This is a genomic window from Terrilactibacillus laevilacticus, from assembly GCF_006517395.1.
GTDB lineage: Bacteria > Bacillota > Bacilli > Bacillales > Sporolactobacillaceae > Terrilactibacillus > Terrilactibacillus laevilacticus.
Genome location: NZ_VDCY01000004.1, coordinates 57672 through 115342, shown reverse-complemented (window position 1 = coordinate 115342; position 57671 = coordinate 57672). Strand labels below are relative to the sequence as shown.

The 57671-nt window shown below is 37.8% G+C and carries 41 protein-coding genes and 2 other annotated features (2 of these 43 cut by a window edge); of the genes, 18 read left to right on the top strand and 23 right to left on the bottom strand.

The window, feature by feature from the left end; genetic code table 11:
- Positions 1–2993 carry the 5' portion of a glutamate synthase large subunit gene (gltB, locus tag FG390_RS06935; protein WP_141190314.1) on the bottom strand. 1558 nt of this gene lie to the left of the window's left edge, so only the first 2993 of its 4551 coding nucleotides appear in the window; it begins with the start codon at positions 2991–2993; its stop codon lies off the left edge, out of view.
- Between the two features lie 299 nt (positions 2994–3292).
- Between gltB and gltC the strand changes: the two genes are divergently transcribed.
- The gene (gene gltC / locus FG390_RS06930) at positions 3293–4186 is read left to right on the top strand and encodes a glutamate biosynthesis transcriptional regulator GltC (protein ID WP_181406410.1); all 894 of its coding nucleotides are present in this window, start codon (positions 3293–3295) and stop codon (positions 4184–4186) included.
- Between the two features lie 94 nt (positions 4187–4280).
- Here the strand turns inward: gltC and lipA are convergent, their stop codons facing one another.
- The 3 genes from lipA to FG390_RS06915 form a co-directional block, all read right to left on the bottom strand.
- Complete coding sequence (gene lipA, locus FG390_RS06925; RefSeq protein ID WP_141190312.1) at positions 4281–5192, bottom strand: lipoyl synthase; 912 nt, start codon at positions 5190–5192, stop codon at positions 4281–4283.
- A gap of 14 nt (positions 5193–5206) precedes the next feature.
- Positions 5207–6028, bottom strand: coding sequence for an octanoyltransferase LipM (gene lipM / locus FG390_RS06920; RefSeq protein WP_141190311.1), 822 nt, complete (start codon positions 6026–6028; stop codon positions 5207–5209).
- Positions 6029–6246: 218 nt separating this feature from the next.
- Complete coding sequence (locus FG390_RS06915) at positions 6247–7395, bottom strand: glycerate kinase family protein (RefSeq protein ID WP_141190310.1); 1149 nt, start codon at positions 7393–7395, stop codon at positions 6247–6249.
- A 155-nt stretch (positions 7396–7550) separates the two neighbouring features.
- Here FG390_RS06915 and psiE point away from each other — a divergent pair, with 155 nt between their 5' ends.
- From psiE to FG390_RS06900, 3 genes are all read left to right on the top strand, one after another.
- Positions 7551–7964, top strand: a complete 414-nt coding sequence (gene psiE / locus FG390_RS06910; protein WP_141190309.1) for a phosphate-starvation-inducible protein PsiE — start codon at positions 7551–7553, stop codon at positions 7962–7964.
- 512 nt (positions 7965–8476) lie between these two features.
- Positions 8477–11503, top strand: a complete 3027-nt coding sequence (locus FG390_RS06905; protein WP_181406409.1) for a DEAD/DEAH box helicase — start codon at positions 8477–8479, stop codon at positions 11501–11503.
- Positions 11503–12090, top strand: a complete 588-nt coding sequence (locus FG390_RS06900) for a hypothetical protein (RefSeq protein WP_141190307.1) — start codon at positions 11503–11505, stop codon at positions 12088–12090. Before FG390_RS06905 ends, FG390_RS06900 begins: the two co-directional genes overlap by 1 nt.
- Before the next feature lie 34 nt (positions 12091–12124).
- On the opposite strand, the gene ilvA is transcribed toward FG390_RS06900, so the two are convergent.
- From ilvA to ilvD, 8 genes are all read right to left on the bottom strand, one after another.
- A complete protein-coding gene (gene ilvA / locus FG390_RS06895) occupies positions 12125–13108 on the bottom strand; it encodes a threonine ammonia-lyase (RefSeq protein WP_246092703.1) in 984 nt (327 codons plus the stop codon).
- Between the two features lie 256 nt (positions 13109–13364).
- Positions 13365–13943 carry a 3-isopropylmalate dehydratase small subunit gene (gene leuD / locus FG390_RS06890; protein ID WP_141190306.1) on the bottom strand — a complete coding sequence of 193 codons (579 nt, stop codon included), beginning with the start codon at positions 13941–13943 and terminating at the stop codon, positions 13365–13367.
- Positions 13944–14005: 62 nt separating this feature from the next.
- Positions 14006–15415 carry a 3-isopropylmalate dehydratase large subunit gene (gene leuC / locus FG390_RS06885; protein WP_141190305.1) on the bottom strand — a complete coding sequence of 470 codons (1410 nt, stop codon included), beginning with the start codon at positions 15413–15415 and terminating at the stop codon, positions 14006–14008.
- A gap of 23 nt (positions 15416–15438) precedes the next feature.
- Positions 15439–16533 carry a 3-isopropylmalate dehydrogenase gene (gene leuB / locus FG390_RS06880; protein ID WP_141190304.1) on the bottom strand — a complete coding sequence of 365 codons (1095 nt, stop codon included), beginning with the start codon at positions 16531–16533 and terminating at the stop codon, positions 15439–15441.
- A gap of 720 nt (positions 16534–17253) precedes the next feature.
- Entirely contained in the window at positions 17254–18282 is a 1029-nt protein-coding gene (ilvC, locus tag FG390_RS06875; protein ID WP_141190303.1) for a ketol-acid reductoisomerase, read from the bottom strand.
- A 37-nt stretch (positions 18283–18319) separates the two neighbouring features.
- Entirely contained in the window at positions 18320–18844 is a 525-nt protein-coding gene (ilvN, locus tag FG390_RS06870; protein ID WP_141190302.1) for an acetolactate synthase small subunit, read from the bottom strand.
- Positions 18841–20550 (bottom strand): biosynthetic-type acetolactate synthase large subunit, encoded by a 1710-nt coding sequence (gene ilvB / locus FG390_RS06865; protein ID WP_258311625.1) that lies wholly within the window; start codon positions 20548–20550, stop codon positions 18841–18843. Before ilvB ends, ilvN begins: the two co-directional genes overlap by 4 nt.
- Positions 20551–20725: 175 nt before the next feature.
- Positions 20726–21008, bottom strand: a binding site (T-box leader).
- Positions 20982–22679, bottom strand: a complete 1698-nt coding sequence (gene ilvD / locus FG390_RS06860; RefSeq protein WP_141190301.1) for a dihydroxy-acid dehydratase — start codon at positions 22677–22679, stop codon at positions 20982–20984. It overlaps the preceding feature by 27 nt.
- Positions 22680–23401: 722 nt before the next feature.
- On the opposite strand from ilvD, the gene FG390_RS06855 reads away from it, so the two are divergent.
- Genes FG390_RS06855 through thrB form a run of 3 tightly spaced genes read left to right on the top strand, consistent with a single transcriptional unit; the run spans position 23402 to position 26644 of the window.
- The gene (locus FG390_RS06855) at positions 23402–24694 is read left to right on the top strand and encodes a homoserine dehydrogenase (RefSeq protein ID WP_141190300.1); all 1293 of its coding nucleotides are present in this window, start codon (positions 23402–23404) and stop codon (positions 24692–24694) included.
- A complete protein-coding gene (gene thrC / locus FG390_RS06850; protein WP_141190299.1) occupies positions 24691–25749 on the top strand; it encodes a threonine synthase in 1059 nt (352 codons plus the stop codon). The genes FG390_RS06855 and thrC overlap by 4 nt, the downstream gene beginning before the upstream one ends.
- A 1-nt stretch (position 25750) precedes the next feature.
- The gene (gene thrB / locus FG390_RS06845; RefSeq protein WP_141190298.1) at positions 25751–26644 is read left to right on the top strand and encodes a homoserine kinase; all 894 of its coding nucleotides are present in this window, start codon (positions 25751–25753) and stop codon (positions 26642–26644) included.
- A gap of 620 nt (positions 26645–27264) precedes the next feature.
- Here the strand turns inward: thrB and FG390_RS06835 are convergent.
- Positions 27265–28341: a bifunctional 3-deoxy-7-phosphoheptulonate synthase/chorismate mutase gene (locus tag FG390_RS06835; protein WP_141190296.1), complete on the bottom strand. Its 1077-nt coding sequence runs from the start codon at positions 28339–28341 to the stop codon at positions 27265–27267.
- 320 nt (positions 28342–28661) lie between these two features.
- Positions 28662–28897, top strand: a binding site (T-box leader).
- Positions 28898–29051: 154 nt separating this feature from the next.
- On the opposite strand from FG390_RS06835, the gene hisC reads away from it, so the two are divergent.
- From hisC to FG390_RS06820, 3 genes are all read left to right on the top strand, one after another.
- Positions 29052–30125, top strand: coding sequence for a histidinol-phosphate transaminase (hisC, locus tag FG390_RS06830; RefSeq protein ID WP_141190295.1), 1074 nt, complete (start codon positions 29052–29054; stop codon positions 30123–30125).
- 814 nt (positions 30126–30939) lie between these two features.
- The gene (gene serA, locus FG390_RS06825; protein ID WP_141190294.1) at positions 30940–32565 is read left to right on the top strand and encodes a phosphoglycerate dehydrogenase; all 1626 of its coding nucleotides are present in this window, start codon (positions 30940–30942) and stop codon (positions 32563–32565) included.
- A 358-nt stretch (positions 32566–32923) separates the two neighbouring features.
- On the top strand, positions 32924–33790 hold the full coding sequence (locus FG390_RS06820) for an NAD(P)-dependent oxidoreductase (protein WP_141190293.1): 867 nt from the start codon (positions 32924–32926) through the stop codon (positions 33788–33790).
- Positions 33791–33865: 75 nt separating this feature from the next.
- Here FG390_RS06820 and FG390_RS06815 read toward each other — a convergent pair whose 3' ends face one another.
- The 5 genes from FG390_RS06815 to FG390_RS06795 all read right to left on the bottom strand — a co-directional run bounded on the left by FG390_RS06815 (position 33866) and on the right by FG390_RS06795 (position 38681).
- Positions 33866–34429: a maltose acetyltransferase domain-containing protein gene (locus FG390_RS06815; RefSeq protein ID WP_141190292.1), complete on the bottom strand. Its 564-nt coding sequence runs from the start codon at positions 34427–34429 to the stop codon at positions 33866–33868.
- 146 nt (positions 34430–34575) lie between these two features.
- Complete coding sequence (locus FG390_RS06810; RefSeq protein ID WP_141190291.1) at positions 34576–35721, bottom strand: HAD family hydrolase; 1146 nt, start codon at positions 35719–35721, stop codon at positions 34576–34578.
- A 90-nt stretch (positions 35722–35811) separates the two neighbouring features.
- A complete protein-coding gene (locus FG390_RS06805; RefSeq protein ID WP_141190290.1) occupies positions 35812–36735 on the bottom strand; it encodes a WD40/YVTN/BNR-like repeat-containing protein in 924 nt (307 codons plus the stop codon).
- A 168-nt stretch (positions 36736–36903) separates the two neighbouring features.
- Complete coding sequence (locus FG390_RS06800; RefSeq protein WP_141190289.1) at positions 36904–37695, bottom strand: TIGR00266 family protein; 792 nt, start codon at positions 37693–37695, stop codon at positions 36904–36906.
- Positions 37696–38048: 353 nt separating this feature from the next.
- The gene (locus tag FG390_RS06795; protein WP_141190288.1) at positions 38049–38681 is read right to left on the bottom strand and encodes a YczE/YyaS/YitT family protein; all 633 of its coding nucleotides are present in this window, start codon (positions 38679–38681) and stop codon (positions 38049–38051) included.
- Between the two features lie 610 nt (positions 38682–39291).
- Here FG390_RS06795 and FG390_RS06790 point away from each other — a divergent pair.
- The 5 genes from FG390_RS06790 (at position 39292) to FG390_RS06770 (ending at position 45182) form a co-directional block, all read left to right on the top strand.
- Positions 39292–39876 carry a manganese efflux pump gene (locus FG390_RS06790; protein ID WP_141190287.1) on the top strand — a complete coding sequence of 195 codons (585 nt, stop codon included), beginning with the start codon at positions 39292–39294 and terminating at the stop codon, positions 39874–39876.
- A gap of 99 nt (positions 39877–39975) precedes the next feature.
- The gene (locus tag FG390_RS06785) at positions 39976–41544 is read left to right on the top strand and encodes a spore germination protein (protein ID WP_141190286.1); all 1569 of its coding nucleotides are present in this window, start codon (positions 39976–39978) and stop codon (positions 41542–41544) included.
- 5 nt (positions 41545–41549) lie between these two features.
- A complete protein-coding gene (locus FG390_RS06780) occupies positions 41550–42722 on the top strand; it encodes a Ger(x)C family spore germination protein (RefSeq protein WP_141190285.1) in 1173 nt (390 codons plus the stop codon).
- 253 nt (positions 42723–42975) lie between these two features.
- Positions 42976–44061: a GerAB/ArcD/ProY family transporter gene (locus FG390_RS06775; protein ID WP_141190284.1), complete on the top strand. Its 1086-nt coding sequence runs from the start codon at positions 42976–42978 to the stop codon at positions 44059–44061.
- 32 nt (positions 44062–44093) lie between these two features.
- Positions 44094–45182 (top strand): GerAB/ArcD/ProY family transporter, encoded by a 1089-nt coding sequence (locus tag FG390_RS06770; protein WP_141190283.1) that lies wholly within the window; start codon positions 44094–44096, stop codon positions 45180–45182.
- A 195-nt stretch (positions 45183–45377) separates the two neighbouring features.
- On the opposite strand, the gene budA is transcribed toward FG390_RS06770, so the two are convergent.
- On the bottom strand, positions 45378–46133 hold the full coding sequence (budA, locus tag FG390_RS06765) for an acetolactate decarboxylase (protein ID WP_141190282.1): 756 nt from the start codon (positions 46131–46133) through the stop codon (positions 45378–45380).
- 20 nt (positions 46134–46153) lie between these two features.
- Positions 46154–47845, bottom strand: a complete 1692-nt coding sequence (gene alsS / locus FG390_RS06760; protein WP_141190281.1) for an acetolactate synthase AlsS — start codon at positions 47843–47845, stop codon at positions 46154–46156.
- A 549-nt stretch (positions 47846–48394) separates the two neighbouring features.
- Here alsS and alsR point away from each other — a divergent pair.
- Complete coding sequence (gene alsR, locus FG390_RS06755) at positions 48395–49291, top strand: acetoin biosynthesis transcriptional regulator AlsR (RefSeq protein ID WP_141190280.1); 897 nt, start codon at positions 48395–48397, stop codon at positions 49289–49291.
- A 50-nt stretch (positions 49292–49341) separates the two neighbouring features.
- On the opposite strand, the gene FG390_RS06750 is transcribed toward alsR, so the two are convergent.
- The 3 genes from FG390_RS06750 to FG390_RS06740 form a co-directional block, all read right to left on the bottom strand.
- Positions 49342–52479 carry an efflux RND transporter permease subunit gene (locus FG390_RS06750; protein WP_141190279.1) on the bottom strand — a complete coding sequence of 1046 codons (3138 nt, stop codon included), beginning with the start codon at positions 52477–52479 and terminating at the stop codon, positions 49342–49344.
- A gap of 658 nt (positions 52480–53137) precedes the next feature.
- Positions 53138–53566 carry an acyl-CoA thioesterase gene (locus FG390_RS06745; RefSeq protein ID WP_141190278.1) on the bottom strand — a complete coding sequence of 143 codons (429 nt, stop codon included), beginning with the start codon at positions 53564–53566 and terminating at the stop codon, positions 53138–53140.
- Between the two features lie 156 nt (positions 53567–53722).
- Positions 53723–54586, bottom strand: a complete 864-nt coding sequence (locus tag FG390_RS06740; RefSeq protein WP_141190277.1) for a formate/nitrite transporter family protein — start codon at positions 54584–54586, stop codon at positions 53723–53725.
- 550 nt (positions 54587–55136) lie between these two features.
- Between FG390_RS06740 and FG390_RS06735 the strand changes: the two genes are divergently transcribed.
- Both FG390_RS06735 and FG390_RS06730 read left to right on the top strand, forming a co-directional pair.
- Complete coding sequence (locus FG390_RS06735) at positions 55137–56840, top strand: DUF6044 family protein (protein ID WP_141190276.1); 1704 nt, start codon at positions 55137–55139, stop codon at positions 56838–56840.
- A 14-nt stretch (positions 56841–56854) separates the two neighbouring features.
- Positions 56855–57671: the 5' portion of a glycosyltransferase family 2 protein gene (locus FG390_RS06730; RefSeq protein WP_141190275.1), read on the top strand. 191 nt of this gene lie beyond the right edge of the window; only the first 817 of its 1008 coding nucleotides appear in the window; its start codon is at positions 56855–56857; the stop codon falls past the right edge of the window.

Genomic DNA, 57671 nt, shown 5'->3' with positions numbered 1-57671 from the left:
CGAGCCGTTGGATTTGCACGTTTCAAGTCGTAAATAAGTTGAGCTAAGTCTTCGATCGAATAAATATCGTGATGTGGAGGTGGTGAAATTAATCCGACACCAGGAGTCGCACCACGAACCTCTGCAATCCAAGGATAAACTTTGTGTGCTGGTAATTGACCGCCTTCACCAGGTTTTGCTCCTTGTGCCATTTTGATTTGAATTTCATTAGCTTCGGATAAGTAATGGCTAGTCACTCCAAACCGGGCTGATGCCACTTGTTTGATTGCACTTCTTCTATTCTCACCATTCGAATCGAGTGTAAAGCGTTCAACTTCTTCTCCGCCTTCACCACTATTACTCTTCCCACCGATTCGGTTCATAGCAATGGCTAATGCTTCATGCGCTTCCTTACTTATCGATCCATAAGACATTGCGCCTGTTTTAAAACGTTTAAATATCGATTCAGCTGGTTCTACTTCGTCTAATGGTACAGGCTGTCGATCACTTTTAATTTCTAAAAGACTTCTAATCGTCGAGTAAGGTGAATCGTCTACTTCCTCTTTATATTCTTGATATAATCCATAGTCATTTTTACGTGCTGCTTGTTGAAGCTTGTAAATAGTCATTGGATTAAATTTATGAAATTCACCTTCTTGACGCCATTGAAGATCACTTCCTGGATCAAGAGGAGATACACGATTTGATTCCCATTCTTTCGTAGCGGCGGCATGGCGTTTCAAGGTTTCATCTGCAATTTCTTCAAGACCGATCCCATCAATTTGAGAAAATGTTCCTGTAAAGTATTGATCGATGACTTCTTTTGAAAGACCAAGAACTTCAAATGTTTGAGCCCCACGATAACTTTGGATAGCAGATATCCCAACTTTAGACATCACTTTAACAATACCGCCAACAAGGGCTTTAACATATTTCTGACTTGCTTCAGCTTCTGATTTATTTAGATGTTCATCCTTAATTAAATCTTTGATTGCTTCAAAAGCCATATACGGATAAATGGCATCAGCACCAAATCCAAGTAAAGCGGACATATGATGACTGTCTCTAGGTTCAGCTGAATCAACAACTATACTAGCGGACGTCCTTAAGCCTTTCTTGATTAGGTCATGGTGAAGCCCGCTAACAGCAAGAAGGGATGGGATTGGTGCATGCTCAGCATCCACATCACGATCAGACAGAATGATCATTTGATTTCCATCTTTAATGGCAGCTTCCGCTTCTTGGAAAAGGACAACCAAGGCTTGTTTTAATCCTGTTTTTCCATCATTTACATTAAATGTTAAGTTTAACGTCGCTACAGGTAGTAAGCCATTTTGAATCGTTGCAAATTGACTTTCATCCAATATTGGATGTTCGAGCTTAATTTGTTTCGTATCATTGATTGTTGGTTCCAAAATATTAGGCTGCTTACCTAACCATGTCACTTTGGAAATGACATGTTCTTCACGAATCGCATCAATCGGTGGATTCGTAACTTGAGAGAACCATTGTTTAAAATAGTTAAAAAGTAATTGTGGACGTTCCGACAAAACTGCAAGCGGTGCGTCGTATCCCATTGACCCAACAGGTTCTTTTCCTGTTTCCGCCATCACTTGAATACCTTTAACGACTTCTTCGTACGTATAGCCATTCACTTTTTGTAGATAAAGTCGATCTAATCGATCACGATAGGATGCCGATTGATGTTCACCTAATGAAGATTTCGCAAAAGCTATCGACTTTTCCAATAATTTAGCGTATTCGTTTGCTTCACTTATCTCTTTTTTCAACTCGTCACTTGGTACGATTTGGCCTTTTTCCGTATCAACAAGAAGAACATGACCTGGTTTTAAATGACGCTTTTCCTTAATTAGTGAAGGATCAAGGTCCACCACGCCCACTTCTGATGAAAAGATTAATCGATCATCATGTGTGACATAATAACGTGCAGGTCTTAGTCCATTTCGGTCCATAATCGCTCCTACTTGTTTTCCATTAGAGAACCCAAGTGCCATTGGTCCATCCCATGGCTCCATAAAGCGACTGTTATATTCATAGAATGCTTTCAGAGAATCTGGCATATCCTTGTCTTTTTCCCAAGGTTCGGGAACCATGAGCATAATAGCATGAGCTAAAGGAACACCATTCATCGTTAAAAATTCTAATACATTATCAAATATCGCCGAGTCACTGCCATCACGGTCAATAATTTGGTTACCATAGTCTTTATCTAGTGTTTTTGCTCGCGCATTAAACCAATTTGTATTTCCACGTATCGTATTAATTTCTCCATTATGAACGATCATACGGTTTGGGTGAGCACGTTTCCAACTTGGGAACGTATTTGTACTAAATCTTGAATGGACAAGAGCGATAGCTGAAACAAATCGCTCATCCTTAAGGTCTGTATAATAACCAGACACTTCTTCTGCACGAAGCATCCCTTTAAAAACAATGGTCTTACTAGATAAACTCGCAATATAAAGTTCTTTTCCAATACGTTGTTCAAGTGTTTTTCTTAATGTGTAAAGTTGATACTCTAAACTATCAGTAAGCTGGTCGCTAACGCCAACAAATAATTGAATAATATAAGGAGCCTCTTGTCTAGCCAAAGGTTCTATAGATTCAGCTAAAACAGGCACTTCACGGATGCCGTAAAGCGTATAGTTTTTCTCTGAGATAACGCTTTTGATTGTTTTAATAATATTCTGACGTTTTAAAGAGTCTTGTGGTAGGAACAACATTCCAACGCCATATTGACCTGCTTCTGGAAGTGAGAACGAGCATACAGAGTTAAAAAAATCATGTGGAATCTGAACTAAAAGTCCGGCTCCATCTCCCGTTCCATCGCTACCTTTACCAGCACGGTGATCAAGTCTTGCTAACATTTCAAGTGCAGTTTCCACGATGTCATGTGAGGCTCTACCTTTAATATCAGCGTAAAGACCAATACCACAAGCATCATGTTCAAATTCCGATTGGTATAGACCGTTTTGTCTTAAAAGATCTTTCATTACAGCATCCTTCCTTCTGTCGTATATTTAGGAAAGTCTCTACCTTCGTAAGTTAATGGAATAGCAAAACAGATAAGTGGATTTCTCGCCAGTCTCTTCTTGTATGTTTAGACATGCGAAGTCTTTTTTTCGGTATTCAAAAGCCATTGTTTTTATTTATATATATGGTCCACTTATATAAATTTGTCCTGTTTTTTCCGAAAAGTATGGTAATTAGATTTTACTCTTTATCCATTCATCTATACAATATATAATTAAGAATATATTGTTCTCAATATTAGAACGTTAGGATGACGACAATGGAATTTAGACAAATTTTTTATTTTATAGAAGTAGCCAAGCGCGAACATGTCACAAAAACAGCTGAAGCTCTTCACGTTGCACAATCAGCGATTAGCAGGCAGATTACGTTACTAGAAGCAGAACTTGGCGTTTCTCTATTCACTCGTGAAGGTCGAAATGTCAAATTAACTCACATGGGGAGGCTTTTTTTGAAACATGCTGAACGAGGATTGAAAGAGTTTGATAAAGCTAAACAAAAAATTCAGGAACATCTTAATCCTGAAATTGGAAAAATCCATCTCGGCTTGTCTACAGGTTTAGCCATTCAGACATTACCCATCGTCCTTTCACAATTTAATATGGATCACCCAAACATTCAATTTCAACTGCACCAAGGGACTCTTTCTTATCTCACTCAATTCATTGAAAATGATGGTATTGATATCGCCTTTGCCTCTCCTCTTCCAAAGAAACATCCTTTTGTTGATAGCCATATTTTATTTACGGAAAGAATGGTGGCTGTTCTTCATTCTGAACATCACCTAGCCAATCAAACATCTATTTTATTAAAGCAACTCGCCGAGGAGCGGTTTATTACCTTTCGACGTGGAATGGCCTTACAAGAATTATTTCGTGATGCTTGCCAGCAAGCGGGGTTTAACCCGATCATTTCATTTGAGGGGGAGGATATGGATACGATAAAGCAACTCGTTTCAGCTGGATTTGGTGTAGCTATATTACCGGAAAATACGGTGACCTATAATTTGCCTCCAGACGTGGTCACTGTTTCCCTAGAGGATCCAACAGTGATTCGTAATGTCGGTCTTTTGATGCCCAAATCGAGAGAACTTGCACCTTCTGAAAAGCTTTTCTTTAACTTTATTATCGAGTTCTATGACCGACTCACATAATTTGGCCAGTAATAATAAAAGCTACTCTAGATTATAGAGTAGCTTTTATTATTTCATCGAAATGGTTGTTCATGTAAAAGGTAGATGCAATAACTTACTTGAATTCCGGATGTTGCTTTTGTTTATTTTTTGCGGCCTCATTCACTTGTTCATCAGCGTGATAAGATGAGCGGACAAGAGGACCTGCCTCACAATGACGGAAACCTTTTGCTAGGGCTATTTCTTTTAGCTCTGCAAATTCATCTGGGTGATAGTAGCGAACAACATCAAGGTGTTTTCGTGTTGGCTTAAGGTATTGCCCTATCGTTAATATATCGACGTTATGCTTAAGAAGATCGTCCATTGCTTCCATTAATTCTTCTTTGGTTTCACCGAGACCAACCATAATACTAGACTTCGTTGGCGTATTTGGACTCAATTCCTTGACACGCTTTAATAAATTCAGAGATCGATCATATGTCGCAATCGCACGTACACGCTTAGTCAAACGACGGACTGTTTCAATATTATGATTAAAAATGTCCGGCTTTGCGTCCATTAGGGTTGTTAAACTTTCATCGTCGCCCTTCATATCTGAAGGAAGAACTTCAATCGTACAAAAAGGCACTTTCAGGCGTATCGCTCTAACCGTTTCTGCAAAAACACCCGCACCACCATCATTTAAGTCATCACGTGCAACAGCCGTAATCACCACGTGGCGCAATTGCATTTGCTCTACTGAAGTCGCGACACGTTCAGGTTCAAGTAAGTCAAGTTCAGTCGGACGCCCCGTCTTTACCGCACAAAAACGGCATCCCCGTGTGCAAATGTCACCAAGTATCATAAATGTCGCTGTTTTTCGTTCAGCCCAGCATTCATGTATATTGGGGCACCGTGCTTCTTCACATACTGTATGTAAATTACGGCTACGCATCATTTTCTTTAAACCTGTGTATTCTTTATTTGTATTTAATTTTATTTTTAACCAATCTGGTTTTCTCATAATTTCTTTTTCTTTTTTAGCCATGTTTGTCACTCCTTTCAACGCGTATAATTCCAAGCATCTGTCTTATATTTATTCTCTGCGAGGTCTTCAATTTTTTCTAACTGTTCTTTAGTTAATTTATAGGGTTGCAATTGAATATGTAAGCCTTCCTCAAATCCACGGTAAAAGGCTGATTTTACTTCATCTAATGTCACCTTTTTTTCCATTAGATGGTTGATCGCAACAGCTTTGTCTTTAAACGTGCGTTTCGCCCGTTCTTTGACTCGATCATTGGGGTAAATAAAGCATGAAAATAGTTCATTTTCGTTAATAGAGAGCGGAATCGATCCATGTTGCAAGATGACCCCTTTTTGACGTGTTTGAGCACTACCTGCAGCTTTCTTGCCATCAACAATAAGTTCATACCACGAAGGCTCTTCAAAACATACAGCAGAAGACGTTTGTCCTGTTTTCCCTTCAGGAATAGCAAAATCAGCCTGTAAGCCAAGATTTCTAAAACCGTTAAGTAATCCTTCAGAAATGACACGATAAGCTTGTGTTACAGATTTAGGCATCTCTGGATGATCTTCTGAAACGATCACACTATAGGTTAATTCATCATCATGCAAGACAGCTCTTCCACCCGTTGGACGCCGTACAAGCCTAAATCCATTCTGTTCAACCGCTTCTTTATCTATCCGTTTTTCTACCTTTTGAAAATAACCGACTGATAAGCCCGGTGGATTCCATCCATAGAACCGGATGATAGGAGGCAATTCACCATGACTATGCCACTCTAATAAGCATTCATCCATAGCCATATTATATTCGGGTGTATTTATTCCAGAGTCAATAAAAGCCCATGTCTCACGACTCATTCATTCCTCCCCCTTCTTATATATATCTATTAATCTTATGTATATTGTATGCTTAATTAAAAAGAAATAAAGCGCTTAATTAAGTTACATTCTATCGTTATTAGACGTAAAAATCAAATATAAATGGAAACATTGCACCTATTACTCTAGAAAAAAAGAGAGAATAAGGGAGAGAATTTATCCTTAGTCTTATTCTCTAGTTTAGATTGTTGTATGTTTCATTTCTTATTTTGAATGGCACGCCCTGTTCGTAAAATTTGAATGGTACGCCGAGTGGCACGTTCTAAGTAACTAGGCGCTTCTTTCATGGCTTGTTCAAGAGTCGTTACTTCATCAATAATAGGTATAATGGATGAAATACCTTCTTGGTAAGCGTCTGTTAAATCTCCTTCTGCTTTACCTGTAAAGACGAAGACAGGAACATGATATTTTTTAGCGATCCGGCTTACACCGATAGGTACCTTTCCGTATAAGGATTGCGAATCAATTTTTCCTTCTCCAGTAATAACGAGATCAGCTTTTGATATTTTTTCTTCTAAGTTAGCTTTCTGACAAATAAGATCAAATCCACTTCGAAATTTACCTCCAAAGAAGGCATAAAGGGCAAAACCAAGTCCTCCTGCCGCACCAGCACCTGGGGTTTCTGATTCGTCTCGGCCGAGTGTTTCCTTGACTAGACGTTGATAATGATCCATGGCTTGGTCAAATCCATCCATGTCTTGCTTTTGTAATCCCTTTTGAGCGCCAAAGACGTAAACTGCTCCTTCTGGTCCAACTAACGGATTGGTTACATCAGAGGCAATAAACAACTGTTTGTCTTTCAATCTCCTATCCATATGATCTATATTAATAGAAGAAATTTTTTCTAAATGGATATCTCCTATTGGGAGTTTCGTTCCATCTTCAAGGTAAAAAACAACACCTAGTGCTTGAAGAAGGCCCACTCCTCCATCTATTGTCGCACTACCACCCAATCCAATAATGATGTCTGTCGCTCCTTGATCAAGGGCATCTTTAACCAATTGACCCGTTCCATACGTTGAAGTTCGATACGGGTCACGTTCCTCATCAACTAGGAGCGGAAGTCCAGATGCGGCAGCAGTTTCAATAATAGCTAACTTAGATTCTTCTATCCAACCGTAATCTGCCTGTATCTGACGATGAAGGGGATCTAGGACCTCGACTGTCTTACGGACTCCACCTAAAATATGCAGAAAGGCATCAACCGTTCCTTCTCCACCGTCAGCTAGAGGCAACATGATCACATCTTCTATATTTTGCTGCTTACATACAGTCTCAATCACTTTACCGCCTTCGATGCTGGATAGTGATCCTTTAAACGAATCAATAGCAATAACGACTCTCATCGATTTTCCTCCAATAATGAATTACTTTTGGCAATACCGATAGACATTTCCTTTTCATTGTACTCTTTTTTTGAACATGATAGGATATAGTTTACAGAACATGTTTGACAGACTAATCACAATTTCTGATTGACTACTAAGGGAGGCGATGTGTAATGGAAGAAAAAAACAAAAATAAATTTGATCTCTATCTTACAGCCACACTTCAATGGACGCTGAATACACTATTAATTATTTTATCCGTTATTTTAGCGATATCCCTTATTAAAGAAACGTTTAATTTTATACATTATTTATTTATAGACGAAAATCAATCCTATTACTATCTACTCGAGGGGATCTTGGTTTACTTTCTTTATTTCGAATTCATTGCGCTTATCGTTAAATACTTTCAGGCAAAATACCATTTCCCGCTGCGATATTTTATTTATATCGGCATAACAGCGATTATAAGATTGATTGTTGTTGACCATGAAAATCCTATCGACACCCTTATTTATACAGGAGCCATTCTCATCCTCGTTGTTGCTCTGTTCCTTGCTAATACGAAACTACTCAAGCGTGAATAAAGTGAAGCTTCCACTAGTGGGGGTTCTTTATCCCCCCACTAGTGGTTAGCTGAACCAATCGGACCTTTACGGGCAGTTGATCCCCCTCCTATCTTCTTTGAATACTCATAATCTTGAGGGGGGTCTTACAGCCCGTTAAGGTGGGGTAAAGTGAAACTTTCATCAGTGGGGTTTTTCGACGCATAGGATGTGCTAGTGCAGGCGTTGCGACAGGACGCCTGGTTTTTAGCCTGCGTCATCCCCCACTGATGGAAAGCCTGAACATCGGACCTTTAACGGGCAGTTGATCCCCCGCCTATCTTCTTTGAACACTCAGAATTTTGAGGTGGGGATCTTTTCTAGCCGTAAAAGTCTTTTTTCATAAAATAGTTATATACCCTCATCAGATAATGGGGGTTTTTACTTTTTCTTTTCAACTTTTTAATATGATATAATGATTTATTAAGACTTTTTATATAGAGCTGTCTAATATGTCATACAACAGGCGCGACACTTTTTTTAAAGGAGTTATTATGACAACACATATTCAAATGACTTTCGTTCCAAATGCAAATCAAGATAAACGTTTTTTCATGTTTTTAACTGATGAACAAGATAACATTGCGACGAATTTTCGATTACTTAATGTCATTGAATATCATCCATTAATGAATGAGTATCTTGATGACTATTCCCAAGAAGCTGATGTATCCATTCAGTTAAATCAAAGGAATCAAACAGTTCATGGCTGTTATGTTCCCATGGATTCCGTTTTTAATATGATGATAGATCCTCGAATAAACCAACAAGTGCCCCCTTTCCGTTTGGGGTCAACATCGTTGTTTCTGAAAGAAATGGCTGATGCTTTGCAAATTTTAGCCGAAAATGGACAGTTTTTTCCCTTTATGTATCACATAGATAAATATGAAGAAACCTATTTTTTTAGTCATTGGCTTCCTAATATGAAACTCATGATTGAAAGTGAGTTACTAGAAAAATGGAAACAAGAACTTCCAAATTCAGTCTTAACGCTTGGAACAGAGTGGAACACAGACCAAGGTTTAAACCTACTCATAACCCTTTGGATGGATCATATCATTCGAAGCCAGATTCACATCTCTAATTTACCTTTCTTGGATAACTGGTCTCGATTTGATCATGACAATCCTTTAGCTCACTGGTATGAAAATTTAAGTCATTTCAATGACAGCCCATTTTTTATTGCAGATCATGAGAATGATGTAAGAAAAATGGAGCAATATGAACACGATATACATGATTGGACAGAAGATTTACTTCATGCCCAGTCACCTGATATGATTCATGATCTTATTTCTTTTCGTTCCTATTATATTGAGCCTAAATATACTCCTGAAAAGATCGAACTCCATTTAGATCCAATGAATCCTGATCAACCTTTTCATTCTGAAACACTTTGGTCTTGTCATGTTATGATTTCCGGATATCAACAAAGTGAGCGAAAAAAGATAAGTATCATCGACTTTATAAATAGAGGTCATCAAGCCTTAGAATGGTTTATATCCAAACTCTATCAAGTATCGGATCTTATCCCATATTCCTTATTTAATATTCACCAAACAACGTCAAGTTCTATTATCATATCGCCGGGGGAAATGATTCAACTCTATCAAGAGGCATCCTCCCTTTCTAATCATAATTTCACTTGCTTCCTACCTGAATGGCTTAATATATCTGAATCTAATTCTGATATCGATGTTCAATTGGAGCTAGAATCTGGAGATTCATTATTTGGTCTCTCTTCATTAATTAATTACAATTGGCGTATATCGGTTGGAAGTATTAATTTAACGGCAGCTGAATTTAAACAACTTGTGAAACAAAAGCAACCTTTTATTAAACGAGGAGATGAATGGATCCACCTTCCTCTTGACAAGTTGGTCAATGCCTACCATTCATTTGATGAAACAAGTTCCGTTCTAGGACATAAACCAAACCTTGCAGATGCTTTAAGACTTCAAACGATCACTAAGCGAAAATCAAAGAAAAATCCGATAGCGATTAATACCTCTCGTCATTTGGATGAGTATTTCTCTGGATTACTGAAGAAACCAAAAAAAAATATACCTTTACCAAAGAAGTTCACTGGAAAACTTCGTCCTTATCAAAAGAAGGGTTACACGTGGCTTGTGAATCTGCGCGATAAACAAGTAGGTGGATGTTTAGCAGATGACATGGGATTAGGAAAAACCATTCAAGCCATTTCTTATATTGCTCATACTCTAGATTTAAAACAAACAGACCATGATACAACTTTAATCATTTGTCCGACATCTCTTCTTGCCAACTGGCAGCGAGAATTTCAAAGCTTTGCACCTGATTTAAACATTTATGTCCACCATGGACCAAATCGTTATCCTGCCAAATCCATTGATCGTTATTTGAAAGACGTCGATGTATTAATCACGAGTTATACCATTTTCACACGTGAATGCGAAGACCTTGAGCATTACACTTGGGCAAGTGTTATTTTAGATGAAGGCCAGGCCATCAAAAATCCAAATACTAAAAAAAGCCGCGCTATGCGCCGGATACAAGCTGACCACCGGATTGTATTAACCGGGACTCCTATGGAAAATAAATTAGAGGAATTGTGGTCAATCATGGAATTTTTGAATCCTGGTTACCTTGGACCTTTGCAAAAGTTTCGTGAAGCTTTCGTTCGTCCAATTGAAAAACGTCAAGACAAAAAAAAATCGAAAATGCTAACAAAAATGATTCAACCGTTTTTATTGAGAAGAGAAAAAACAGATCGATCCATTATTCAAGACTTACCGGATAAAATTGAAACGAAGGAAACGTGCCATTTAAATAAGACTCAAGCCTCGCTATATCAATCCATTGTCGATGAGCTTAGCGGTCGGGTAATCTTAGCAGAAGGTATTGAGAGAAAAGGTCTCATCTTGTCTACGTTAACGAAACTCAAGCAAGTTTGCGACCATCCACTTCTTCTATCTAATGAATCCCTTAGGCCAGATGATTCGGGTAAAATAAAACGGTTTCTTGACATTCTTGAACCAATTTTTGAACACCGTGAAAAAACCCTTGTTTTTACGCAATATGTTCAGATGGGACATATCTTAGAAGATTGTATTAAGAAACATTACTCAGATGCAACGGTGCTCTTCTTGCATGGAAGTCTAACCGCAGAAAAACGTCAAGTTTTAATAGATTCATTTCGTTCTGATCAATCCGGCAAAACCGTCTTTATCTTATCATTAAAAGCTGGCGGTGTAGGACTTAACCTTACAGAAGCCACACATGTCATCCATTTTGATCGATGGTGGAATCCAGCCGTTGAAGAACAAGCCACTGACCGTGCTTACCGAATTGGTCAGCACAAAAATGTCCACGTCTATAAATTAATGTGCGCGGGAACACTTGAACAACGAATTGATGAGCTTATTGAGAAAAAGAAAAATTTGACTAATCAAATCATTGGTAATGGTGAAGGTTGGTTGACTGAACTTGATGATAAAGAAATTTACGAGCTTGTTCGATTAAGAGAGAGGGTGTTCTGATGCGTTCTGGATTATTTGTAAAAGATAAACAACTAAAGAATTGGTTAGATGAATTCTTTAGCTATACGCATCGTTTGCGTCTAAATAGAGGAAAGGATTTGTACCGCGAGCACGCCGTTAGCCAATTTCATATTCATGAAGATGGTTTCACTGCAGAGGTGGAGGGAACTAGGCCGAAGCCCTACCATGTCGAAGCTACATTCGACCCTGAAATGGCTGGTGAGTTACCGGATCCAGCGGAAATTTGGCTAAACTGTACTTGTCCAGATAACACCGAACTATGCAAACATGCTATCTGTGCTACAATCTATTGGATTACACGATTGGATCATGGTCGTCTCCCTATTGGTCATGATTTACAAGAGCAGCAAATTTTTGACCTACTCAACCCTAATGGGGCAACAACGATTCCTGACGCCCCAAGTCTTGAGAAATTAAATCAACTTAGCAGACGATCTTTGCCCGCTTATTTACAATTTAAACCTCAACACTTTTGGAATCTTAAACCAAATCTTGATCGACTTATGGAACGAAATTATAGTCTTATACAAGAACGAATGACAAAAGAAAGGAAACGATTTAGATAAATCATTGCACAGTATCCAAAAAAGGTGTACGGACTTAACCGTACACCTTTTTTGGTCTTGAATGCTTTGCAATAGAGTTAAAGTAAGGTAAGCGATCTAAATCGACGTTTCCCCCACTTACAACTAAACCAATATTTTTGCCAATATGCTGTATCTTCCCCGAAAGAACCGCCGCAATAGCTGACGCACCAGCTCCTTCAACAAACATTTTTTGTCTCTCTAACATCAAAATAATGGCTGAAGCAATTTCTTCATCTGATACGGTTACGATTTCATCAACACAGCATCTTATAATTGGGAACGTATTGACTCCCGTCTTCTTCACTAAGATGCCATCTGCGATGCCTTCAACGTGTTTTAATACAGCATCTCCCGTTTGATAAAATCGATTGTAGGCTGCACTTGCCCCTTCTGATTGAACGCCAATAACTTTTATCTTTGGATTTAATTGCTTTACAGCTGAAGCAACCCCAGCAATTAATCCGCCACCACCGATTGGAATCACAATAGCATCAAGGAAAGAACATTGTTGAAGCATTTCTAAACCAATGGTTCCTTGTCCAGCCATAACGATTGGATCATCATAAGCATGAACAAATGTTGCCCCGTATTCTTTTTGATATTCACACGCTGCTTCATAAGATTCTTGATAGGATTCACCAGTCAAGACAACTTTAGCACCATATGCTTCAGTAGCGTTGATCTTGGCCTTCGGTGTATGAACAGGCATAAATATGGTTGATTGTATTCCTTTTTTCGATGCTGAGTAGGCGACACCTTGGGCATGGTTTCCGGCAGAAGCGGCAACCACACCTTTATTCTCCTCTTGAACTGACAAATGAGATATTTTATTTAAGGCGCCACGCAGCTTAAAAGATCCGGTTCGTTGGAGGTTCTCCATTTTAAAATATAATTGCTTTCCAGTCAGTCGATTGAACGTCGAAGATTGATAGACTGGTGTTCGATGAATGATCTGAGCGATATGCTCTAGCGCTTCTGTTATTTGATTTAATTGCAAGTAATCCCCAAGGGGTTCACCTTCCTATTTGAAATATTTTTTATCCCACCTTAACGGCGAGTATTGACCCCCACTTCATGTTTCTGAGCATTCAAAGAAGATAGGTGGGCATCAACTGCCCGTAAAGGTCCGATTGGATTGGTTCAGGCTTTCCATCAGTGGGAGATAAAGCCCCCCCTACTTGATGGAAGTTTTCACTTTATTGCCTATAGAGCTATCTCTCATTTTTATGAGTGGTAAAGTATCATTTTTTCAATTAACGCGTTTGTTCATAGGCTCTTATTTCATCTTCTAACTTTAATGTAACGGCGATCTCATCAAGGCCCTCTAAAAGCATTTTCTTTTGATATGCATCGATGTCAAATGGTATAGAAAGCGTATCACTTACAACCACTTGATTAACTAAATCAACATCTAAATAGAATGATTCTTGTTGAGCTTTTTGCATTAACAACTTTACATTCTCTTCATCAAGTTTTATGAGTAATAAGCCATTTTTTTGGCAGTTATTATAGAAAATATCAGCAAAACTTGGTGCTATGATCACTTTAAATCCGTAATCTCCTAAAGCCCATGGTGCATGTTCTCTAGAAGACCCACACCCAAAGTTTTCACCGGCAATTAATATAGAAGCCCCTTCATACTTTTCTTTATTTAATACAAAGTCTTGTTTTTTATGTCCTTCATCATCAAAACGCCAGTGATAAAATAAACATTCACCAAACCCTTGTCTTTCGATTCGTTTCAAAAACTGTTTTGGGATAATTTGATCTGTATCGACATTCCTTCGATCAAGTGGACAAACTAACCCACGGTGTTTTTTAAATGGTTCCATATATCGGTCAACTCCTTCATTTACATCAATTTCAGATACGCGAGCATTAGAGAGTAAGGTATTTAATGATGAACCGTTTCTAATTCGCGTATATCAACAAAATGTCCATTGATTGCTGCAGCGGCGGCCATGGCTGGACTTACAAGGTGCGTCCTAGATCCATTACCTTGCCTACCTTCGAAGTTACGATTAGATGTCGATGCACAGCGTTTACCCGCAGGGACCACATCATCATTCATGGCAAGACACATACTGCAGCCTGACTGACGCCATTCAAATCCGGCCTCAATAAAAATTTTATCTAGTCCAAGTTCTTCCGCTTGAAGTCTAACCAATTGCGAACCAGGCACAATAAGAGCCCGAACTCCTTCTTTTACTTTCTTTCCTTTTACAATACTAGCGGCCTCTTGCAAATCACTCAATCTCGCATTCGTACATGAACCAATAAAGACATAATCGACTTTAATATCTGCTATCGGCATTCCCGGCTCAAGTCCCATATACATGAGTGCTTTCTCAATGGATTCCTTTTCCTCTACATCATATTGAGCATCTGGATGTGGAAGAGTCGCACTAATCGGTAAACACATCGATGGGTTCGTTCCCCAAGTCACTTGCGGTTCAATCGATGCAGCGTCTATTTCAATGGTTTTGTCGTATGTGGCTCCTTCATCTGTTGCAAGAGATAGCCATTCTGAGGCTAATTCATCAAAGCGTTCATTATAGACATATTTCCTACCTTTTAAGTAAGATACCGTTGTTTCATCAGGACTAATTAATCCAGCTCTGGCACCTGCTTCAATGGACATATTACATACGGTCATACGCTCTTCCATGGATAGACTTCGAATAGCTTCTCCCGTATATTCCACAATGTAACCTGTTCCAACTGAAAAACCAAATTTACCGATGATAGCTAAGATGAGATCTTTCGCACGAACGCCTCGTCCTAATTTCCCATTGACCTTAATTTGCATCGTTTTTGGTTTCTTTTGCCATAATGTTTGAGTAGCTAAGACATGTTCTACTTCACTTGTTCCAATACCAAAGGCCATAGCGCCGAATGCCCCATGTGTCGAAGTATGACTATCTCCACAGACAATGGTTTTTCCTGGTTGTGTTAAACCTAATTCTGGCCCAATAATATGAACAATCCCTTGGTTTGGATGACCAATATCCATCAACTCAATCCCGTTTTCTTGACAGTTTTTCTCAAGTGTCGACATTTGTTTAATTGAAATAGGATCTGTCGATACACGGCTCGGAGTAGTTGGAATATTGTGATCTACTGTCGCAAATGTTAAATCAGGACGCCTGACCTTTCGACCATGTATACGAAGTCCCTCAAAAGCTTGCGGAGAAGTCACCTCATGAATTAAATGAAGATCGATATAGAGAAGATCCGGCTTTCCTTCTTCTTGATGAATCAAATGTTTATCCCAAATTTTTTCAATAATTGTGCGTGGTTTCATCACGTCTCTCCTCCTTACATTATCTAATTTGAAATAGATGATGGCATGTATTTAGCCATGTTTTCAATTACTTTATCGACCATCTCTTGTGTACCAACACGTTTCGCATGTGCGCCATTTACTGAAAGATCAGCCGTATGGTAACCCGAATTCAATGTATCTGTTACAGCTCTTTCAATAACAGAAGCCTCTTCATGTAGATCTAGGGAATTTCTTAGTAAAAGAGCCGCCGACATAATGGTAGCTAAAGGATTGGCTTTGTTTTGACCTGCAATATCCGGCGCTGAACCATGGGCTGGTTCATATAGACCTAATTTATCCTCTCTTAAACTAGCAGATGGAAGCATTCCTAGTGATCCTGTTAAAACCGATGCTTCATCACTTAAAATATCTCCAAACATATTCTCTGTGACGATGACATCAAATGAAGCTGGCTCCGTAATTAATTTCATCGCAGCAGCATCAACGAGAACATGTTCTAACGTGACATCAGGGTATTTTTTTGCAACCTTCTCAACAATTTCTCGCCATAGTTTACTTGATTCAAGCACATTTGCTTTATCGACTGAGGTTACTTTTTGTTTTCTCGTTTTTGCTAGTTGGAATGCTTTATCTACAATTCTTTCGATTTCATACTCACTGTAAACAAGTGTGTCTACAGCGACATCGCCGCGGCGTTCGCTCGGGTTCCCAAAGTAAAGACCACCCGTTAATTCACGAACAATAACAAAATCAACATCCGTTACGCGTTCTCGTTTTAATGGAGAAGCATCCAACAAAGCATCAAATGCTACGACAGGTCTTAAATTAGCAAACAGTTCCAATTCTTTTCTTATCGCAAGTAGCCCTTTTTCTGGTCTAAGATGGGCTGGCAAGGTATCCCACTTTGGTCCACCTACCGCACCAAGTAAAATAGCATCGCTTTTTTTACAAATAGATAACGTAGATTCAGGCAGTGGATGACCTTCAGCCTCATATGCGGATCCACCAATATTTCCTTTAACAAAAGAAAAGTTGTGACCATACTTTTGAGATATTGTTTCCAATACTCGTATAGCACCCGATGTAACCTCTGGTCCAATTCCATCACCAGGCAACACAGCAATTGTTTTTCCCATTATTTAATCTCCTTATCATTCATTGAATTTCTATATCATTACTTTAAAATGGATGATACTTTCAAAAATTCATACTTTACGCTTTAGTAATGACTTTTCATCTAAAAGCACGCATTAATTGGATAAAGAAAACTTGCCGATTGCGGGGCCTATAAGGCGCAGACAGTGGCCTAGAATGTGTCACTACGGCATCGCCTTTGCGACAACTCGATAATTAATCGCAGAAGATTATGTTAGTTGCACTTATACCTTAAATTTTTATTTTTTGCTAAAGTATAATTAAAACGTTAATCCTAAAAACCATCCATCGTCATGCTCTTAATCAAAAGTCATCTCGATAAGTATTCTAGATATTGGTGAAAAAGCTTTCTTAGCTAATGAATCATTTCATCTATTTATATAACTAGATGAGGAAGCAAGGGAATAATCCCTATCTTCCAACATCACACCTAGCTATATTCTCTCTATGTTTTCTCTATATGTTCCGTTTTAGTTTCACACCTGATGACGTTCAACTAATTTAAGGGGCTATTAAGGAAACTAAACATTCTTTATAGAGGTTGTTCAAAAAGTCACCAAATGATAAGCTACGAATCTCGGCGTTGGCTTGTTTTTCCGGTCCTCATGTAGCAAAAACCTACATTCCGGTCCTCAAAACAGCGCCGCCTTGATCTTCTTGCTTCTAATTTGTCACCTTTTTGAACACGCACTTATAGAGACTTATTTTTGGGCATCCAAAGCAAGAACTTCATCTTCTTTTTTCGGTTTAACAAATGGCATCAAAGCTCTAAGTTCAGAACCTACTTTTTCAAGTGGATGTTCTTTTTCTTTACGATCAATTGATGTATAGACTGGACGATTAGTTTGATTTTCAAGGAGCCATCCTTTAGCAAATTGACCTGATTGGATATCGTTAAGGACTTCTTTCATTCTTGCTTTTGTTTCTTCATTAACGACACGTGGTCCTGATACAAAATCTCCCCATTGAGCTGTATCTGAGCAAGAATATCTCATGTTGCTGAATCCACCTTCGTAGATAAGGTCAACAATCAATTTCATTTCATGAAGACATTCAAAGTAAGCAAGTTCAGGTTGATAGCCTGCTTCTGTCAATGTTTCAAAACCAGCTTTGATAAGTGAAGTTAATCCACCACATAATACAGCTTGTTCACCGAAGAGATCTGTTTCAGTTTCTTCTTTAAATGAAGTCTCAAGAACACCAGCACGACCTGCACCAATTCCTTTTGCATAAGCATAAGCAGTTGCTTTTGCTTCACCTGTTACATCTTGGAATACACCAACAAGGGCTGGAACACCTGCTCCTTCTTTATATGTGCGTCGAACAAGATGTCCTGGACCTTTTGGTGCGACTAAGAAAACATCGACATCTTCAGGTGGAACGATTTGATTGAAGTGAATGTTAAATCCGTGAGCAAAGGCAAGGGCGTTACCTGCACGTAATCCTGCTTTAATATCTTCATTATAAGATTTTGTTTGCAATTCATCTGGTAAAAGAACCATGATGACGTCCGCTTCTTCACTTGCTTCTCTAACTGATTTTACTTGAAAGCCATCGCGTTCAGCTTTATCAAATGATTTACCTTGTCTAACACCAACTACAACATCAAAGCCACTGTCACGTAAGTTTTGAGCGTGTGCGTGTCCTTGTGATCCATAACCAATAACAGCGATTTTTTTGCCTCTCAATACATCATCTTGGATATCTTTGTCGTTATAAACTTTTGCCATGTTAAACTCCCCTTTTTGAAATTTGTTTTTAAAAGTTTTAATTTGAAGTTAAGCTGTACTCTTTACTACTTGAATCCTCTTTATCATTTCTAATAAATGCCACTGCGCCAGTTCGACTAACTTCTTTAATGCCATAAGGCTTAACTAACTCAATAAAAGCGTCTATTTTCTCTGATTTGCCAGTCAATTCAAAAGTTAAAGCATCGCGACTAACATCTATAATGGATGCTCTAAAAGGTTCTGCTAGACTGATTATTTCACTTCGTATGTCACTTGGACTTACGACTTTCACCAGCGCGAGTTCTCTGGCAACACCTCCTTTAATGGAAAGATCTTTCACCTCTACTACGTCGATTAATTTATCGAGCTGTTTAATAAGAAGAGAGGCTTCTTCTTCACTTCTTACATCTGTGACTAAAGTGACATTTGAAAAATGAGGCTTGAATACATCTGAAGTGACAGATAGACTCTCGACTTGACATTGACGTTTAGATAGAACGCCGAGAATTCGACTTAAAGCACTGGTTTCATTATTGGTTAGCAAGTGAACTACTTTTTTCATGCTTTAACCCCCAACATTTCATTTAAACCTTTTCCTGGCGCAACCATTGGACAGACGTTTTCTAACTTCTTGACTCGGCAATCAATGACAATCGGTTCATTATTCGTCATGGTTTCTGCTAGAATTTGTCTAGCCTCTTGTTCTGTATCTACTCTAACGCCCTTGATGCCATAACTTTCGGCAAGTTTAACAAAATCGGGTTGAACAGGAATTAAGGATTCAGAATAACGTTCTTCATAAAATGTTTCTTGCCACTGTCTGACCATTCCAAGAACTTGATTGTTTAGAATGACCACTTTGAGTGGTAGATGACGTTCTTTCACAACGGCAAGTTCTTGCAGAGTCATTTGAAATCCACCATCACCTAGGACAGCAACAACTGTTTTTTCAGGTTCTGCAATTTGTGCACCAATAGCGGCTGGGAAACCAAACCCCATTGTTCCAAGACCTCCAGATGTCACAAATCGATTAGGTTTCGTAAATGAATAGTATTGAGCTGCCCACATTTGGTGTTGCCCTACGTCTGTGACAACGATGGCCTCTCCTTTTGTATAATCATGTAACCACTCGACCATTTGCTGAGGAAGAATTTGATTGTCTTCTACTTTATATTGAAGTGGATAGGCCATTTTATTTTTTGCTGTTAGTTTGCGCCAATCCTCCGTATCTGGTGATGGGTATGACCCCATTAACAAACTATTCAGAACTGCTTTTGCATCTCCTTCAACAGGAATGTCCGTTTTGACATTCTTACCAAGTTCTGATGGATCAATGTCAACATGTGCGACTTTTGCGTTAGGGGCGAATTTAGCCAGATTCCCTGTTAGACGATCATCAAATCGTGCACCAAAGTTAACTAAAAGATCACATTCCGTTATCGCCATGTTTGCCGCATACGTACCATGCATGCCACCCATTCCTAGAAATAGTCGGTGATCAGCTGGGAATGATCCTAATCCAAGTAATGTATTGACCACAGGAACATTAAATTTTTCAGCAACTTCCAATAATAACTCACTAGCCTTGGCATGTATAACACCAGCTCCAGCTAAAATAACCGGCCGCCTCGAGGCAGATAATGCTTCTCCTAGTCTTTTCACCTGTAATAAATCAATATCTAAATCATCCTTCACGCAGTATCCAGGTAAATTCATCTCATCATCAGGAACTTGATCGATAATCTGACTTGCAAGGTCTTTTGGAATATCCACAATAACAGGTCCTGGGCGACCAGTTGTTGCAATATGAAAAGCCTCTTTAACAATACGTGGAATGTCAGATGTGCGTTTTATCTGAAAACTATGTTTTGTTGTAGGTGCAGTAATACCTAAAACATCTGCTTCTTGAAACGCATCAGTACCTATGAAACCACTTGCAACCTGTCCTGTGATTACGACAAGAGGTAATGAATCCATCATGGCGTCTAATAAACCAGTAACGACATTGGTTGCACCTGGTCCTGAAGTTACAAGAACCACCCCTGGCTTTCCAGAAACTCTGGCATAACCTTCTGCCGCATGGACAGCCCCTTGTTCATGTCTAGTCAATACATGTTTTATTTTTGCACTATATAAAGCATCATAGATTGGTAGAACTGCACCGCCTGGATAGCCAAATATGGTATCTGCACCATTAGTTAAGATCGATTCAATGAGTAGATCTGCTCCAGTTCGCACACGCATCACGGTTTTATCATCATTTCGCATCGTTACATCCACCTTAATTCCTCCATTTTTCGTATTTTTTTCCATAATGGGTTATATGAATCATCGTCCATTTGGAGTCTTCGTCCTTCATTAAACTATAAATGAACTTTATTTTTAAGTATAAAAAAGCCTTCTCATCCCACACCTATATTCACACTAACGCTAATACAGGATTTGTAGGGATGAAAAGGCTACTTTTCATGGTACCACCCAACTTCTTGATGCCCTCACGAACACCAACTTGGCAACAATCGTTTCAGCTTCAATAAACGAAGTATGACTACGATTGTTTATTTTGATAACGAGTGATGTTTCACTCGACCTATCCTACTAGAGATAACCTTTCAGATAGGCGCTCAGAGGCGATGTCATAATAAGGGGCATCATTGAGGTTCCACCAATCCTCAACTCTCTATAGACTGCATTCCTTATTATTTTTTCCTCGTCAACACTTTCTTATTTGTTCCTATTTTCATAACTCCGCCGGTATTTGCTGACGTTACGAGTGCTGCATAACGGGCAAGATAACCGCGTGTAATTTTTGGTTCTGGTTCAACAAAATTACGTTTTCTTTCTTCTAGTTCTTCATCCGAAACATTAAGATTAATGGTTCGATTAATCAAATCAATGAAAATCTCGTCACCATTCTCGATGAGAGAAATTGGGCCGCCTTCAGCTGCTTCAGGAGAGATATGTCCAATGGAAATACCTCGTGTTGCACCAGAGAAACGTCCATCTGTAATCAGAGCAACATCTTTAATTAATCCACGGCCTGCAATAGCGGATGTTGGTGCTAACATTTCTGGCATCCCTGGTCCGCCTTTTGGTCCTTCATAACGGATGACGACGACGTGGCCTGCTTGAACGGTGCCATTATCAATACCTTCTTGCGCTTCGTCTTGTGAATTAAAAACAATCGCTTCACCAAGAAATGTTTTAATGGAAGGATCCACACCACCGACCTTGATGGCTGCACCGTCTGGAGCGATGTTGCCATATAAAATCGATAATCCTCCTACCGGACTATATGCGGTCTCTTTCGTTCTAATGACTGTATTATCTAAAATTTCAGCATCTTTAACGTTTTCGTAGACCGTTTTTCCAGTTATCGTCAACCGGTCTCGATTGATGAGATTATGTTTACATAGTTCGTTAATTATAGCGCTAATGCCACCCGCTCGATGAATATCTTGCATCGAATAATTCGAAGACGGCATAATCTTTGCTAAATAAGGCGTTCGTTTAGCTACTTCGTTAATACGATTGAGATCATAATCAATTCCTATTTCATTCGCAATAGCCAAGGTATGAAGAACGGTATTGGTTGAACCACCCATAGCCATATCTAGCGCAAATGCATCATCGATAGCACTCTCAGTTATAATGTCACTTGGCTTAATATCCTTTTCGATACAATACATGAGATGTTTAGCTGCTTCTTTAATTAATCGATGTCTTTCCTTAGACGTTGCAACAATGGTTGCATTTCCAGGCGGTGTCATCCCCAGCATTTCCATCAACGAATTCATTGAATTTGCTGTAAACATCCCTGAGCATGATCCACAAGTAGGACAAGCTGAATTTTCAAGTGATGTAAGTTGTTCTGCTGAGATTTTTCCTGATTTATAAGCACCTACACCTTCAAAAACAGATGTTAGTGAGAGATTCGATCCATCTTCAGCAACCCCTGCTTCCATCGGTCCACCGGTGACAAAAACAGAAGGGACATTCGTTCTTGCTGCTGCCATCAACATACCTGGTGTAATCTTGTCACAGTTTGGAATATAAAATACTCCATCAAACCAATGGGCGTTAATAACTGTTTCAGCGCTGTCGGCAATCAACTCACGACTTGGAAGCGAATACCGCATTCCACTGTGCCCCATTGCAATGCCATCATCAACACCGATTGTATTAAATTCGAAAGGTACCCCACCAGCTTCTCTAATCGCTTCTTTTACGACTTCCGCAAACTTATTTAAATGTGCATGACCTGGGATGATATCAATATAAGAATTACAAACCCCAATAAAAGGTTTATTTAAATCTTTTGTTTTGACCCCAGCTGCATGGAGTAAGCTTCGGTGTGGCGCACGGTCTATTCCTTTTTTGATCATATCACTTCTCATGCGAGCCACTCCTTATTCTTTTCTATTGGCGATCTTGCCAAAAACAATGTAGTAAAAAATGATTCATTAGAGTTTAACATAATTTTCAAATAATTTAATTTGATAGAAATTAAAAGCTAAACAATTAATCTCCTAAGTGATAAAAACGATGAAGATTGATTTGTTGTTGAACATCATACGTCTTTTAAAAATTCTGGTCAACCCCCTCTATTTGATTTTAACTAGGCATTCGTAAACCTCAAAATTGCAAAATGAATCTTTTTTTATTCATTAAATAAAAATGTTTAAACTTAAGAACCTCTTTTTCTTTCATTTTAAATAGTTAATGTAAAAAATGACTGTTTCAATGTTATTTAAAAATTTTTTAAAAAATTCTTTGTATGCCCCTATCGTTTTGAAATACTCCACTTTTTCTATATATAGTGTATATCATTGCTGAATTTACCAATTGAAATTATCTATCATTAACTTAGAAATTTTAAGTGGATGGATAGAGTGGTGATTTTAAATGGAGCAACTTTCTGTGAATAAGATTTAAGATGCCTCTTTTTAAGATGAACTTAAATCTTATGACAAGATATGTTTAAATAGACTTCAAGTATGTGAGAAAATCATATTTTCATTTCCCTCTTGTAGATTACTAGGGAACAACGTATAATGTCTTTTACATGAGGACATCTGTTTATTCTCAGAGAACAATGACATAAGGAGTGAAACAGTATATGAAAACAGTTGGTGTGGGATTACTCGGTTTTGGTACAGTTGGAACAGGTGTCATAAGACTTTTAAACCAAGATCAGCCGCAAGTTGAACAGAGTACCGGCTATCACATCTCAATTGAGAAGGTGCTCGTTAGCGATCTAAACAAAGAAAGAAAAATCCATATTGATAAAAATTTACTTACTATAAATCCAGATGATGTTCTAGATAATCCAAACATCGATATCATTATTGAAGTTATGGGCGGTGTTGAGCAAACACGTAACTATTTACATCGCGCTTTTCAAAACAAAAAACACGTCGTAACGGCAAATAAAGACTTATTGGCTGTTTATGGTCCTGAACTATTACAAGCTGCAAAAGATCACGGTTGCGATTTGTATTATGAAGCAAGTGTAGCCGGCGGAATTCCGATTCTAAGAAGTTTGACGGATGGCCTTGCGGCAGATCGGATCCAAAAAATTATTGGTATCGTTAATGGAACAACGAACTATATCCTAAGCAAAATGGCCAGAGAGCCTGTTTCTTATGAGCAAGCTCTTGGAGAAGCTCAATCATTAGGCTTTGCTGAGGCAGACCCAACCTCTGATGTAGAAGGTCTTGATGCCGCAAGAAAAATGGTTATTCTTAGTCACCTAGCTTACTCAATCCCAGTAGATTTAGATGATGTCACCATTGAAGGGATTACAGGTGTTGAGAGAGAAGATATTTTGTACAGCCAAAAGTTGGGATATGCGATAAAATTAGTTGGGGTTACTGAGACTGCGAATGGTCAAATTGATATTCGTGTATCACCGACATTGCTTCCTTCTACGCACCCACTTGCAGCTGTTGAAAATGAAAATAATGCTGTCTATGTTTATGGAGAGGCTGTTGGAGAAACGATGTTTTATGGTCCAGGTGCTGGTGAATTACCAACTGCCACAGCTGTTGTTTCCGATCTTATCTCAGTGGTAAGAAACCTATCATTAGATGTTAATGGACATCACATTTTTATACCTTCAAAAGAAAAACAATGTGTATCTAGCGAAACGATTGTCAGTCGCTTTTTCTTCCGGTTCCACGTCAAGGACGAACAAGGGGCTTTCTCAAAAATTTCGAATTTACTTAAGGATCATGGCATTAGTATAGAAAAATTAATTCAAGAGCCATTATCCGATCAAGTTGCCGAAGTGGCTATCATTACACATGAAGTCAATAAAATAAAATTTGAAAAAGCACTTAGGAAATTAGAAGAATTAGATGTTATGATAGATGTGAAAAATTATTATCGTGTTGAGGGGATGAAAAGATGAGCTATCAAGGACTTATCGAACAATATAAAGACTATTTACCAATAACAGACAAAACACCTAAACTTACCCTAATGGAAGGCAACACACCACTGATTCCTTTAGAGAACTTATCAAAGGAATGGGATTGCCAAATTTACGTTAAATATGAAGGATTGAACCCAACTGGTAGTTTTAAAGACCGCGGAATGGTATTTGCCGTAGCAAAAGCTAAAGAAGCAGGTAGTAAAGGGGTTATCTGTGCATCAACAGGAAATACTGCCGCAGCAGCTGCCGCTTATAGCGCAAGGGCAGGAATGAAATGTCTTATTGTTATACCAAAAGGAAAAATTGCTTTAGGTAAATTAGCTCAATCCGTCATGTACGGTGCTCAAATTATCGAAATCGAAGGAAACTTTGATCAGGCTTTGGAAATGGTTCGCTACACAGCTGAAAATTCGGATTATGCCCTTGTGAACTCAGTCAATCCGTATCGATTAGAAGGACAAAAGACAGGTGCATTTGAAATTTGTGAACAACTTGGAGAAGCACCTGATGTTCTAGCTATTCCAGTAGGAAATGCAGGAAACATCTCAGCTTATTGGAAAGGCTTTAAGGAATATCATGAAAAACATCATACTTCTCTTCCACAAATGCGTGGTTTTGAAGCTGAAGGATCAGCTGCCATTGCAAAAAATACTGTGATTGAAAACCCTGAAACCATCGCAACGGCTATTCGTATTGGAAACCCAGCAAGCTGGAACTTAGCTGTAGCTGCAGCAGAAGAATCCAAAGGAAAAGTTGATTTTGTAACAGATGAGGAAATTCTCGAAGCTTATCAAACGATCGCTCGAACAGAAGGTGTCTTTGCTGAACCAGCCTCTTGTGCGTCTATAGCTGGAATTAAAAAGCAGTTAGCCACTGGGGAAATCAAAAAAGGATCTAAAATAGTCGCTATTCTAACAGGTAACGGATTAAAAGACCCTTCGACTGCGATGGAATTCTTAACCATCAAACCTACTTTATTAAAAGCTGGTAAAACAGAACTTGTGGATTATTTAAAACAGGCGGTAAAGTAAGATGAACCAAGGTCATTTTGAACTGATTGTTCCGGGAAGCACAGCCAATCTGGGATCAGGTTTTGACTCCATTGGCCTTGCTATAAATCGCTATTTAAAGCTTAACGTTAAGCCAAGCGAGGAATGGGTCTTTCACTATCCAGATGGTTTTGAAATGCTATCAGACTTAGAAAATAATCTAATTTATAAAGTAGCTGAGAAAGTAGCCAAGCAATATGGACGGTCTTGCCCATGCTATGACATCACTGTTTCAAGTGATATTCCTTTGGCGAGAGGCCTTGGAAGCAGTGGAGCCGCCATCATTGCTGGTATTGAACTTGCAAATATTGGACTCGACTTACAACTCAAAACAGAAGAAAAAGCAAAAATTGCCTGTGACTTAGAAGGGCATCCAGACAATGTAACAGCTTCTCTCTATGGTGGCTTGACGATCTCATCCTACTTTGATGGCGAACTTGTTACATTGACATCATCATTACCAGATGTGTCCTTATGTACACTTATTCCTGAAGTTGAATTAAAAACCGAAACGGCACGTCATGTCCTTCCCAAATCACTTTTACATAGTGAATCTGTACAAGCAAGCAGTATTTGTAATGTCATGATCGCCGCTTTACTACAACAAAATTGGACGATTGCGGGTCAAATGATGGAAAAAGACCTATTTCATCAACCTTATCGAACGTCTCTCATTCCCGATTTACCCATCATTACTCGAGCAGCTCGAGAATTGGGTGCCTATGGTACATTTTTAAGTGGTGCTGGACCAACTATTATGAGTTTTGTTCCACATAGCCAGAGTCAGGAGATTATTACTCATTTACAAAGCGAGTTTCCTAACTACCAATGTCAGGTTTTATCCCCTGTCATTCATGGTCTTCAAATAAAAAAATAAAGCATTAGTGGAGTTTTTCGACGTACAGGATGTGCTGGTGCAGGCGTTGCAACAGGACGCCTGGTTTTTAGACTGCGTCATCTCCACTGATGGAAAGCCTGAACCAATCGGACCTTTACGGGCAGTTGAACCCCCACCTATCTTCTTTGAATACTCAGAATCTAGAGGTGGGGGGCAATACTCTCCGTTAAGGCGGGATAAAACAATCAATAAGGCAACCACCTCTCGATGTGGTTGCCTTATTTTTGTATAAAATGTATGTTCTTAGCGCATTATAGGAATAACATTCCCTTTGAGTCATGATTGGAGGAGGATTTAACATGAAGTCATGGATGGAATCAAAAGTATTTTGGGGTTTAATTTTTGCAATCGTGATTGTTTTTCTCGTAGGATATATATTTTATATGAGTATTGGTTAATAAGCATAAAGCCATCGATTTTTACCATCTCTGATGGCTTTTTCTATTAGCCATCATCCACACTCTAGTCCCTATCTACCTTTTAAATGTAAATTAAGTATGATTCTATAAATTTCATTTCTGATGATTAAGTATAATTTTATGGATAAAAAAATGACACCAACATTGGGTGTCATCTTTTATAACATACTAGATTAACCATTAATTAAAAACATTCACACAAGGGTTGATGGCCTTCATAAATGAATCAAATTGCTCGAAGTTCATTTGTTGTGCAGAATCGGAAAGGGCTACCGCTGGGTCTGGATGAACCTCAGCCATGACTAAATCTGCTCCAATCGCAAGAGCTGCTTTTGCTGCAGGTAATAGTAAATCCCTTCTACCTGTCGAATGAACGACATCAACGGCTACAGGTAAATGAGTTTCTTTCTTCAAGATAGGCACACTGGTAATATCAAGGGTATTACGAGTGGCTTTTTCATACGTACGAATTCCACGTTCGCAAAGGATAATTTGGTCATTACCTTTAGACATAATATATTCTGCTGCATAAATAAATTCCTCAATAGTTGCAGCTAAACCACGTTTGAGTAAGACAGGTTTATTCGTTTTCCCAACTTCTTTAAGTAGATCGAAGTTTTGCATATTACGAGCCCCAACCTGAATGACGTCCACATAATCGAGAGCTTTTTCTACATCACTTGGTGTCATAATTTCGCTTATCACTTTCAAATCAAAAGCGTCAGCTGCGTTTCTTAGAAGTTCAAGACCTTCAAACCCAAGTCCTTGGAAGTCATATGGAGACGTTCTTGGTTTAAATGCTCCACCACGAATTAATCCAATCCCATGTTTTTTCACTTGTTCTGCTACTTGATAAACTTGTTCATAGCTTTCGACGGCACATGGACCCATGACGAATTGTTGCTTGCCATCCCCAACTTTAATACCGCTGATATTGACAATGGTATCTTCAGGTTTTTTCTTACGCGAAACAAGTAAAGCTGAGCGATTATCGTCTTTTTGCAATTCTAAGCTGACTTGAAAAATCTGCTTGAAAATTTGTTGAAGTGCCGTTGTAGAGAATGGTCCCTCATTATTCTGAGCAATTCGATCAAAAAGCTGCCTTTCTCGAACAGGATCGTAACGTTTTGTACTTTGTGTTTCTTTAACCTTTCCAATACTTTCTACAATTTTTGCTCTTTTGTTTAACAGGATTAATAATTCTTCATCGATTTTATCAATTTTCCCGCGTAATACATCAAGTTGACTTTCCGGCATGGTGCTCTCTCCTCCTAAATATTTGTAATAGCCCCAAATTTGGCTAGAATAAATCATTCAAATAAAAATGCTCGGTTAATTTCCAAAGATACTCAAGAGATCGTTTTTTGTCAATATCTTTTTATGAAAAACATGTCTTGACGTCTTAGGTTTAGTTTAAACCAGAATAATCTCGAAATCCAAGCCTTTTCTGAGAGTCAGTATGCTAAACAAATTTCTAATCGTAATTTGATATGAAATATTTTTATAATCGACATTAATTAAAATTTTCTTTACAAATGACCCTAAGACATGATACAACATAAATAACAAGTTAAGTTACAAATGTTATGATGGGAAGTTAGTAATTTATCATTTTGTTTATTAGAGAGCTGATGGTTGGTGAAAATCAGTACAGAATGCTAAATGAATTTCGCTCCTTGAACTTCTTTTTTGAACCATGGCCTTTACGCTATGCAAGTATAAAAAGACGGACTAAAGCCGTTAACCTTTATAGAGCGATGGACATAGAGCTTGTCCATAATTTGGGTGGTACCGCGATCATATCGTCCCTGCATTTGCAGGGACGTTTTTTGTTTACATGACATTCTAGGTTCACGACCTTAATACTTGTCGAATACAAATAAAGCAAAAAAGGATTTTATCAATTCGAAATTTTTAACTATTGTAACCATGTACTCGTGGCTAATTCATCAAAAGGAGATTAAATCATGGGAAAACCACAATTATCAGCAATGACAGCCTTCGATCCAGGTCAATCGATTGAAGAATTAAAACGTATCTATCACTTAGATAAAATCATTAAACTTGATACGAATGAAAATATATATGGTGCCTCTCCTATGCTCATGGAGAAAGTCGCAGATGCCATTCGTGATTTATCTAACTATCCAGATTGCAAAGCTACGATTCTCCGCGAGGCTCTTGCTAAGAAATATCATATTTCACCAAACTCGTTGCTGTTTGGCTCAGGACTTGATGAAGTTATTCAAATCATTAACCGAACGTTTCTCGATGATGGAGATAACATTGTCGCGGCCGATCCAACGTTTTCAGAGTATTATATTCAAGCAAGAATTGAAGGAGCAGAAGTTAGAAAGGTGCCCACGGTAGAAGGAAAACACGATTTAGAGGGGATGCTTCAAGCTATTGATAAACATACACAACTTGTTTGGATTTGCAATCCAAATAACCCAACAGGAACTTATCTAAATGAGCAAGAACTAAGCCGATTTGTTTCTTTAGTACCCAAGGATACGACCATTGTTGTCGATGAAGCTTATATTGAATACGTTTCAGCTACAGATTATCCAGATACATTATCTCTGCTTAAGCATCATCAAAATGTGATCATTCTTCGAACCTTTTCAAAAGCTTATGGTCTTGCTAGTTTCCGCATTGGTTACGCCATGGCTGATCAATCAATCATAAACAAACTTGAAATTACAAGGCTGCCTTTTAACACATCAAAAGTTAGCCAACTTGCCGCTTATGCAGCACTTGAGGATCAAGAATTTTTATTATCCTGTGTAAGAAAAAATAAAAAAGCGCGAGATTTTGTTGTCGATTACTGCCAATCCCATGACATTAAATGCTTCCCATCTCAAACAAATTTTGTTTTTATTACATTGGAGAATCCTAAATCAGCCCATGAGGCTCTGCTAAAAGCAGGTTTCCTCACTCAACTTCACCCAAACGGTTTAAGAATCTCTATGGGAGAATATCGTGATATGAAAGATCTCTGTCAACTGCTTTCAGATCATCTTAAGAAAGAACTCGTGTAATAATCATCAATCACAGTTTAGTCAGATTAAAATCTAAGGGTATATTCTACATCTTTTTACAATAATAAATGGATTTAATTAACAAACGATTAAACAATATTTTAATTTTTGCACTTTACAAAATTAAAAATCGTTGTTAAAATTTCAATACACTCTATTAAATATACGACCTGTGATGACGAAGACGGTACGTTGAAATGGCTTAAGAGAGCCGGTGGTTGCTGAAAACCGGTGCCCTTTCAACTTTTACCCAGCCCTTCTGAACTGATTAACTGAACGAATGATCGTAGGTTAATCCGGCGAAAGTCGTTAAAATATTGAAGGTTATTCTGACTGAATGTGTTCAAAAAGATGAAGAAAACTTGCCGATTGCAGGGCCTATAAGGCGCAGACAGAAGTCTAGTTGCACTTATACTAAAGTATTATACTTTCTCAAAGTGAAACAAATCGGCTGAGCTTTACCAAACTTTTTGGGCAACATAAAGTTAGTAATAACGAATGAGGGTGGCACCACGGTTAGAGCACGTCCCTCATAACACAGCAGCATGCTATGTTATGAGGGACGTTTTTTTCTCATCCAAGATTGCCTGAGGTCGAATTGTGTTGTTCAAATCGAACATCTTCATTAATATGGTAAGAATGCCTACCTTATTTCATCATGCGATTTCATCACAGGATTTTAAGGAGATGATATTCTTTATTTAGCTACAGAGATAGAAAAATGATTTGTTTGGAATTAGCGAATCTTTGTTATCGAATTGAATGTATGTCTATTTGTAACTACACCTAAATCCCAGGAGGTATTGGAATTATTATGTATAAAGTACTCGTAAGTGACCCAATTAGTGATACAGGTATTCAAGCATTAACAGATCATCCTGACTTCTTAGTTGAAAAACAAACGAATCTAACTCCAGATCAACTAAAATCCATTATTGGAGAATATGATGCTTTAATCGTACGCAGTCAAACAACTGTAACAGCTGAAATTATTCAAGCCGCTGATCGTTTGAAAGTGATTGCGCGTGCTGGAGTTGGTGTTGATAATATCGATATTCAAGCGGCTACCCGTAAAGGCGTTATTGTCGTCAATGCACCAAATGGTAATACAATTGCTGCAACAGAACATACTTTAGCGATGATGCTTTCACTTGCTCGTCAAATTCCACACGCTTATATATCAATGACAGAAGGAAAATGGGATCGAAAAACGTTCAAAGGTGTTGAACTCTTTGAAAAAACGCTTGGTGTCATCGGAACAGGACGTATTGGAACTGAAGTCGCGAAACGCGCCAAAAGTTTTGAAATGAATATCCTTGCATATGACCCATATTTAACAGAAGAGAAAGCACAAAAATTAGGTTTTACAAAAGCGTCACTTGATGAGATTGCTGAACAAGCTGATTTCATTACTGTCCATACTCCATTAACAAAAGAAACAAAAGGTTTAATCGATGCAAACTATCTCAGCAAAACAAAACCTGGCGTGAGAATCGTTAACTGTGCCCGCGGTGGAATCATTGATGAAGCTGCTTTAGCCGAAGCCGTTAAATCAGGTCATGTGGCTGGAGCGGCACTCGATGTGTTTGAACATGAGCCATTAGACAATGAAACCTTCCGTCATCATCCAAACATTATCGTTACACCTCACCTTGGAGCATCCACAGCTGAAGCACAAGAGAAGGTCGCACAATCTGTCAGTGAAGAAATAATTGATATCTTTACTTCTCAGAATATTCAACATGCCATCAATGTGCCACGAATGTCAGCTGAAGTTCAACAAAAAATGAAACCTTACCTCGAACTAGGTGACCAAATTGCACAACTGGTTATTCAATTGTTTAAAAAAGCGCCTGACAAAATTACGGTTGATTATTATGGTGACTTAATTGAAGAAGATACTGGCCTTTTAACTCGCACTCTTATTAAAGGTATTTTGTCTTATCACTTAAGTGATTCTGTCAATATTATTAACGTTCTTCAGTTATTGAAAGAACAAGGATTAACTTATACAGTCCAAAAAAATGCCTCTCGTCATGGCTTTGCGAATTATATGTCACTTACCCTTCACCACGGATCTGAAACAGCCACCATTGGTGCAACTGTATTAAATGGATTTGGTGGTCGAATTGTCAATATAAACGATTACCGTATTGACCTAATTCCTGAACGTTATATGCTTTCAATTAGACATTTTGATGTTCCTGGTATGATTGGTCGAGTTGGATCCATCCTTGGAGAAAATGGCGTTAACATCGGTAACATGCAGGTAGGTCGAAAAGCTGTCGGTGGTGAAGCCATCATGATGCTTACCGTTGATAAGCCTGTTGATAACCAAGTTATAGATAAATTATTGACATTACCAGATCTTGAACATGTTCAGTTGGTTGAGATAAAAGATGACGAAACGTCAAATCATACTGAAGAAGCGGTGCATTAATACTTTTCGTATTCTTAACTGGCAAGTATCTTTTTTAGGGCGAGTTCAAAAAGGTGACAAACGAAAAGGGTTACTGGCTAAGTACACTGGCATCCTGCCGGAACGCCAGTACTAGCCCGTCCTGGGCGTCGGAAGATCAAGGCGGCGCCGTTTTGAGGACCGGAATGTAGGTTTTTACTACATGAGGACCGGAAAAACGAGCGGGCGTCGAGAATTCGTAGCTTATCATTTGGTGACTTTTTGAACAACCTCTTTTAAGGTACTTGCCTTTTTTAACGATAATTTTTTTTTGAATTGACCACAAACTGGGTATAAGATATTAAGTAGAATGACAAAACAGACATAGGAGGATGTCATCATGATAGGTTTTATAGGACTTGGCATTATGGGAAGTCGCATGGCAAATCAGCTACTAGAAGATGGACATGATCTTATCATCTATAATCGTACAAAAGAAAAAGCCAGTCCTTTACTTAAAAAAGGTGCAACATGGGCTAATTCGCCTTCCGAAGTTGCAGAGCGTGCCCGCATTCTATTTACGATGCTATCAAAACCTGAAATTGTTAAAAAAGTAGCCCTTGGTGAGAGTGGATTTCTTCCTTCAATGAACGAAGGGACGCTATGGGTCGATTGCAGCACCGTTGATCCTCAATTCTCACGTAAAATGGCACACGAAGCAGAGAATAGGAAAATACGTTTTGTAGATGCACCCGTGCTAGGGTCAAAATTACCTGCGGAAAAAGGGGAACTTATTTTTGTTGTCGGAGGTCACAAAGAAGATATAAAAGACATTCATCCTTTATTAGATGCAATGGGGAAAGGTGTTCACTATCTAGGGGGACACGGACAAGGAAGTAGTATGAAGCTTGTCGTGAATGCGATGTTAGCCCAGTCTATGGTGGCTTTTTCTGAAGCCGTATCTTTAGGTGAATCGCTTAATTTACCAAAAGAGACGATTGTTGATACATTATTAAGCAATCCTGCAACAGCCCCTTTTCTAAAAGGAAAAAGGAAATTCTTTCTTGAGGAAGCAAATGATGTTGAATTTCCTTTAGAACATATACACAAAGACCTTCACTTGGCATCCCAAATGGCTTACGAAGAATCAACTCCACTCCCTTTTATTAATTTAGCCAAGGAATTATATGCATTGGCTAAAAATAAAGGAAATTCGAAAGAGGATATGTCAGCTATCTATCAAGCGTTGTATAGCCATCAAGACTAGTTCCCACACAATGAAGTGTGGGCTATTTCTTGGTCTCTGTATTCTACATCGATGAGGTGTCCATATCTTATCAAGCTATTCTTCATTTATCTTCCGGATAATTCGAGCGGGGTTACCGGCAACAATGACATCATCTGGAATATCTTTTGTTACCACTGATCCTGAACCAACTACCACGTTATGTCCTATTTTTACGCCTGGATTAATTACGGCTCTTCCACCAATCCACACATTATTTCCAATCATTACTGGTTTGGCAAATTCGATTCCACTTATTCGTTCCTTAGCCATTATAGGATGTGCAGCTGTATAAATATGAACACCTGGCGCAAACATACAGTTATCTCCTATTATTACAGTTGAAACATCCAAAATTGTACAGTCAAAATTCGCATAGAAGTTCTCTCCAACATGAATGTTATAGCCGTAATCACACCTAAAAGTAGACTCAATGTATAGATTTTTTCCTGTTGAACCAAAAAGTTGTTTTAAAATCCGCTTACGTTCCTCGTTATTTTCTTCTGACATATTATTAAACTTTCTTAATAGACCTCTTGCTCGCGTGCGGTCTTGGACAAGTTCTGGATCCCCTGCATAATAATATTCGCCAGCTATCATCTTTTCTTTTTCTGATTGCACAGTCCTCGCTTCCTTTCCATTTTACTTGAGGCTTAATTAAGAGTATAACACACTCGATTGAAAGCGTTTTTATTTTTTGCGTTTCCTTATGTAAAAAAAGTATGGCCCTTATATTAGAACCATACCTCATTCATCATATTCTATTTTTATTTTTCTACTAATTGGCTAATGAGTTTCTTAACATCAACAACGGAGTCTAAAATATAATCGGCACCGTGTTCTTCAAATTCACCACGAGCAGCTTGTCCAGATAACCCTGTTAATACAGCTGCAAATTGACAACCAATTTGTCTTGCTGCGAGTAAATCCGCTAATGAATCGCCAACTACAAGAACATCTTTTCCGTTTTCTAGTGGTTTTGGATCCGTTATGAACGCATCATAAGGATGGTCCTTTCCATAGTAGGCTTGAAGATACGTATAAGGATGTGGTTTTGATAAGGAATGATCCGAACCACTCGCTTTTTCTGTTTCTGCTACATCGTCAGCCGTCACAATGTGATTTGTATCTAAATGATCTAGCCATTTTAGATAGGTAAAAGGTTCATGTGTTTCAAGGCGTGGTCTTCCAGTTCCAATACCGACTTTAATTCCCTCTTGATTAAGGAAGTTAAATAGTTCAGCAATGACTTCTGGTTCCGCAAGGGTATCTTCTTCACTTAAGAAACCTGCTTTACCCGTTTGAACAGACGGGCGTCCAGTTGATTGCAGAATATTCTTATCCCCAACGTACCATTCTTGAGAAGCGTGTTCACCAACACTCCATAAGGCACTTTTCTTTTTGAATATAGAAGTATCTACACCTAGTTTCTGTTCTGTTAGAGTATTTAGATAATCTACTAGTCCCTGCTTTGTTGCATTCGTTTGTTTATAGTCATCTAAGAATACGGTGAAATCTAATGAAACGGATTGATCCTTTAATGCCTCACGTATTTCATTTAACGTACCATAATTGATATCTTGGCTAAACCATTTTGTGATTTGCTCACTATATTGATCCTTTACTTGCTCGAGAAGATGAATCAATTGGTAGCTAAATGCAATATAAATCATATCCCAGTTAGCGTTCAGACCGCGAGATTTCATAAAATTAAGAACCTGGTCATCTACAAATACCGTTTTTCTGATCTGCTCTATTTCATCATTACGATAGGTCGTTTTAAAGGTTTCAGGATTGAGTCCTAAGTAATTTTTACTGTTTAATAACTCCCATACCGTTAATGCCGAAGCATCAAAGTAACGTTCTTCACTTAAAAATACCCCATCTACGTCAAATAGTACTGTCTTAACCATCTTTGCCTCCCAAATAAACTGGTTTTTCTTGTAGTTTAGCATACCTTTGACCCTTTTTGTCACTAAAACATTAAATAGTTAAAAAAATGGTTATTTTCCACCATTAAGACCTTGACCTTTTTTAGCTAAAATGATCCAATTTGTTCCATAATTGTCTGTTTTAAAGATATCATCGCTTTTAGTTATCACAACCAGCTCTTTTTCATTTTCGGGATTTTGGATAACATGAGTAATGGTATCCTCTTTTACCGTTGACAAATCTACAGGTACTTGCATCCTTGATTCAGTATTAATTCTAAGTAGTGTTGATTTTCCCTCTGTAGAAGCAGCAATGACCTCATCATTTTTCCCATACGTTAAGCTCGTAATATGTTTATTATTGACAATTTTGTTGAACTCTTTCCCTTTATTTTGAGAAAAATAGATACCGTCCGAGGTCAAAATGACTAACTTGTTACGGTTCTCTGGATCTAAAGCTATTTGTTTAATTTTTCCTTTTAAACCATTTGGTTGAACGCTCTTCCAGTCTTCATTATGGCCTTCCGTATAAAACAAAGTCGATTGAGCATTCATTAAATACACCATATTCGTATTATATCCGGCACCCATCAAATCTATGGATTGATCAGGTAATGACACGTTTTTTATGTTTTCGCCCTTACTATTCTTTGTCAGCAAATGACCTCCAGCTAATTCATAATATCCCCGATTTGTAACAACAAATGGGTGGTCATGATTTGTTTTCTTCTGATGCCACTGTCCAGATGAGTATTGATAAGTTCCGTTTTTCGATAATAGAACAAGGGTCTTACCGTTGTTTAAATATCCACTCGATGTGATGTTCGTCATTAATGTATTTTTATTCACATGGAGTGATCGCTGAATCATGACAGCAACAATCACAAGAATGCCACCCAAGATAATACAAATGAGGAGTTTTGCAAGGAATATATACGTTACAAACTGAAAGCCTTTTTTACGAGAATTCGATTCTCGATTTGATTGAGTTTTCATGCCTTTGTCCCCTTAAATACGTTCTACTGTTTATTGTAACGATAATTCGTTCTAACAACAAATAATGTTAATCCAATTGATTTTATCTGTAGCTTGTTTAAAACACAAAAAGAACCAGATCTGGTTCTTTTTGTTATCATCATTATTTCAATTTTTTAAGTGAATGACTTAATCGCCATCAAACATTCTAAATATACCACCGAGTGCGCTACCTTCATCTGAACTTCGTCCGATTGGATTCTGCGGCATCGCACTAAAGACACGGCTGGCAAGTCGACTAAAAGGTAAGGATTGGACCCAAACGGTCCCTGGTCCTTGCAAGGTGGCAAAAAACAATCCTTCGCCGCCAAATAAGGCCGTCTTAACACCCTTCACAAATTCAATATTATAATCTACATTTTTAGTCATTCCAACTAAACAACCCGTATCAACCCGTAATTTATCAGTAGCCGACAAATTCAACTCTCGGATCGTTCCTCCAGCATGAACGAAAGCCATGCCATCTCCTTCAAGTCTTTCCATAATAAATCCTTCACCGCCAAAGAAACCCGTTCCGAGTTTTCTTTGAAAAGCGATTCCGACAGAAACGCCCTTGGCCGCACAGAGAAAAGCGTCTTTTTGGCAAATGATTTCGCCGCCATGTTCGCTTAAATCGAGTGGAATAATTTTTCCTGGATAAGGTGCCGCAAATGAAACGTGCTTTTTTCCGTGTGCTTCGTTAGTAAAGGCCGTCATAAATAAACTCTCACCTGTTAATAAGCGTTTACCTGCACCGAACAATTTACCCATTAATCCTTTACTTTCAGAACCATCCCCAAAAATCGTCTCCATCCCAATGCCTTCTTCCATCATCATCAAACTTCCAGCTTCAGCAATGGTTGTTTCACTAGGATCAAGTTCAATTTCCACGAATTGCATATCATCACCATAAATTTTGTAATCTATTTCATGGTTATTCACTTGTTTTTTTCCTCCCCGTTGTTACAAGTTATATTCCTTATTATAATTTGTTTTTTGGGAAGTTTATATGATTTTTTTGATTTTTCTTTCATGATACTTCGTTTAAAGTGCGTGTTCAAAAAGGCGATAAATTAGAAGCAAGAAGATCAAGGCGGCGCTGTTTTGAGGACCGGAATGTAGGTTTTTACTACATGAGGACCGGAAAAACGAGCCAACGCCGAGATTCGTAGCTTATCATTTGGTGACTTTTTGAACAACCTCTTAAAGAGAAGAAAAAAATCCACAAAAAAGGTCCCAAACATTCAGGATCTTGTTTATGGAATACTTATACTACTATTTAAACTTCCATATGGCTATAAACGTGTTGCCTTTTGTAAACTAAGATGAATCCGTTTATCGAAAAATATGATAAAATAGCCCATACAAAGGAAACTGATCACAGTACCAATATTAATGCCAACAATATTGTGATTAATAAGTCCAATGCTAAGACCGATACATAATGGCACGCCTAATGATAAACGCTGTGCGATAACGGTATTTCCTTTGAAATATTTTTCTCTTAAAATTTTCAACATATCATCAAATGGGTGAAGCACAACGTTAAGGCGTAAATAAATTGAAAGAGCGCAACCGATACACATGATGCCGAATACACAAACAATCAGCCTAAATGCAAAGAGATTGACGTGAAACTTTGTTAAGACAAGAAGCCAAAGATCAATAAAGTAACCAAAACAAAGTAAATATAAGAAGTTATATATATCTTTCATTTTATTCCACTTTTTTCTTAATATGTCATCAACAATTAAGGCTAATAAACCTAATAGAATCAGGGCATTTCCGACCGTAATATGAAGTAAGTTTGAGATATTCAATCCCGCCGCGGTCCAAGGCGCCGATCCTAATGCCGCTTTCACTGTTAGAGCATTTCCAAATGCATTTAACAAAATGGATAAACAAAGGAGTGCGATGTTTTTTTTCATACTCTCTTTCGTTCCCCCTTAAACCTTATTCCCTTTCTAACAATTCTTTTACCCGTTATATCCTAAAAAATGGATACTTCATCTTACGGGAACATCTCTTTTTAAACAATCTATATTTTAGATTACAACACTCTTCAATAAGATTTCAACTATCATGCTTGGTAAAAATCAAATCACACTTTAGCGTATTTTCATACCTTTAAGTGCGTGTTCAAAAAGGTGACAAACGAAAAGGGTTACTGGCTAAGTACGCTGGCATCCTACAAGAAACGTCAGTACTAGCCCGTCCTGGACGTCGAAGAACGAGGCGGCACAGAGTTCCTTAGGACCGGCATTCCTCGCGTTGTGGTAGCTTCAGGCGCCAGCCACAGGACGTGGGCGATTTTAGCCAGCGATCCTTTTTATACTACATGAGGACCGGAATGTAGGTTTTTGCTACATGAGGACCGGAAAAACGAGTGGGCGCCGAGATTCGCCGCTTATCATTTGTTGACTTTTTGAACAACCTCTTTAATTTGTTCTTTCTCACGTTATATTTTGTCCTCAATTCACGATTTACTTGTAAATACATAGGATACATTGTTTCGTTCTGTAAGAAAGGAGATTATCTATGTTTTTAATTACCATCGCATTTATTGGCATTGCCTCAAATTTAGATAACTTAGGCATCGGTTTCTCATATGGCATTCAAGGAAAAAGAATCTCCATATCTTCAAATATGATGATGGCTCTTATGGGCGCAATATTTTCTTATCTATTCGTTTGTTTTGGTCATCTCTTCAGTTACTTCATATCTCCATCATTTTCAAACTATCTTGGTGGATCGATTATTATTTTGATTGGCTTGTGGTCCATTCTCACCGAATTTCAACAAAAAGCTCATCGTGCGTTTAAAAAAACAATGGAAAATCCCGATCACGTCGATAAAGACCATAATAATATTATTTCTATGAATGAAGCGTTTATTTTAGGTATTGCTCTCTCCTGTAATGCTATAGGAATTGCCTTTGGAGCAGGTATCGCTGGCGCAAATGCGTATCTCATTGCTATGGCTATTGGACTCTTTTCTTATTTAAGCATCGATATGGGAACCACCATGGGGCTTAAGCTTCAACAATCCAAACTTGCCTATTATGCCGGTTATCTATCTGGTCTTCTACTCGTTCTCATTGGAATATTTGACATCATTCATTGATTCCTGTACCATTCCTCAAATTATATCTAACTTCATTCATATATTACTATTTTTCGGGAACACTACCCTTAAACCATATCGTTATAGAGGGTGGGCAAGATGGGACTGTTTAAGAAAAAGAAAAAGAAAAAAGAACAAAAGCCAAAACAACAGCAGCAACAACAGCAGCAACATGAAAATGTACTTAATGGTGAAGAAGTCAATTCGACTGCAACTGACCAGATTTCTCAATCATTGATGATTAATAAACAACGTATATTAGATGTTTACTCAGATTGTTCAGATCTTATCACACGTTCCTTTTCAATTGGAAAACAATCAAAAGATAATGCCTTTTTAATCTATATAGAAGGAACATCCAATTCTGAAGAACTCGATAAAGTGGTTTTTAGACCGCTTATGTCGATTTCTGAATGGGACCATCGTTTAGACAAGGTCATTAATAGCATTTCTCTCGGTCAATTAAAACAAGTCACAACGTATGAAGAGATTTATAATCAGCTAGCTAATGGGAATCCCCTCTTAATTCTTGATCAAATTCCTGTTGCCTTATCTCTTGGATTATCGAAATGGGTCACAAGAGGCATTGAAGACCCTACTTCCGAAGTGGTCGTTCGAGGTCCTAAAGAGGGATTTGTTGAATCCCTTCGCGTCAATACGTCACTTATCAGAAAACGTCTTCGCACTCCCCAACTTAAAATAAAATCTAAAGTAATGGGTGAGTATTCAAAAACTCAAATTGCCATTGCCTATCTTGATGGTGTTTGCGATCCTGATCTATTAAAAGAAGTTGAAAATCGCCTTAATAAAATTAAACTTGAAGGTATCATGGAGTCGGGTGTCCTAGAAGAGTATTTGCAAGACAATCGATATTCGCCGTTTACTCAAATTTTATCAACAGAACGTACTGATACCTTTTGTGGTAACTTATTAGAAGGACGTGTTGGAATACTCGTTGAAGGGACGCCCTTTTGTTTAATCTTACCAACGACATTTAATGCTTTTATTCAAACAGCGGAAGATTATTCTCAAGGGTTCTATATTACAACACTTCTTCGAGTCTTACGCTTTTTATTCTTAGGTGTCGCACTCATTGGACCATCCTTTTACATCGCCGTTATGACGTTTCATCAAGAGATGGTACCAACAACGTTGCTTCTTTCGATTGCGCAATCAAGAGAACAAGTCCCGTTTCCGGCTCTATTTGAAGCCCTCCTGATGGAAGTGACATTTGAAGCTTTAAGGGAAGCCGGGGTACGGCTGCCAAAGCAAGTAGGTTCCGCAGTTAGTATTGTTGGTGCCCTCGTTATTGGACAAGCGTCGATTCAAGCAGGACTTGTTTCACCTCCTATGGTCATTGTAGTGGCCATTACAGGGATCGCCTCCTTTATGATTCCACATTACAACATTGCGATATCATTACGCATGCTGCGATTTCCTATCATGTTTATTTCCGCCTTCTTAGGGTTTTTGGGTCTTATCATGGCTCTCATCGTCATCATTATTCATCTCTGCTCATTAAGATCATTTGGGGTTCCTTATCTCGAACCTTTTGCACCTTTTAAGAAGTCGGGATTTAAGGACTCGGTCATAAGAGCACCAGCATGGAAACAAAAAACCAGGCCACACCTTACCGGAAGCGTGTGGAACAAACAACGTAAGGAGTGAAGAAGTTGTTTCTTCTTCCAGATTTGTTGAAAGTAAAAAGACTTTCAGTCATCCTTTCTTTATTATGCTCATTTTCAGTTATGACGGGTTGTTGGGATCAAAAGGAATTAAATACCCTGGCTATTGTAACAGCATCAAGCTTTGACTTAGATGAGAACAATAACGTCATCGTTTCAGTTCAAATTTTCACTCCAACTGGTATGTCTTCTTCTGAAGGTTCTGGAGGCTCTAGCGGGACGGGCGGACAAGGAGCTAACCTCATTCTATCAGGTAAAGGTTCGACCATTTCTGAAGCCGTTAACAATATAGAAACAAGAGTCCCTCGTCACCTTTTTAGGGGGCAGAATTCCGCCATTGTGTTTGGCCATCACTTTGCCGAAAAACGCTTAAAAGAAGGATTAGATTATGCTGCGCGTTTTTATGAAATTAAAGAACGAACCTTGATTTATGTTGCCAAAGATCAAGGAGTTGATCTTCTCCAATATCGACCAAATATTGAGAGAAACTCAGCTGATGTCATGGAATACTTGCCAGAAAAGGACGCAAACCTAGGTATGTCATTAAAAGATGTCATCTTAATGCGGCTTGGACCAAATAAACCTGTCATTCTACCGATGATTGAAGTGAAAAAAATACATGTTAAAGGATATTCTGAAGAACAAATTGTCAATTTAGGTTCTGCCATCTTTTCGAATGATCATCTGGTTGGGACGATCAGCAGGCATGATACCTATGGGCAAAGGCTGATCTATAATGAGTTTGGTCAGACTACGTTCCCACTTCATCTAAAAGGGCATTCTGGTCAAGTCTCCTTAAACATTCAAAACGTTAAAACAGCAACCCATTCTACTATAAAAAATGGTAAGTGGATCATAACCGTAAAGGTTTCCGGAAAAGGCATTGTCTTTGAAAATACAACCAATCAATCCCTTTTCAAGGTTAAAACTGAACATAAGATTGAGAAAGAAGTTAACAAACGTCTACGTTCGGTCATTATACGTTCTGCTAAGCAAACACAGAAATTGAACAGTGATGTCATGAATTTCCACGGTGTGTTTTATCGAGAACATTCAGATGAGTACAATAAAGTAAGTCATAATTGGAAAGACATCTACCCAAGGATTGATGTTAAAGTCCATGGGCATATTAACGTTTATGATCCTGGTATGATTGATTAAATAAGAGGTGAAGAGAAATGAAATGGATAAGTCTTATAGGGTATAGTCTTGTTCTATATGGCATCTATCTTTTTGAAAAGAAAAACCTACAAAAGACACACGATAAGAAGGTATTTTTTATGTTACTCGGTATTTGCTGGTGTGTCATGGTCTCTTTTTTATTCTTTCATTCTCTCTTAAATCCCGCTCGTATCATGCTTTTTCTTTTTAAACCACTAATCCCTATTTTAGGTAAGTAGGCGGTGAAAGAACTTTGAAAGAAAAAACCACCAGTTTTCAATTATTAATCACACTCTATATTGGAATTATAACCACTGGGATGTTAATGATGCCTCGACAACTTTACCGTATCGCGAGCCTTAATTTATGGTTATCTATCATCATTGGTTCATTATTTGGTTACTTTTCCATTATCGTTATAACCGTTTTTCTTCATACTTTTAAAAATAAAACATTGACAGAAATTACCGAAGAAACATTAAGTCCTTATTTTGGGCGGGCTTTGACGTTTATTTTTATTATTCTTACTTTTTACTGTGAAGCGTATTTTGTTAGACAGTATACGAATTTTATTTCAACAAATTTTTATCCAGAAACGCCGCGTTATATCATAATTGGAAGCATGGTCATGGTGTGTTGTTTCGCCGTTTATCATGGGATAGAAGTCATCTGCCGTTGTGCGTTAATCGCACTTCCATTTATCTTACTGTTTTTTTCTCTTGGAAGTTCTCTATCTTTTCCAGAGATGTCATTTGTAAATCTTCTTCCGATTTTAGATAAAGGGCTCATTCCACCTCTGGGTGGATCTTCGGTTTCCTTAGCCTGGTTTAGCGAATTTATACTCATATCACTGTGTACGCCTTTTATTCGTCAATCAAAAACTTTCTTAAAAGATGGGTTTATTACGGTGACAATCACCCTCATAACACTGCTGTTTTTTACTGTTTCGATTTTGTTATTCTTAAGTGCTTTTACAGGTGTTCCATTATATCCCTATATGGTGAGTGTGAGGTATATCTCTATTGGTCGTTTCCTTGAACATATTGAAGCTTTGGTTATGGCTATGTGGATCGTTGGTGCTTTTGTTAAGATTTCCTTTTATCTGTTCATAATCGTCCATAGTTCAGCCACTTTCCTCAGGCTTTCGTCCTATAAATTGAATGCTTTACCGATTAGCTTTTTATTATTTTTATTTAGTTTATGGATTCACCCAAGTAGCCAAAATCTATTTAAAATAGGAAGTCCATTAGTTAATACGATAAACATTTTAGTTAATCTTTGTTATCCTTTGTTTATATTGGGCTTTGTTCTATTCAAAAAGAAAAATTCTGCTTATTAACTCTAAATGATGGATTTGCGAGGTGATTTAAGATGACCAAAACGGTAAACATTACGTCCTTTCAAATGGGGCTAGTCCTATATATAGACACGGTTACAACTGGAGGTCTCATGCTCCCTTACGGTGTATTTGAATTGGCTAAGCAAGATCTTTGGTTTTCATTTCTCATAAGTTCATTATTTGGTTACTTAATGGTTTTAACCGTCGTTATATTAAATAATACATTTCCTGGTAAAACTTTCATAGAAATAATGAAAAAAGAAATGGGTATTTTGGGTTATGTTCTTTCTCTCTGTTTTTTATTATTTTTTCTCTATATTACAGCTTATATTTTTAGAGAATATTGTAATTTTATTGTGACACATTTCTATCGATTCACGCCCCAATTTGTTCTAATCGGTATTATGGTAATCGTGAGTGCCTACGCTGTTAAAAGCGGCATTGAAGTCATTTGTAGAACAGCTACTTTCTTTTTTCCCCTTTTATTTTTTAGCGTCTCACTCAGCACTTTGCCTTTAATTCCAGATATGCATGTTGACTTTTTACTACCGATGTTTCCCAATGGATTAATCCCTGGTTTAAAAGGATCGGTCATCGCTATGGGATGGCTAAGTGAATTTGTTTTTCTTTCTATGTTCTTACCCTTCGTATCTGCAAGAAAAAAGATTCTCCATGCAGGTTATATTAGTTTAACGTTAACCACTTTGACCATCATTTTTATCACACTTTGTGATTTTTTCGTCTTGGGTCAATCCTTTAATAAATGGTTTTTCCCCTATGTAGTAAGTACCCGTTACGTTTCACTTGGCAGATATTTTGAACATATCGAAGCCATTGTTATGGCTATTTGGATTGTTGGCATTTTTATTAAAATTGCTTCATTTTCGTTTATGTTCGCATATGTTTTGAAGCAATTTTTGGGCGGACCAGATTATCGCTCTCTCGTTTTACCGATTTCTTTTATGTCCTTTTTCCTGTCGCTATGGATATTCCCAAGTTTAACGGATTTTTTCCAAAATGGTGGATCGTTGACAAATACATTAGATACTGTAGGAACGATCTTGTTCCCTTTATTCATTTTATCTTTTATATTCATTAAAAAGTTAATAAAAAAAAGCTAGTACCAACGATGAAAAATGGTACTAGCCAATATTAAGGGGGTTTTGATAGTTATATTATATGCCCTAATATGTTATTAAGAAGGAATATGTAATATTTTATACATTTTTTTGTATGAATATGTTTTTCAGGTCTTATTCAGGTACCCTTTTAAAAAAAATCTAGATAAGGTTCTAAACCCTATCTAGATTTTTATTTTACCCTTCTGTTTTCTTCATTTCAGCTTCCATGTCAGGACGATCAAGATTTGCTTTTAAGAATCCTTCATCTTGTGGAAGATGTAATTTCATTTCAGGTTTTTTATTAATTTGAATTGTACAATTGTCAATCGCATAGTCAAATACATGACCACCGCTAGTTCTATTTTCATCAATAAAGTGAAGGTGGAAACCACCTACAGCAATCCCATGAGCATACATCGGAGTCCAAAAACCAACCATCGTTCCCTTCACGTTGTTAAATGTGAAGATAGGCTGTGATTCTACGGCTTCTGACATAGGCACGTATGGTTTTTCTTGATAGACAACGGTGCGCGTTTTGACTTGTTTAAACACGCCGTCAAATCGAACAGCATAAAACAAGTTTTCACTTGGAACAAGATCCATAATTAAGTGCTCAATGTCACTCTTATTCATGGTTTGTTCCACTTTATGTGTGATCTCAGGCTTGAAATAAGTCATCGAACAGAACGGACTTCTATCGGCATCAACTAGGGGCGTTGCCGTACCATCTCCTCTGACGCGGTAAAATTCATTGTCGAAACCAATGAGTTCCCCATCGAGTCGATCAAAAGTTCCGATACCGAAATCGCCATGATGTTTCAAATCCCCAAATGTTGTTTCCCCTTCATAGACACCATCAAGTAAAGACAACATGGTGGAAACTTGATAGACCGTATCATATGATTTCTTTAAGACATTAGTCGTCTGATCATGTTTTACAGATGTACTCATTAAGGAGCCCCTTTCGTTAATTAGTTTAAGGCGTTTGGAATTAATTTTTTCGCTAGGTCGATGTTTTCACTGTAATCAATAGGCACATCAACAATAACTGGTCCATCTTGGTAAGCAAGTGCTTCTTTCATGACATCTTGTAATTCACTTGGTTTATTCACACGCATACCTTTTGCGCCAAAGCTTTCAGCATATTTCACGACATCGACTGATCCAAAATCAACACCAGCCGTTCTTTCATATTTCATCACTTGTTGGAAGGCAACCATGTCATACGTTCCGTCTCTCCATACAAAATGGACAATTGGCAATTTAAGACGAACCGCTGTTTCCAACTCGTTAGCAGAGAACAAGAATCCACCATCCCCAGATATAGATACCGTTTTTTCTTCTGGGTTAACAAGGGCAGCTGCGATAGCCCAAGGTAGCGCTACACCAAGCGTTTGCATCCCATTACTGAATAATAGACGATGTGGTTCATAAGAACGGAAATGTCTTGCCATCCAGATATAGTGAGAACCCACGTCACAAGTCACCGTCACATTATCATCAATTAAATCGCGTAAATCACGAACGAATTGTAATGGGTGTACAAGGTCAGAATCTTCACGTACTGGTGGTTCATCGCGATCAACGATTTTTTGACGTAATTCATCCATCAATTTCAAACCTTCGTCTGATACGTTCAAGTGGGTTAACTTTTCTTTAATGCTATCTACTGTAGCACCGATATCACCGATAAGTTCAATCTCAGGTTGGTAATCGTGATCAATATCAGCATGAAGTTCATCCAAATGAATCAATGTGCGATCCCCAGCAGCATTCCAGAACTTAGGATCATATTCAACTGGATCATAACCGATCGTTAAAAGGACATCCGAATTTTCAATTAGAATATCTCCAGGTTGGTTACGGAAGAGTCCAATACGACCATAGAAATGTTCTTCAAGTTCTCTTGAAATTAATCCAGCAGCTTGGAAAGTTTCAACAACTGGTAAAGAGATTTTTTTAAGTAATGAACGTACAGCAGCAACGACTTTGCGTTTGCTTGCTCTTTGACCGACTAAAATAACAGGAAGTTTGGCATTTTGAATCGCCTTAACAGCCTTGTCGATGGACTCAGCAGCCGCAGGACCCATTAATGGTTCAGGAGACGGTGCAACTGCTTTAGCTGTCGTAGAGTTAGCTGTAACATCTTGTGGTAAGCTGACAAAAGCCGCACCTTGCGGGCCAGATGATGCTTCTCTAAAAGCATTAGTCAAAACTTCTGGAATGTTATCGGAGTCAACAACTTCTTTACTGAATTTTGTAATAGAAGAGAACAAGGCCGCGTTATCCATAGATTGGTGCGTTCTTTTGTTTCGATCAGCTCTTATAACTTGACCACCTAAGGCAACAACGGGATCATTTTCTACATTAGCTGTAACGAGGCCCGTTGCAAGGTTAGAGACCCCAGGACCTGACGTAACTAAAACAACACCTGGTTTTCCTGTTAAACGTCCCATGGCAGCAGCCATAAATGCCGCATTTTGTTCATGACGGCAAACGATTAATTCTGGACCGCGGTCTTCTAAAACGTCAAAAACCGAATCAATTTTCGCGCCTGGAATACCAAAAACGTACTTAACGCCTTGTTGAATTAACGTATCAACAACTAAATCTGCGCCTTTTGCTTTTTTAATTTTGTCTTGTTTTTTTTCAGTTTTGCTCATTTCAAAAATCCTCCTTTTTGATATATAAATCGATCAGAGTACCATTTAAAATAGGAGTCAAATGATCATGAAACTCTGATGAATGAAACGCCATTAGTGTGTACTACCCACATGTTTACCTTAAGAATCAGAGTTTAGATATAAATGAATCCTATAATTAATTTCATCTTTACTTTACAACGGCTATGGTATTGCGTCAAATATATCATTGTATTACTATTAATACATAGTACGTATTAATCACACGCACTTTATCTTTTTTTTTACATTAAAAGTCTGATGATCAGATTTATTATATATTTTTTACAGATTTAGATTTATATTAATATTAAGCAAAAGTTTACCTTAATAAATTTGTTACATTTTTTCAAGTAAAACGTTTCGTTCCAACGGTATGATGGTAAAGAACCTTTAAACCAAATTGCTTATTATGTCTAATAAGCTTATTTAAGTCTCGAATATAAAAGATTCTTATTTATTATTGACTCTTTTTAATTTATCTTTCGTAACAACTTATACCATACAGAAACACACTAGGAGTGTAGTGACATGGAATTACGGCACCTTCATTATTTTATTATTGTTGCTGAAGAACTTCATTTTGGAAGAGCAGCTGAGCGATTACAAATGACTCAACCTCCACTAAGTCAACAAATCAAACAGTTGGAAAATGAAATTGGTGTTGATTTATTCAAACGGACAAAGAGACATGTTGAACTTACTACAGCAGGAAAAATGTTTTTAAACGATGCAAAACAAGCCTTATCATTACTGGATCAAGCGGTTGATACAGCTCAACGGGCACAACGCGGGGAAATTGGGCATATAGCGGTTGGTTTTGTAGGTTCTGCAACCTATGACATCCTTCCAGATATCGTCCGTGAATTCAGGCGAAAATTTCCTGATGTTTCTATTGAACTTCAGGAATTATCGACTCCAGATCAAATCAAAGCCTTGCATGACGGTTATTTAGATATTGGTATGGTACACCCTCCCATAAACAGTTCCATGATTACTACAGAAATTTTACTACGTGGGAAATGTGCCTTATCAATGCCAAAAAATCATCCACTAGCTAAAAAAGAAGCTATTTATCTCAAGGATCTTGTCGATATACCATTCATTGTTGTGTCTCGTGATATTTGGCCCGCTTTGTATGATGATTTTGTTTCTCTTTTTCAAGATGCTGGGTTTACACCTAAGATTGTTCAGGAAGCAAATGAATATCAAATGGTTCTTGGACTCGTTTCCGCTGGTATTGGCATAGGTGTTGTTCCAAGCACTGCAGAGAAAAATTTTAATTTAGACGTCGTATATAAGGAAATTGAGGATTATCCTTTAAATGCAATTCTTTCAGTTGCTTATCGTAAAACAGACGAAAACCCATCCCTAAAACGTTTCATTGATATTTCAAAAGAAATTGGGCAAAAATATATGATCGATTAAGTCTTTTTAAAGTAAAGGAGGCTGACATTAAAACGTCAGCCTCCTCATTTTTATTCTTCAATAGCTTTCTTTTTCTTGCCTTTACGGTGACTCATTTTCATTAAAAACTCGTAGACAATTGGGACGACAACAAGTGTGAGTAATGTTGAACTCGTGATACCACCGATAACCGTTACACCAAGACCTTTGGATATAAGACCGCCACTTCCTTCAGCTCCAATGGCAAGCGGAATGAGCGCACCAATGGTTGCTATAGCTGTCATTAAGATCGGACGTAAACGTGTCGCGCCGGCTTCTAGCAAGGCTTCCCTTGTTGGTAAACCTGCCCGCTCCATATGAATGACTCGATCGATTAATACAATCGCATTTGTTACGACAATGCCGATCAACATGAGTACACCAATCATGGCCGATACACTAATCGTTTCACCTGAGATAAAGAGGGCTATTAAACCACCTATTATCGTGAACGGTAAGGAGAAGAGAATGGCGAATGGTGCAAGTCCGCCACCAAAAGTTACAACAAGAACAAAATAGACAATGGCTATAGCAGCTAAAATGGCCATGCCCAATTGGGAAAACGATTCATTCATTTGCTCTGTAACACCGCCAAATGAAATACTTGCATGATTCGGTGTTTTGATTTTATCTACTTTTGCTTTCAAGTCGCTTGTCGCGCGACTCACATCAGCCGATGTCACTTTGGCAGATACTTGAGCACTAAACTTCCCATTACGTTTCGTTAACGAATTCGCTGTTTTTCCTTTTTCTACTTTTACGACATCTTTAATTGGTACTTCCATCCCAAGTGGAGACGTTAATGTTTTTGACATAACATCATTAATATCTTTGTACGATGTTTTGGCATTTTGAACGTACACATTAAGTTCTTTACCATTTTGTTCAATCGTTGTTAGAGCTTGACTTTCTCCTGTATTCGCTAAAGCCCCGGCAACCTGCCCGGCTGTTAAACCTAACTGACTTAACTTATCTTTATCCACAACAAGATTAAATTGATTATAGGCTTCAGAGAGACTCGAATCAATATTTGTTAAATCCTTTTGCTGTTTCATTTTTGATTCGACTTGCTCTACAATTGGTTTAATTTGCTCCATGGAATCTCCGTAAACATAGAGAGTTAACGTATTATTGCTTCCGCTCGTTCCTCCCCCCATGTCTTCTTGACCCCATTTGCCTTTATTGGATATCTTAGCAAGATCTTTCATTGTTTTATCTGCTAATTTATCGAAATTAGGTGTATCTTTCTTATACATAACATAGAATAAGGCTTGATTAGAAGCTGCAGGATTCATTGGATTTTCACCGCCTACTGAATACTGCATTTTTGTCATGTATTTATTATCTTCTAGATATTTTTCGGCTTTTAAAGCCACGTCCCGAACGTCACTGAGTCGCTCGCCAGGATCAGGGTTATAAGTCAACGTCAACATCTTTTCAGAATCTGATGCTAAGAAACTAAAACCAATCTTAGGTACTAAGAACAAACTTCCAATAAGGGCCAAAATCGCAACCCCAAAGGTGATCAGTTTATGATTTAACGCCCCATTTAAAACACGTTTATAGAATGATGATAACTTTCCTGTTTCTTTGTGTTCTTTAGCTTTCTTTACCCCATTTTTAAATAACGAATCAGCTAACATTGGAACGATCGTTATGGCTACAAGTAAAGAGGCAAGAAGTGAACACACAATCGTTAAGGCAAATGGTAAAAATATTTGTCCAACAACGCCGCTCACTAAGGCCATAGGCAGGAACACGGCAATCGTTACGATGGTCGATGACATAATTGGGATGAACATCTCACGTGTGGCTTCACGAATCAATTCCGTACCTTTAAGTTTCTCAGTAGATAAAGTTAATCGCCTATAAATATTCTCGATAACCACAATAGAGTCATCCACAACACGGCCAATCGCCACCGTCATGGCACCGAGTGTCATGATGTTTAATGTGACATCCATTTGTTTGAGAACGATGAGTGACATTAATAGGGATAATGGAATCGAAAAGACGGAAATAATCGTTGATCGAATATTTCTCAAGAACAACAAGATAATGATAACGGCAAAAATGGCACCAAGTATGGCCTTTTCAATCATTGTTTTAACCGAATCTTGGATTGGTTTTGCCTGATCATACATATTAACGGTGTGAATGCCACTGTTGTCTTTGCTGAATTTTTTTAACTTCGCTTTGGCTTCCTTTACGACATCTACCGTGTTGGCATCATCTGCTTTGACAATGGATACTCCGATAGACTCTTGACCATTTGTTCGTGATATTGATTCAGCTTTTTTATCAAGTTTAAGTTTAGCCACATCTTTCAAGGTGACTGTTGGTAATTGCGTAGGCTTTACTTGACTTTGCGAGGCACCTTGCCCCTGCATTTGACCTTGCCCTGCACCCTGAGTTTGTTGCATTTGACCCTGTACAGGTATTTCGATATTTTCTAAGTCATGGAGCGTATTAATATCTCCATTCACAGCCAATGATTGTTCTTGGTTTCCAATGGTATATAAACCGAGCGGCGCGGATACCTTGGCTCCCTTAATCATATTGGTTACTGTATCTTGAGTTAAACCATATTGTCTTAATTTCTTATCATTGAAAGTTAAAAGGACTTGACGCTGTTCTTGGCCTGAAACGGTAACAGTTGAGATACCATCTATTCCTTCAAGAGTAGGGACCAAATCATCTTCTACTTTAGATGTTAATTCAGAAAGAGATGCATTTTTATTAGAAACACTGACACTAAGAACAGGAAAAGCATTAAAATTAATTTTAGACACATTTGGCTTTTCCACATTATCTGGTAAATCGATTTTATCAACAGTTTCTTTTACATCTGTAACAGCTTTATCCATGTCTGTGTCGTAGTTGTACTCAACTTGGATGGAAGAGACGTTGGCATTTGTAGTAGAGCTGACATTCTCAACTCCTGATAAATGACTGACTCTCTGTTCAATCGGTGTCGTAATTTTCTCATCAATATCAGTTGGTGTTCCTCCTGGATACATCGTGGTTATAGTAAGGACTGGAAAACTCATATTTGGCATGGTTTCCATCTTCATCTTAGAACCAGAATATAATCCAGCAACCACAACAATAATAGTAAGTAGCCAAAGGGCATACTTATTCTTTGTCGAAAAATTAATAATGGACTTCAATCTTTTCACCTCGGGTAATAGAATCTAATTTTTCATATTAAAGTGCTTGTTCAAAAAGGTGACAAATGAAAAGGGTTACTGGCTAAGTACGCTGGCATCCTGCAAGAAACGCTTGTACTAGCCTGTCCTTGGCGTTGGTGGCTAAGAGCGGCGTCATTTTTCTTTGGACCGGCATTCCACATGATGTGGTAGCTTCAGGCGCCAGCCACACGTTGAGCGTTTAGAGATCCTCTTGATCCACTACATGAGGACCGGAAAAACAAGCAGGCGCCGAGGATTCGCAGCTTATCCTTTTGTGACTTTTTGAACAACCTTTTAAAATAACGAACAGACTATGTTTTCTACTATACAAGAGAAATATGAACAGGATATGAACAACACATTAATATAACTATGTATTCTCTTTTTTTATAACAGCATATACGTTTCTCCTCCTAAAAAAGTTTCCTATTACTTAACTAAACGTAAGATCATACCTCATTATTATCTATAAAAGAATTAAATGACGTATGCAGCTGTCGATTTAATTCAACATACAACTTAAGTCGTATTTTTAGTACTAATAAAGAAAAACCGGGTGTTTTCCCAGTTTTTTTATTTATGTATTTACTTTGCATTCTAGAGGACTTTGAAAAGTAAGCTTTCTACCACTATATATTTATTTAATAGATCGTAAGTCAGGTACATTCTTAGGTTGATCCATATGTTTTTCTAGTTGTTGACGTATTGAATCAGATAATGGTACCGACTTCCTACTTATAAAATCAAAACCAAGTAAAGTCACACGCCCACGAGCACGACACTCACCATTTTTATCTATGATGGCATGTTCAGCATCAAAACTTGAACGACCAAGTCTACCAATCCACGTTAGTACAGTCACTGTTTCTCCATATTTTATTTCATGAATATAGTCACAATGAGTTGAAGCAACAATAATATTCCACTCGTCAAGGTTTAAACTTGGATTAAACAATTCAAATATGGCCCTTTTCCCCTCTTCAAAATAGGTATAATACACGGCATTATTGACATGTCCCAACGAATCACAATCATTAAACCGAACCATGATTTCTGTCGATATCATCTATATTTCCTCCTCTGACTCAGTATATTAAAAGAAACCATCATTAGTAATGATAGCACTTTTATTATGAAGGTGTTATATAACTATCAAAAGATGTCTTAGAAAAATTAAAAATACCACAGATCCGATCGCTGTGGTATTTTCGCAAGGTTAAGGTTATTCTGGTAAAAGAAGTTCTGGTGTAAGTTCCGGTTGAGTTTCTTTTTCAACAACGTTACTCGCCGATGGTTCTGCTTGTTTTTTAGCTGCCAACATTTCTCCTTTTGAGAGGTAGTAATACACCGCACCTACAAATAATCCTCCGCCCAAAATATTACCTAACGTAACTGGGATGATATTATATAGAGCGCCTTGTAACGTTATAGATGCTGGATGAGCAATAGATAACGCCAATGAGAATAAGGATAGGTTAGCAATAGAGTGTTCATAACCTGATGCAAAGAAAGTAAATACTAGTAAAATAATGGCCATAAGTTTCGCTGCATCGCTTTTTAATTGCATAGGAATCCAGATTGCTAAACAAACGAGCCAGTTACAGAATATGGCACGAAAAAATAATTGATCAATTGGGAGGTGCATTTTTCTGTTAACAACTTCAAACAAAAGGTGATTGGGTGCCAATTGATCAAAAATTCCAGTTCTCGAAAATACGAGTGCAAATAGAATAGCACCAATGGCATTTCCTCCAAAACAAAATACCCAGTTTCTTATTAAATCACGAATTTGTGTTTCTTTTTTCAATGTACTAATGGTGAAAAACATCGTATTTCCTGTAAATAGTTCTCCACCACCATAAATGATAAGAATAAGGGCAATACCAAAGAAAATTCCGCTCATTAAGGTCGTTGCTGGTGAATGAACAATGTTAAAACTGTCTCCTATTTTGAAACATAGAACAATGGCAAGACCTATGAACACACCTGCTAAACTAGCCCGAATAATATATTGTAATATTGAAGAATCAAGAATATTTTTTTTGAACACTGCGGATTGAACTGCTTTTTCTATCGATTCATGCATTTTATTTCCCCTTTTCATTTTTGTGAATTATTTCACATTTGATAGCAAAAATAATTTGTGAATTATTTCACATCTTACAATAAAATATAACTTTGTGATTCGTTTCACATATAAAACTATTAATATCGACATAGTGTATTGTGAATTTTTTCACAAATTATACCAAAAAAATAAACGTCTTGTCATCTGATCATTTTAGATTATAGATTAATCTGAGGTTGGTATATGTGAATTGTTTCACGTACCGTATGTATAGAAAATACTCCTTTTCACTCTGATTTTCAATACCCTTTTCATGATGTTACGATTTCTGTCAAATTTAATTTTATTAAACGGTTTCATATGGTTGTATTTTTGAGTTTAGTTGTTCTTTTTATAAATTTAAAAGAAATCAAGAGTATAGATTTCTTTATTTTATCCTATATTAAGGATAAAAACATTTTTATATTGGATATGTTATGCATATTATCCACACTTTACCCATTGGGTAGTAATCTAGATACAATGACTAGAAAATGTTTCGATTTTTTTAAAGTAGGTGTTGAATGATTTGAGTAACCGGTTCTTATCTAAATTCGAAAATAATGAAAAAATCATTTTACTGATATCCTTTTGTATTATTGCGATTTATCTATTACCTTTGTACATATTCGGCGAAAACACGCACGTTCGAGTTCATGATAATTTAGATTCCAATGTGGCTTGGTATAGAACACTTATTAATAGCGGTCAACTCTTTGCCCCGTTAGATGCCACCATTCCACAAATCATGAATGGAACCTTGCCACGCGGAGCATTAGAATCGGAATTTAGTCTCATTGTTTGGTTATATGTCTTATTTCCAACGATGGTTGCATATGCAATCAGTCAAACATTGACGCGTATCTTTGCTTTTATAGGTATGTATCTACTTCTAAAAACACATGTCCTAAAAGATAAAAAAATGCGAATAATAAATGCCTTTGTCTCCGTTTGCTTTGCTTTAACGCCATTTTGGCCTTCAGGTATGCTAAGCACTCTAGGGATGCCACTCGCTTTATGGGCCTTTTTAAGTATTCGTTCAGGAGGTGGCCATTGGAAACATTGGCTCACCATTATTTTACTGCCTTTTTATTCTAGTTTTGTGCTTGGCTTCTTCTTCTTTTTAACAGCTATTGGGATATTGTGGTTGTATGATTTGATGACCAAGAAACGATTTAATCTTCCGTTCTTTGGGAGTCTTTGTTTGATGACGACTCTTTATCTCATTGTTGGCTATCGACTGATGTCTTCACTTGTCATTAAAGGTGTCCCTAATAGTCGTCAAGAATTCGTATCTTCACGGTTGAGCTTAGCAAGTACCGTGCGCTTAACCTTCAAAAACTTTATTATTGGTCATACACATGATTTAACCATGCATACCTTCATTATCTTGCCTTTAACACTGGTCATTCTGGGACTCATTCTTATAAACAGAAAATGGAAAGAGGAAAAAAGCTTCATTCTTTTATTTATACTCAATTTCGCTCTATCAACTTGGTATGCCTTTTGGTTTTTTAAAGGTTGGAGACCGATTAAGGAACATTTTACTTTTTTAAGAACCTTTAACTTTGCGCGATTTCATTTTCTCAGACCGTTAGTTATTTATGTAAGTTTCGCAATAGGATTGGGAATACTGTGGAAAATAGGAAAGTATGGACGACAACTTGTTGTCCTCCTCCTCATCGCTCAGATAGGTATTCTCTTTTATTTCAATGATGCTTTTCTATATAAAAATCAACCAACCGTGAAACAATTTTTTGCCGTTAACCAATTTCAAGACATTAAAAAATACATAGGAAAAAACCCGTCGTCCTATCGAGTCATTAGTCTTGGGCTTCATCCATCCATCGCTCAATATAATGGATTCTATACGTTAGATTCGTATAACAACTACTATCCGTTAAGCTACAAATATGAATTTAGAAAAATTATTGCGAGTGAGCTGGATAAAAAAGCATCATTGAAAAAATACTATGACACTTGGGGTAATCGTGTCTATCTTTTCTCATCCGAGTTAGGTAAAAAATACGATTACAGAAGTTATTCGAAAAAGAAAGTTAAACACTTGAATTTGAATACAAGAGCCCTATGGCGTATGGGAGGTCGCTATGTGATATCATCGGTCCCTATTTTGAACGCTCATCACAATCATCTAAGTTTATTAAAAACGTTTCGCGATGCAGCCTCATCCACAGCTTGGAAAATATATTTGTATCAGGTTCATCCAGAATAGGAGGTTAACATACTATGAATAAACCATTATTGACCATCGCAGTCCCTTGTTGCAATGAGGAAGAAGTTCTACAAGAGACATCCAATCAGCTGTTGAGAGTCCTTACCTCTTTAATTAAGGATAATCTTATTCAGCCAGACAGTAAAATACTATTTATTGACGATGGAAGCCGAGACCACACGTGGGCTCTTATAGAAGCTTTAGTTAAAAAATCGACTTACCTTACGGGATTGAAACTTACACGTAATTTTGGGCATCAAAACGCTCTATTAGCTGGACTGCAAGTGGCTGGTAAACATTCGGACTGTATTATTACGATCGACGCAGATCTTCAAGATGATATCCAAGTTATACGGACGTTTGTCGAGCGTTATCAAGAAGGTTATGATATTGTTTATGGCGTTCGCAGAAGCAGGCAAACCGATTCCTTCTTTAAACGAAATACAGCGCAAGGATTTTACCGTTTTATGACGAAGCTCGGTATTAAGATGGTCTACAACCATGCAGATTTTCGTTTACTTAGCAAAAAGGCTCTAAAAGAACTCTCGCGTTACGGTGAACAAAACATGTTCTTACGTGGAATTATTCCTCTTCTTGGCCTAACGTCAACTGAAGTTCAATATGATCGGAAAGAGCGCATGGCCGGTGAGACAAAGTATCCCCTTAAAAAAATGCTATCGTTCGCTTTTAATGGTATTACATCTTTTAGCATAGTGCCTATTCGTTTAATTATGACCGTTGGTATTATGGCCTTTTTCTTAAGTAGTCTCTTTGGAGTTTATGCCTTGTTTGCTAAATTTTTTGGCCATACTGATTCAGGATGGACTTCCA

Coding starts and splice junctions, on each gene's coding strand:
- gltC (WP_181406410.1), top strand. CDS start 3,293: ATGGAATTTAGACAAATTTTTTATTTTATAGAAGTAGCCAAGCGCGAA.
- lipA (WP_141190312.1), bottom strand. CDS start 5,192: ATGGCTAAAAAAGAAAAAGAAATTATGAGAAAACCAGATTGGTTAAAA.
- lipM (WP_141190311.1), bottom strand. CDS start 6,028: ATGAGTCGTGAGACATGGGCTTTTATTGACTCTGGAATAAATACACCC.
- FG390_RS06915 (WP_141190310.1), bottom strand. CDS start 7,395: ATGAGAGTCGTTATTGCTATTGATTCGTTTAAAGGATCACTATCCAGC.
- psiE (WP_141190309.1), top strand. CDS start 7,551: ATGGAAGAAAAAAACAAAAATAAATTTGATCTCTATCTTACAGCCACA.
- FG390_RS06905 (WP_181406409.1), top strand. CDS start 8,477: ATGACAACACATATTCAAATGACTTTCGTTCCAAATGCAAATCAAGAT.
- FG390_RS06900 (WP_141190307.1), top strand. CDS start 11,503: ATGCGTTCTGGATTATTTGTAAAAGATAAACAACTAAAGAATTGGTTA.
- leuD (WP_141190306.1), bottom strand. CDS start 13,943: ATGGAACCATTTAAAAAACACCGTGGGTTAGTTTGTCCACTTGATCGA.
- leuC (WP_141190305.1), bottom strand. CDS start 15,415: ATGAAACCACGCACAATTATTGAAAAAATTTGGGATAAACATTTGATT.
- leuB (WP_141190304.1), bottom strand. CDS start 16,533: ATGGGAAAAACAATTGCTGTGTTGCCTGGTGATGGAATTGGACCAGAG.
- ilvC (WP_141190303.1), bottom strand. CDS start 18,282: ATGGCAAAAGTTTATAACGACAAAGATATCCAAGATGATGTATTGAGA.
- ilvN (WP_141190302.1), bottom strand. CDS start 18,844: ATGAAAAAAGTAGTTCACTTGCTAACCAATAATGAAACCAGTGCTTTA.
- ilvB (WP_258311625.1), bottom strand. CDS start 20,550: ATGCGAAATGATGATAAAACCGTGATGCGTGTGCGAACTGGAGCAGAT.
- ilvD (WP_141190301.1), bottom strand. CDS start 22,679: ATGAGAAGTGATATGATCAAAAAAGGAATAGACCGTGCGCCACACCGA.
- FG390_RS06855 (WP_141190300.1), top strand. CDS start 23,402: ATGAAAACAGTTGGTGTGGGATTACTCGGTTTTGGTACAGTTGGAACA.
- thrC (WP_141190299.1), top strand. CDS start 24,691: ATGAGCTATCAAGGACTTATCGAACAATATAAAGACTATTTACCAATA.
- thrB (WP_141190298.1), top strand. CDS start 25,751: ATGAACCAAGGTCATTTTGAACTGATTGTTCCGGGAAGCACAGCCAAT.
- FG390_RS06835 (WP_141190296.1), bottom strand. CDS start 28,341: ATGCCGGAAAGTCAACTTGATGTATTACGCGGGAAAATTGATAAAATC.
- hisC (WP_141190295.1), top strand. CDS start 29,052: ATGGGAAAACCACAATTATCAGCAATGACAGCCTTCGATCCAGGTCAA.
- serA (WP_141190294.1), top strand. CDS start 30,940: ATGTATAAAGTACTCGTAAGTGACCCAATTAGTGATACAGGTATTCAA.
- FG390_RS06820 (WP_141190293.1), top strand. CDS start 32,924: ATGATAGGTTTTATAGGACTTGGCATTATGGGAAGTCGCATGGCAAAT.
- FG390_RS06810 (WP_141190291.1), bottom strand. CDS start 35,721: ATGGTTAAGACAGTACTATTTGACGTAGATGGGGTATTTTTAAGTGAA.
- FG390_RS06805 (WP_141190290.1), bottom strand. CDS start 36,735: ATGAAAACTCAATCAAATCGAGAATCGAATTCTCGTAAAAAAGGCTTT.
- FG390_RS06795 (WP_141190288.1), bottom strand. CDS start 38,681: ATGAAAAAAAACATCGCACTCCTTTGTTTATCCATTTTGTTAAATGCA.
- FG390_RS06790 (WP_141190287.1), top strand. CDS start 39,292: ATGTTTTTAATTACCATCGCATTTATTGGCATTGCCTCAAATTTAGAT.
- FG390_RS06785 (WP_141190286.1), top strand. CDS start 39,976: ATGGGACTGTTTAAGAAAAAGAAAAAGAAAAAAGAACAAAAGCCAAAA.
- FG390_RS06770 (WP_141190283.1), top strand. CDS start 44,094: ATGACCAAAACGGTAAACATTACGTCCTTTCAAATGGGGCTAGTCCTA.
- budA (WP_141190282.1), bottom strand. CDS start 46,133: ATGAGTACATCTGTAAAACATGATCAGACGACTAATGTCTTAAAGAAA.
- alsS (WP_141190281.1), bottom strand. CDS start 47,845: ATGAGCAAAACTGAAAAAAAACAAGACAAAATTAAAAAAGCAAAAGGC.
- alsR (WP_141190280.1), top strand. CDS start 48,395: ATGGAATTACGGCACCTTCATTATTTTATTATTGTTGCTGAAGAACTT.
- FG390_RS06745 (WP_141190278.1), bottom strand. CDS start 53,566: ATGATATCGACAGAAATCATGGTTCGGTTTAATGATTGTGATTCGTTG.
- FG390_RS06740 (WP_141190277.1), bottom strand. CDS start 54,586: ATGCATGAATCGATAGAAAAAGCAGTTCAATCCGCAGTGTTCAAAAAA.